The organism is Microbacterium deferens, assembly GCF_045517775.1.
Classification (GTDB): domain Bacteria; phylum Actinomycetota; class Actinomycetes; order Actinomycetales; family Microbacteriaceae; genus Microbacterium.
In genome coordinates this window covers 2,038,004-2,095,674 of the sequence record NZ_JBEUWT010000001.1, presented here as the reverse complement: position 1 = coordinate 2,095,674, position 57,671 = coordinate 2,038,004, and the positions used below count along the sequence as shown (strand labels likewise).

The 57,671-nt window shown below is 71.3% G+C and carries 40 protein-coding genes (1 of these 40 cut by a window edge); 8 read left to right on the top strand and 32 right to left on the bottom strand.

Annotated features, from left to right (window positions below):
• The 13 genes from ABTU82_RS09860 to ABTU82_RS09800 all read right to left on the bottom strand — a co-directional run.
• Window positions 1–173, bottom strand: partial view of a sensor histidine kinase gene (locus tag ABTU82_RS09860; RefSeq protein WP_407173179.1) — the 5' end (the start) only. It extends 1,156 nt beyond the left edge of the window; 173 of the gene's 1,329 nt are visible here — the first part of the coding sequence; its start codon is at window positions 171–173; the stop codon falls past the left edge of the window.
• 199 nt (window positions 174–372) lie between these two features.
• Window positions 373–2,796, bottom strand: coding sequence for an acyltransferase family protein (locus ABTU82_RS09855; protein ID WP_407173177.1), 2,424 nt, complete (start codon window positions 2,794–2,796; stop codon window positions 373–375).
• 65 nt (window positions 2,797–2,861) lie between these two features.
• Window positions 2,862–4,496 carry a serine/threonine-protein kinase gene (locus tag ABTU82_RS09850; RefSeq protein ID WP_407173175.1) on the bottom strand — a complete coding sequence of 545 codons (1,635 nt, stop codon included), beginning with the start codon at window positions 4,494–4,496 and terminating at the stop codon, window positions 2,862–2,864.
• Between the two features lie 13 nt (window positions 4,497–4,509).
• Complete coding sequence (locus tag ABTU82_RS09845; protein WP_407173174.1) at window positions 4,510–5,832, bottom strand: FHA domain-containing protein; 1,323 nt, start codon at window positions 5,830–5,832, stop codon at window positions 4,510–4,512.
• On the bottom strand, window positions 5,829–6,674 hold the full coding sequence (locus ABTU82_RS09840; RefSeq protein ID WP_407173172.1) for a PP2C family protein-serine/threonine phosphatase: 846 nt from the start codon (window positions 6,672–6,674) through the stop codon (window positions 5,829–5,831). The genes ABTU82_RS09845 and ABTU82_RS09840 overlap by 4 nt, the downstream gene beginning before the upstream one ends.
• Complete coding sequence (locus ABTU82_RS09835) at window positions 6,671–9,061, bottom strand: transglutaminase-like domain-containing protein (protein WP_407173170.1); 2,391 nt, start codon at window positions 9,059–9,061, stop codon at window positions 6,671–6,673. Before ABTU82_RS09835 ends, ABTU82_RS09840 begins: the two co-directional genes overlap by 4 nt.
• On the bottom strand, window positions 9,058–10,317 hold the full coding sequence (locus ABTU82_RS09830; RefSeq protein ID WP_407173169.1) for a DUF58 domain-containing protein: 1,260 nt from the start codon (window positions 10,315–10,317) through the stop codon (window positions 9,058–9,060). Before ABTU82_RS09830 ends, ABTU82_RS09835 begins: the two co-directional genes overlap by 4 nt.
• Window positions 10,314–11,288: an AAA family ATPase gene (locus ABTU82_RS09825; protein WP_407173168.1), complete on the bottom strand. Its 975-nt coding sequence runs from the start codon at window positions 11,286–11,288 to the stop codon at window positions 10,314–10,316. Before ABTU82_RS09825 ends, ABTU82_RS09830 begins: the two co-directional genes overlap by 4 nt.
• Window positions 11,289–11,320: 32 nt before the next feature.
• Entirely contained in the window at window positions 11,321–17,383 is a 6,063-nt protein-coding gene (locus tag ABTU82_RS09820) for an Ig-like domain-containing protein (protein WP_407173167.1), read from the bottom strand.
• A gap of 150 nt (window positions 17,384–17,533) precedes the next feature.
• Window positions 17,534–19,897 (bottom strand): ATP-binding cassette domain-containing protein, encoded by a 2,364-nt coding sequence (locus ABTU82_RS09815; protein WP_407173166.1) that lies wholly within the window; start codon window positions 19,895–19,897, stop codon window positions 17,534–17,536.
• Between the two features lie 192 nt (window positions 19,898–20,089).
• Window positions 20,090–21,685: a DEAD/DEAH box helicase gene (locus ABTU82_RS09810; protein ID WP_407173164.1), complete on the bottom strand. Its 1,596-nt coding sequence runs from the start codon at window positions 21,683–21,685 to the stop codon at window positions 20,090–20,092.
• 186 nt (window positions 21,686–21,871) lie between these two features.
• Window positions 21,872–22,465 (bottom strand): DNA-3-methyladenine glycosylase I, encoded by a 594-nt coding sequence (locus ABTU82_RS09805; protein WP_407173163.1) that lies wholly within the window; start codon window positions 22,463–22,465, stop codon window positions 21,872–21,874.
• A 129-nt stretch (window positions 22,466–22,594) separates the two neighbouring features.
• Complete coding sequence (locus tag ABTU82_RS09800; protein ID WP_407173161.1) at window positions 22,595–26,134, bottom strand: LPXTG cell wall anchor domain-containing protein; 3,540 nt, start codon at window positions 26,132–26,134, stop codon at window positions 22,595–22,597.
• 251 nt (window positions 26,135–26,385) lie between these two features.
• Here ABTU82_RS09800 and ABTU82_RS09795 point away from each other — a divergent pair, with 251 nt between their 5' ends.
• Window positions 26,386–26,700: a hypothetical protein gene (locus ABTU82_RS09795; RefSeq protein WP_147894606.1), complete on the top strand. Its 315-nt coding sequence runs from the start codon at window positions 26,386–26,388 to the stop codon at window positions 26,698–26,700.
• A 48-nt stretch (window positions 26,701–26,748) separates the two neighbouring features.
• On the opposite strand, the gene ABTU82_RS09790 is transcribed toward ABTU82_RS09795, so the two are convergent.
• From ABTU82_RS09790 to recQ, 7 genes are all read right to left on the bottom strand, one after another.
• Window positions 26,749–28,854: an acyl-CoA dehydrogenase family protein gene (locus ABTU82_RS09790; RefSeq protein WP_407173159.1), complete on the bottom strand. Its 2,106-nt coding sequence runs from the start codon at window positions 28,852–28,854 to the stop codon at window positions 26,749–26,751.
• A gap of 142 nt (window positions 28,855–28,996) precedes the next feature.
• Entirely contained in the window at window positions 28,997–29,635 is a 639-nt protein-coding gene (locus tag ABTU82_RS09785; protein ID WP_407173158.1) for a hypothetical protein, read from the bottom strand.
• Window positions 29,632–30,087, bottom strand: coding sequence for a hypothetical protein (locus ABTU82_RS09780; protein WP_407173157.1), 456 nt, complete (start codon window positions 30,085–30,087; stop codon window positions 29,632–29,634). The genes ABTU82_RS09785 and ABTU82_RS09780 overlap by 4 nt, the downstream gene beginning before the upstream one ends.
• Window positions 30,084–30,536, bottom strand: coding sequence for a hypothetical protein (locus ABTU82_RS09775; RefSeq protein ID WP_116647150.1), 453 nt, complete (start codon window positions 30,534–30,536; stop codon window positions 30,084–30,086). Before ABTU82_RS09775 ends, ABTU82_RS09780 begins: the two co-directional genes overlap by 4 nt.
• A gap of 4 nt (window positions 30,537–30,540) precedes the next feature.
• A complete protein-coding gene (locus tag ABTU82_RS09770; protein WP_407173155.1) occupies window positions 30,541–32,163 on the bottom strand; it encodes a hypothetical protein in 1,623 nt (540 codons plus the stop codon).
• Window positions 32,160–32,453 carry a hypothetical protein gene (locus tag ABTU82_RS09765; RefSeq protein ID WP_407173154.1) on the bottom strand — a complete coding sequence of 98 codons (294 nt, stop codon included), beginning with the start codon at window positions 32,451–32,453 and terminating at the stop codon, window positions 32,160–32,162. Before ABTU82_RS09765 ends, ABTU82_RS09770 begins: the two co-directional genes overlap by 4 nt.
• A gap of 65 nt (window positions 32,454–32,518) precedes the next feature.
• Window positions 32,519–34,621, bottom strand: a complete 2,103-nt coding sequence (gene recQ / locus ABTU82_RS09760; protein WP_407173152.1) for a DNA helicase RecQ — start codon at window positions 34,619–34,621, stop codon at window positions 32,519–32,521.
• Window positions 34,622–34,829: 208 nt separating this feature from the next.
• Here recQ and ABTU82_RS09755 point away from each other — a divergent pair, with 208 nt between their 5' ends.
• The 6 genes from ABTU82_RS09755 (at window position 34,830) to ABTU82_RS09730 (ending at window position 40,838) form a co-directional block, all read left to right on the top strand.
• Window positions 34,830–35,171 carry a GNAT family N-acetyltransferase gene (locus ABTU82_RS09755; protein WP_116647147.1) on the top strand — a complete coding sequence of 114 codons (342 nt, stop codon included), beginning with the start codon at window positions 34,830–34,832 and terminating at the stop codon, window positions 35,169–35,171.
• Window positions 35,168–36,181 carry a pirin family protein gene (locus ABTU82_RS09750; protein WP_407173150.1) on the top strand — a complete coding sequence of 338 codons (1,014 nt, stop codon included), beginning with the start codon at window positions 35,168–35,170 and terminating at the stop codon, window positions 36,179–36,181. The genes ABTU82_RS09755 and ABTU82_RS09750 overlap by 4 nt, the downstream gene beginning before the upstream one ends.
• A gap of 150 nt (window positions 36,182–36,331) precedes the next feature.
• Entirely contained in the window at window positions 36,332–36,886 is a 555-nt protein-coding gene (locus ABTU82_RS09745; RefSeq protein WP_116647145.1) for an ECF transporter S component, read from the top strand.
• A gap of 39 nt (window positions 36,887–36,925) precedes the next feature.
• Window positions 36,926–38,704: an ABC transporter ATP-binding protein gene (locus ABTU82_RS09740; protein WP_407173148.1), complete on the top strand. Its 1,779-nt coding sequence runs from the start codon at window positions 36,926–36,928 to the stop codon at window positions 38,702–38,704.
• Window positions 38,701–39,519, top strand: coding sequence for an energy-coupling factor transporter transmembrane component T (locus tag ABTU82_RS09735; protein ID WP_407173147.1), 819 nt, complete (start codon window positions 38,701–38,703; stop codon window positions 39,517–39,519). The genes ABTU82_RS09740 and ABTU82_RS09735 overlap by 4 nt, the downstream gene beginning before the upstream one ends.
• Before the next feature lie 56 nt (window positions 39,520–39,575).
• Window positions 39,576–40,838: an LCP family protein gene (locus ABTU82_RS09730; protein WP_407173145.1), complete on the top strand. Its 1,263-nt coding sequence runs from the start codon at window positions 39,576–39,578 to the stop codon at window positions 40,836–40,838.
• A gap of 20 nt (window positions 40,839–40,858) precedes the next feature.
• Here ABTU82_RS09730 and ABTU82_RS09725 read toward each other — a convergent pair whose 3' ends face one another.
• The 11 genes from ABTU82_RS09725 to ABTU82_RS09675 form a co-directional block, all read right to left on the bottom strand.
• On the bottom strand, window positions 40,859–41,701 hold the full coding sequence (locus ABTU82_RS09725; protein ID WP_407173144.1) for an HpcH/HpaI aldolase/citrate lyase family protein: 843 nt from the start codon (window positions 41,699–41,701) through the stop codon (window positions 40,859–40,861).
• Window positions 41,698–42,885, bottom strand: coding sequence for a CaiB/BaiF CoA transferase family protein (locus ABTU82_RS09720; RefSeq protein WP_116647140.1), 1,188 nt, complete (start codon window positions 42,883–42,885; stop codon window positions 41,698–41,700). The genes ABTU82_RS09725 and ABTU82_RS09720 overlap by 4 nt, the downstream gene beginning before the upstream one ends.
• The gene (locus tag ABTU82_RS09715; RefSeq protein ID WP_407173142.1) at window positions 42,882–44,894 is read right to left on the bottom strand and encodes an SUMF1/EgtB/PvdO family nonheme iron enzyme; all 2,013 of its coding nucleotides are present in this window, start codon (window positions 44,892–44,894) and stop codon (window positions 42,882–42,884) included. The genes ABTU82_RS09720 and ABTU82_RS09715 overlap by 4 nt, the downstream gene beginning before the upstream one ends.
• Window positions 44,891–45,832 (bottom strand): PfkB family carbohydrate kinase, encoded by a 942-nt coding sequence (locus ABTU82_RS09710; protein ID WP_407173140.1) that lies wholly within the window; start codon window positions 45,830–45,832, stop codon window positions 44,891–44,893. Before ABTU82_RS09710 ends, ABTU82_RS09715 begins: the two co-directional genes overlap by 4 nt.
• On the bottom strand, window positions 45,829–47,199 hold the full coding sequence (locus ABTU82_RS09705; protein ID WP_407173138.1) for an ADP-ribosylglycohydrolase family protein: 1,371 nt from the start codon (window positions 47,197–47,199) through the stop codon (window positions 45,829–45,831). Before ABTU82_RS09705 ends, ABTU82_RS09710 begins: the two co-directional genes overlap by 4 nt.
• Window positions 47,196–48,377: an ADP-ribosylglycohydrolase family protein gene (locus tag ABTU82_RS09700; RefSeq protein ID WP_407173137.1), complete on the bottom strand. Its 1,182-nt coding sequence runs from the start codon at window positions 48,375–48,377 to the stop codon at window positions 47,196–47,198. Before ABTU82_RS09700 ends, ABTU82_RS09705 begins: the two co-directional genes overlap by 4 nt.
• Before the next feature lie 77 nt (window positions 48,378–48,454).
• On the bottom strand, window positions 48,455–49,750 hold the full coding sequence (locus ABTU82_RS09695; protein ID WP_165817946.1) for an ABC transporter substrate-binding protein: 1,296 nt from the start codon (window positions 49,748–49,750) through the stop codon (window positions 48,455–48,457).
• A gap of 29 nt (window positions 49,751–49,779) precedes the next feature.
• Entirely contained in the window at window positions 49,780–50,616 is an 837-nt protein-coding gene (locus ABTU82_RS09690; protein ID WP_205781226.1) for a carbohydrate ABC transporter permease, read from the bottom strand.
• Window positions 50,613–51,551: a carbohydrate ABC transporter permease gene (locus ABTU82_RS09685; RefSeq protein ID WP_407173136.1), complete on the bottom strand. Its 939-nt coding sequence runs from the start codon at window positions 51,549–51,551 to the stop codon at window positions 50,613–50,615. Before ABTU82_RS09685 ends, ABTU82_RS09690 begins: the two co-directional genes overlap by 4 nt.
• Window positions 51,548–52,588, bottom strand: a complete 1,041-nt coding sequence (locus tag ABTU82_RS09680) for a LacI family DNA-binding transcriptional regulator (protein ID WP_407173134.1) — start codon at window positions 52,586–52,588, stop codon at window positions 51,548–51,550. The genes ABTU82_RS09685 and ABTU82_RS09680 overlap by 4 nt, the downstream gene beginning before the upstream one ends.
• A gap of 187 nt (window positions 52,589–52,775) precedes the next feature.
• Window positions 52,776–53,849 carry a M15 family metallopeptidase gene (locus ABTU82_RS09675; RefSeq protein WP_407173132.1) on the bottom strand — a complete coding sequence of 358 codons (1,074 nt, stop codon included), beginning with the start codon at window positions 53,847–53,849 and terminating at the stop codon, window positions 52,776–52,778.
• Window positions 53,850–53,957: 108 nt separating this feature from the next.
• On the opposite strand from ABTU82_RS09675, the gene ABTU82_RS09670 reads away from it, so the two are divergent.
• On the top strand, window positions 53,958–56,057 hold the full coding sequence (locus ABTU82_RS09670) for an intein-containing Rv2578c family radical SAM protein (protein ID WP_407173130.1): 2,100 nt from the start codon (window positions 53,958–53,960) through the stop codon (window positions 56,055–56,057).
• 93 nt (window positions 56,058–56,150) lie between these two features.
• Here ABTU82_RS09670 and ABTU82_RS09665 read toward each other — a convergent pair.
• Window positions 56,151–57,671 (bottom strand): DEAD/DEAH box helicase (locus tag ABTU82_RS09665; RefSeq protein ID WP_407173128.1); only part of this gene is annotated, 1,521 nt, incomplete at its 5' end.

The following is a 57,671-nucleotide window of genomic DNA, read 5'->3' as shown; positions in this document are numbered from 1 at the left end:
GGTCCGACGAGCCCGAGGGCGGCGAGCTGCGCCGCGGCACCCGCGACGCGCAGCGGGCGGGCGGTCGATGACACGGCGGGGTCGTCGCGCCGGGTCGCCACGGGGGCGGATGCTGCGGGGGAAGCCGCGGCGGGGGCCGGGAGCGGCGGCGGGGCGGTCGTCTGCGAACTCATACCCCCACGGTAGGACGCGCGCCGCGCCGGGGCCGCCGAGGCATCCGGAGCGGTTCTTCGGGGTATCCCGAAGGCGCCCGGGCTGCGAGCAATGTCGGAGGAGATGTGCACTGGGGAGGGTGCATGCGACGGAACGGCCCTCCGGAACGCACATCTCCTCCCGAACGCACGGTCGATCGAAGCGACGTGAGCGCCGCGGCTAGAAGAGCCCGGTGGCGGAGAGGTCCGCGCGCAGCACGGGCACGATGTGCTCGGCGTACGCGACCGTCAGGTGCGATTCGTCGTAGCGGATCGGCATGCCGCCCGCGAAGGCCGGGCACACCCCGTCGACGCAGCTGAAGTCGAGAGATGCGATGGCGTGGTCGCCCGTCTCGGCGGCGACGGCCTCGGCGGCGGCCTGCATGTCGTTCCACGTCGGGTCGACGGCCGTGGTGCAGTTCGCGGGAGCCGACAGCGGCGAGTAACAGCGCGACAGGTCACCGCCCCTCGGCGGCGGGGCCAGATACACGGTGCGCCCGGCCGCACCGTACGCACCGACTTCCGCCCGCGAGGCGCGGAGGAGGTCGCCGGCCGAGAGGTTGCGCCCGTCGATCGTGTGGGCGAGGGTGTAGGCGTTCGAGACGACCACGAGGTCGGCCGGGTCGGCCGCGATCATGGCGCGCACGTCGACCTTGCGCTGGGGGCATGCGGCCATCACGCCCGCGCCGTCGTTCTGCACGAGCACGTCGGTGAAGCGGCATCCGTACAGGCCGACCGTCGTGACGCGCCACTGACCGCCGCTCTCCTCGGCCAGCTTCTTGAACGCGGGCGCGTAGGCCATGGCGCTCGAGTCGCCCACGAGGTACATGTGCCGGGGCGCACCGCCGTCGCCCCAGGTGCAGCGCCCGAGCTCGATGCCGCTGTCGGGCGAGAAGCAGTCGCGCGCGGGGTTGGCGCTGGATGAGCGTTGCATCACCTCGTCGAGCGACGGCCGCAGCGCCGGCCACTGCGTCGCCGACACCGCGGCGGCGAGCTCGGCCTGCACGGTCGCAACGGGGTCGTCCGCCGGAGCCGCGACAGTGTCGGCGGGTACGGGAGCGATCGGGGCGATCGTGGGCGAGCCGAAGGTCACCATCGTCATCAGCACGACCACGCCCGCACCGATCGCGAGTCCGGCCGCGCCCAGGCCGAACTGCGGTCGAAAACGCGCACGCCACTGCGCCCACGCGGAGGAGGTGGGCGGTGTGCCGGGATCAGACGACGCGGATGCTGCGACGACGGCGCGCGCCACCGTCTCCGACGCGCGCGGGGGCTCCGCGATCGGCGGTCGTGCGAGGTGGGCCTCCGGTGACGCCCCCGATTCGATCGCGAGCGGGGCGGCCGGGCGCGGCCGCGAGCCGGGGTAGTACCGCGTTCCCGGGGTCCACCCCTCGGGACGCGTCGACGGGAGGCGCGCGATGACCGGTGCCGCCTCGGGCTCGACGGCCGGCGACACGGCGTCGGGCTCGACAGCGGACGGCGCGGGAGCAGCATCCGCCGCCGTCCCGCGCAACCACGGCGAGCGGTGCAGGGGCTGTTCGACGAGGAAGTACCCGCTCGCCGTGAGCACGACGATCGTCGTCACGACGATGAGCGTCGACTCCGCGCCGACGGGCAGGAGCACCGCGGCGAAGACGATGACGGGGAAGTGCCAGAGGTACAGCGAGTACGAGATGTCGCCGACGAACACGCTGACGGGGTTCGTCAGGGGGAAGAGGTGACGCTGACGGGGGTCGCCGCCGACGCCGCCCGCGATGACCAGCACGGCAGCCGCCACCGGGAGCGCAGCCCAGGGCGCGGGGAAGGGCATCGTGTCGGGGTCGACGATCAGGAACGACCACACCACGCCCGCCGCGCCGAACCACCCCAGCATCCAGCGGACGGCAGCGGGGATGCGTGCCAGCGCGGGCACGGCGACGGCCAGGAGCGCGCCGATCGCCAGCTCCCACGCGCGGGTCGCCGTCGAGAAGTAGGCGACGGTGGGATCCCCCGCCGTCTGCACCATCGCCCATCCCCCCGACACGACGACGATCGCGGCCGCGGCGACCCCGACCACGGCGCGCGCCGCACCCGTCCGCCTCGCCGCGACCGGGAGGAACAGCACGAGCAGAACCAGCAGAGCCGGCCAGACGAGGTAGAACTGCTCTTCGACCGACAGCGTCCAGAGATGCTGCAGCGGAGAGACGGCGTCGGCCGCGTGGAAGTAGTCGGTGCCCTCGGCGGCGAACCGCCAGTTGGCCACGAGAGCGAGGGCGGCGAGCGCGTCGAACAGCGTGCGGTCGGCCCGCGTGCGGTTGAAGACGACGAAGGCGACGATCACGACCGCGGCCAGCACGACCACGGCGGCGGGCAGGATGCGGCGGACACGCCGCGCGAAGAAGTCGCGGAGCGAGATGCGCCCCGTCGCCGCGAGTTCGCGGAGCAGCAGACCGGTGATCAGGAACCCCGAGATCACGAAGAACACGTCGACACCCGCGAACCCGCCGCGGGGCCAGCCGATCAGGTGGGCGAGCACGACGGCGACGACGGCGAGTGCTCGCAGACCCTGAAGGTCGCGTCGGACGGGCGTGCGAGAAGAGGAAGAGGTGCTGGTGTGGGAAGTCACTGTGTATCCGGGGAAGCCGAATGCCAGTGTAGTGACGCGGACCGAGGAGCGGGATCGCTCCCGCGTCAGCTCGTGCAGGCCGTGCTGGGTGCGGAGGCCTGGCCATTGGCACGGCGCGTGAGCACCTGGATGCAGGTCGTCCCCGAGGGGTCGGCGGCGACCGTCACGCTCGTCTCGGCCGTGCGTTCGAGCACGGGTTCGGAGCCGTCACGCGCAACGACCCCCCAGAGGTACTCGTCGCCGTCCTCGGCGGCGGGGTTCGTCCACGCGAAGGTGACGCCGTCAGGACCGGCGGAGCCGGCGAGTCCTTCGGGGGCGCCGGGCGCGACGGGCACCACGTCGATCGGCCGGTCAGACGGGGAGGCCTCGGGCGTGGGCGCGGCCGGGCCGCCGAGCACGGCCGGCAGCGAGAGCGCGAGGATCACCCCGACGACGACCACGAACGCGGCGGCCCCGAGTGCGAACCAGAGTCCACGCTTCGACCGGGCCGCCACGGGGGGCGCGGATGCCGCGGCCGTCGCGCTCGTCGGAGGCAACGGGGGTGCCGCGGGCGCCGCCGTCTGCGCGGCGGACGGCGGCGGCACCGTCTCGAACCGCGACGGACCGGCCGGCAGCGGGTCGATCGCCGCCACACGCACGACCGTGGCGTCGCCGTCGCCGGAGCGTGGCGGGGCCGCGGCCTCACGACGTGAGCGCCGGGTCGCGTCGTCGGGCGCCCACTGCTCGGGCGCGGACGGGGCCGGCACGGGAGCGGGGGCGGGGTCGATGCTCACCACGCCACGCACGCGGGTGAGTCCGTCGTCGGCGTCGTCCACGACACCGGCCGGGGCGCCGTCGTCGAGGATGTCGATGGGGGTGACCGAGTGCGCGAGTTCGATCTGCACCTTCTGCAACGCCCGGGCGAACTCCAGAGCCGTCGGATAGCGGTCGGCCGGTGATTTCGACATCGCGCGCTGCAGCACCCGTTGCAGAGACGGGGGCACGTCCGAGCGACCGATCGGCGCGAGGGGCGCCGACTCGATGCGGGTGATGAGTTCGACACCGCTGTTGCGCTGCCCGGGGAGCTCGAACGGCGAACGCCCGACGAGCAGGCTGTAGACGGTGGCCCCCAGCGACCAGACGTCGGAGCGCGCGTCGCTCGTCGGCTTCTCGGCGACGACCTCCGGCGGCGACCACGGGATCGACAGACCTCCCGCGTCGCCGGCTCCGGCTGCCGAGGCGATGCCGAAGTCGGTGAGGGCCGGGCGGTTGTACTCGGTGACGAGGATGTTCGCGGGCTTGATGTCTCGGTGCAGCACACCGGCGCGGTGCGCGGTCTCCACCGCCGCGCCGACCTGCACGCCGATGCGGAGGGCTTCGGCGACGGAGAAGAGCTCGGCCCGGTACCGCACCTGCAGGTTCGGTTTCGGGCAGTACTCCATGACGAGGTACGGGCGCCCGTCCTCGGCGACACCGGCCTGGTAGATCGTGACGATCGCCGGATGCGTCGAGAGCATCGCCATGACGTTCGCCTCGGCCGTGAACTCGTCGATCGATCCCGTCGCCAAGCGGTCGGGCAGCAGCACTTTGACCGCCACCCGGCGGCGCGGAAGCTGCTGCTGGTAGAGGAAGACGTCGGCGAAGCCGCCGGAGCCCAGGAGTTCGACGGGGGTGAATCCGGCGAGCTCGGGGGGCGCCTGGGGTGCGCGACGACCGCTCACGACGGGGTCCTCGTCACGACAGTGCCTCGACGAGCACCGTCACACCGTCGCCGAGGTCGAGCACGTCACCCGGAACGAGCATGGTCGCCTCGCCGGGGTGCAGGCGCGTTGGCGCCGACCCCTGCCGGCGCAGGGTCGTGCCGTTCGTGGTCTGCAGGTCGACGGCCAGGATGCTGTCGCCCTCCGCGCGCACCTCGACGTGGTTGCGCGAGATGTCTTGCTGCGGGCTGTCGACGCCGATGAGGTGCGGCAGGTCGGCACCGGAGGCACGGGCCGACTTCGGCCGCCGCCCGATGATGACGGTGCGATCGAGCGGCACGACCTGCCCGGTCGACAGCCGCAGCCGGCCGATCGGTCCGGTCGGGGGCGGCGGCGGCACCGGGGGAATGGCGGGAGCGGGCGGCGGGACGGGGAGTCCTCCGCCGGCACGCAATCGGCGGGCCTGTTCGAGCGAGAGCGTCTCGCCGTCGTGGTCGCCGGGGGCCGGCGCGCCCGTGTCGGCGGGGAGTGCGGGGGTGGGGGCGGGCTCGGCGACGACGTCGCGTTCTCCCCTGCCGATCACCGTCGTCGCCTCGACATCGTCGAGAGGGGCCGCCGGCACCGCGGGAGCGCTCGCGGTCGGCTTCTTCGCCACCACGGGTGCGGGTCGCACCGGCAGCGCAGCGCCGCGGATGAACGGCGGGATCGAGTCGATGAGCATGCCCTCCTCGGCGGCCGGGAGCGCGGGCACGGCGGGCGGGAGTTCGGGATCGGCGGGAGGGAGTTCGGGCCCGCGCACCTCATCCGCCGGCTCGTGCGCGACGTCGAGCACCTCGTCGACGCTGTGCGGCTGCACGGGTTCGACGGGCCGGTACGAGTCGGCGGGAGCCGGGTGCTCTGGTGCGGCGACGGCCGGGCTCTCGCGGTCGAACGCGCGAGCCGAGACCACAACGGCCGACGCCAGCACGACGCCATCGGTGATCGGAAGGATCGTCGACCCGGCATCGCCGATCTCGAGGCGCGAGACATCGCGGATGCTGCGCTCCGACCAGGTCGAGGCGGTGGTCCCGTCGACGGTCTCGGTTCCCGACGACGTCGTGACAGTGGCGGAGAGGTCGCCGCGCGCGCTCACGCGCCAGACGTCGTCCTCGTCGACGACCACGACGAACGCGGGAAGCGCGGAGAGCGACCCACCGGCCGCCAACACGTCGACCACGGCACCGAAGCCCTCACCGGCGACGAGCCGGTCGCGAATGGCGAGGGTCGCCGCATCCGTCGTCCCGTCGCCGAGGACGGCGACACCGCGACCGGCGACGACGACGCGAAGCGTGCCTGGCGCGTAACGGACCTCGGTCATGAGCGTTCTCCCTCGTCGCGCGTTCGCACCCGGGGCAGGGTGTCTTCCTCCCCATCCTCGCCGAACTCCGCGACGGGGATGGTCGCCGTGGCGTCTCGGCGTTCGCGGGCCCGCACATCGAGCGCGTCGACGACGAGCACCGTGACGTTGTCGCGGCCGCCCGCGGCCACGGCCTCGCGCACGAGGCGGTCGGCGGCGGTCTGCGGATGCTGCTCGGAGCGGAGGATCAGGTCGATGCGCGCGTCGTCGAGCTCGGTGGGCAGGCCGTCGGAGCAGATGAGGAGGCGGTCGCCCTCCTCGGCGGGCAGCAGCCAGTAATCGGGCTCGCTGTCGCTGCCGGCCCCCAGCGCACGCGTGATGACATTGCGTCGCGAATCGACCGCCGCCGCGGCCGCGTCAAGCTCCCCGGCGTCGACGAGCTCCTGCACGACCGAGTGGTCGACGCTCACCTGCTCGAGCACTCCCTCGCTCAACCGGTAGGTGCGTGAGTCGCCGAGGTTCACCGCCAGCCAGTACCCGTCGCCGTCGATGTCGGCCACGACCACCCCGGCGAGCGTCGTACCGGCACCCGCGCCGCCGCCCTCGGGCAGCGCGTCGACGCGACGACGCGCCTCCGCGACGCTCGACTGCACGTCGTCGACGGTGAGGCTGGGGCGCCCGACGAGGCGCGCGAACTCCTCGATGACGGTGGCACTGGCCACTTCGCCCGCCTGGTGCCCGCCCATGCCGTCGGCGACGAGGAACAGCGGCGGCGCGGCGAGGTGGCTGTCTTCGTTGAGCGATCGACGGAGCCCGACGTCGGTCGCCGCACCCCAGGCCAGCGTCACCGGACCCGCGGTCACGACCGCGCTCCGTCGGTCGCAGCGCCGTCGGCATCGGCATCGGCCGCATCAGCGTCGACGGGCTCGGGCGCCGCATCCGCATCGATCCGGGGCGCACGGCGTCGACGTCGCTCCGGCAGCGCGAACCGGGTGCCCGCGAGGAGCGAGCGCACGTCGAGCAGCGCGCGGAGCCTGCGCCAGAATCCCGCCCGCTGGCGCATATCGCCGACGATGCCGTCGACCTCGCGCCAGAACTCCTCGACCTCTTCGGGCGACGGGTCGCGAGGGCCGAACACGTCGGCGTCGGCGCGGCGCGCGAGCGTGCTCACCTGCGGTGCGGCGAAGGCGGTGCCCACCACGACGGCGTCCTCCGTGCGGGTTCCGCCCGGGCGCACCGGGGTGCCGTAGTCGGACGACCGGTCGAGCAGTTCGTCCCACCCTCCGCTGATGCGGTCGGCCGACCTGTCGGCCGACAGACGCTGACGGCGGCGCGCCCTCTTGAGCCCGCCGATGACGACGAACGGAGCGAGCAGGAGAGCGACGACGAGGAGCACGATCAGGATGATCAGCAGGATGAACCCGATGAGGCTCGCGATGGTGTTCTCTTCGTCTTCCGAGCCGCGCTCATCCGGCACCGTCGGCGGCAGGTCCACGGGCTGCTGCTCGGGCGGCGGCGGCTGCAGCACCTGCGGCTTCGGATCGGCGCGCGGCTTGGTCGTCTGGTCGTTCGGAACCTGGTCTTCGGGCGGGGTGGGATCGAACGGAACCCACCCGAACCCGTCGAAGGCGATCTCGACCCAGGCGTGGAGGGTGTCGCCGGTCGCGGTGAAGACCGGCCCGGCCTGATCCTCGTCGGGGTAGAAGCCCATGACGACGCGGGCGGGCATGCCCAACTGGCCCGCGAGGAGCGCCATCGCGACGGCGTACTGCTCGTCGTCGCCGATCATCTGCTGCCCGCCCAGGAGCGTGGTGAGGCGCTCGGCGCCGTGGCCCGCGCGGGAGAGCACCTGGCCCTCGAGGCCGTGGCTGAAGAAGCCGTCCTGCGACAGGCTCTGCTGCAGGGCCCGGGCCTGCTCGATCGGCGTGTTCGCATCGGCGACCATGTCAGAGGCGATCTCGGCGAACTCGGTGGGGACGTCGTCTTGATCGGGCATGCGCACGGGCGCGAAATCGGCGTCGGCGAGCTGCTCGTCGCTCGGTGTCGCCGGCAGCAGCGCGTCGAACGTGTAGGCGACGCCGCGCTGCACCCCGGCCGTGACGACCGCCGTGCCGGTGGCGTCGTTGTAATAGGCGCTGCGGCGCAGGTCTTCCGCGCGGTCGCCCTCGAAGGCCACCGACGTCATCTGCCCGGCATCGGGAAGCCACACGGTGTCGAGGGCGTCGACCTCGACGTGGATCGTCACGGGCGTACCGGTCGCCTCGGGCGACATATTGCCCCGCACCGGCGAGAAGGCGCTCGACGAGCCGGCGCCGCTGTCGTCGGCGACGTTCAGCACGGTGCCGTCGTAGGCGTCCATGGTGGCCAGACGGATGCGAGCGTCCTCAGGGAGTCCGGTCGCGCTGAAGAGCGGTTCGTCGGGGAAGTCGCGCACGTACGCGCGGAACGACTGGAGGGGGCTCGGGTACTGGCGGATGTCGAAGGGCGGGATGACCACGTCGCGCAGCACGTAGCGGGGTTCGTTCGCCGCGGCGAGCGCGCTCGTGGCGACACCGGCCGAGGCGGCCACGGCCAGCACGACGGCGCCGGCGACCAGCCGGCGGGTGGCCACGCCCGACGACGCGGGCTCGCCCTCCTCGCCGATCGAGATCGCGGCGCGCGCGGGCTGCCAGGCCTGACGAACGGCGAGCCAGGCGATGGCGACGATCGCGAAGACGAGTCCTTGCACCAGTGGCGCGGCGGGCTGCGCGGTGCCGAGGGCGATCTGCGCCGCGAGGAACGCGGCCGCGGGGATCACGGCCCACGCCGGCGGGCGGGCGCGCAGCGCGAGGCTCGCCGTCAGCACACCGGCGATGAGCGACATGAGGTAGGGCACGAGCAGGTGCCCGTCGGATGCGGCCACGGGCGCGACCGTCGTCAGCAGGGCCTTCCACGACGTGACGACCCCCGCGCCCAGCTGGGCGAGCGTGTCGATCGAGGGGATGACCCCGAGGATCGCGGTGTGCGGCAGAGCGAGGGCGGCGCCGAAGACGAAGTAGACGCCGATCGTGAGCGCCGCCATCAGCAGTACGCCGAAACGACGCCACGCCCCGACGGCGGCGACCGCCAGCCCCAGCAGGGCACCACCGACCGCGGCGACGAGGTACACCGGGCTGTCGAACGTCGGGGCGAACCCGATGATGGGCACCGCGAGCAGCACCGCCGTCGCGGCGAGATCGAGCGCCCAGCGGCGGGCGGTCAGCGCACTCATCCGAGCACCTTCCGCAGAGCCACCGGCAGCTGGTCGAGGGTTCCGACCGTCACGACGTCGGCCTCGGCGATGCGCCGCAGCGACGGCGACGCCCCGGTCTCGGCGACCACCGCGAGCACCCGCGCCCCGAAGGGCAGCCGGCTGCACGCGACGCGCAGGCGCGCCGCATCCACCGTGCTTCCGCACACCAGCACGACGATGCTCGCCAGGGGCAGGGTGGAGGCGATGAGGCCGGCAAGCCCGACCACGTCGACCTCTCTCGGGCGCGAGTAGACCAGGCCCGAGAGCGAATCGAGGAAACGCTTGCCGCTCTCGGCCGCGATCGCGCCCCCCTGCGAGCGCACGTCGACGCGCTGCGAGTCGCGCAGCGCGCGCAGCCCGAGCGAACCGGCCGCCGAGACGGCGAGCTCGAACTCCTCGGGGTCGCGGTAATCGGACGGATGCCGCGACAGCCCGATGACGAAGTGCGAGCGGCGCGTCTCCTCGTACTGGCGCACCATGAGGTCGCCGGTGCGGGCGGTCGACTTCCAGTGCACGTGACGGCGGTCATCGCCCGGCTCGTACTGGCGGAGGGCGTGGAACGACACGTCGTCGCGCGACAGATCGGTCGCGGGCATGCCCTCGAGGTCGCGGAGGAAACCGAGCGACTGGCCGTCGAAGAGAACGGTCTTCGGGTGCACGAAGAGGTCGACGGGCTCGTCGCGGCGCTGGACGCGCTCGAACAGCCCGAGGGGGTCGCCGCGCACCACGCTGACGGGCCCGACCTTCAGCACCGCGCGGCGCTGCGTGGGGATGGCGAAGATCTCCTCCGCCTCCTCGCCGGGGGCGAGCCGCCGCACGGCGAACTCGCCGCGGCCCGCGCCGACGGGGAGCACGATGCGCGAGGGCAGGATCGCCCGCGAGCCGGTGTTCGCGAGCGACAGCGCGCCGACCGCGCGCTCGCCCACGACGACGCGCGTGCGGTTCAGGTCGAGCCCCACGTCGTAGTCGGTGCGGCCGATGAGGAAGAACGTGCACAGGACGAGCACTGTCGCCACGACCACCGCGGCGATCACCAGCTCCTGCCACCCGAGGATGCGGCCGGCGACGAACAGCACGACCGCCGTCGCCAGCAGCACCCACGCGAGAGGCCGGGCGACGCGCAGGATGCCGCGGGCACGGCGCAGGGCGCGTGCGGCGAGGGGAGCTGCGACCTCCCGCAGGGCCGTGCGGGTCGTCCCGGCGGGGACGGTCGACCCGAGCGACTCCGTCGTCATGCGGCGGCAGACCTCGCCTGCGGAGCTGCGACCGCCTCGAGCACGCGCGAGATGACGGAGCCGGCGGTCGTGCCGGCGAACTCGGCCTCGGGGTCGAGCACGAGGCGGTGGGTCCAGGCAGGCTCGACGAGCAGCTTCACGTCGTCGGGGATGACGTAATGACGACCGGATGCCGCAGCCCACACCTTCGCGAGACGGATCATCGCGATCGCGCCGCGCACCGAGACGCCGACCCGGGTGGCCGGGTCGGAGCGGGTGGCTTCGGCCAGCTGCGCCGTGTAGCGGAGCACCGCGGGCTCGACGTGGACGGAGGCGGCGAGGTCGGCCATGTCGCCCACGGCGTTCGTCGTGATGATCGGCGTCAGCGCGGCGGAGGGGTTGCGGTCGGCGGCACCGGCGAGGATGCGCTCGGTGACGTCGAGGTCGGGATAGCCGATGGAGGTCTTGATGAGGAAGCGGTCGAGCTGCGCCTCGGGCAGCTTGTAGGTGCCCGCCTGCTCGATGGGGTTCTGCGTCGCGATGACGAGGAACGGCCGGCCCACCTCGTGGGTGACGCCGTCGACCGTCACGCGCGACTCCTCCATGACCTCGAGAAGGGCCGACTGCGTCTTGGGCGAGGCGCGGTTGATCTCGTCGGCGAGCACGATCGAGGCGAAGATCGGCCCCTTGTGGAACTCGAAGGTGTGCGTGCCCTGGTCGTAGATCGTGACGCCGGTGACGTCGGAGGGCAGCAGGTCGGGGGTGAACTGGATGCGCTGGCTCGTTCCCTGCACGGTCGCCGCGAGCGCCTTGGCGAGGCTCGTCTTGCCGGTACCCGGCGCATCTTCCAGCAGCACGTGGCCTTCGGCGAGCATCGCGGCCAGCACCAGCCCGACGACGTCGCGCTTTCCCATCAGGGCGTGGTCGACGTTGTCGACGAGCCTCGTGAAGGTGCTCTCGAACCACGCGGCCTGCTCGGGTGTCATGGTCATCGGTGTCGTGTCCTTCTCGTTGTCTTCTCGCGCTACCAGGTCTGGCGTTCGGATTCGCCGAATCCGTCGATCTGCACCCACGCCTGCTCGCCCGGGTAGCCGAAGTAGCAGGTGAGCTGCATGCTCGCGTTGGCCTCGATGCGGTAGGACTTGCCGCTGGTGAACCGGCCCTCCCGACTGTTGACGCAGGAGACCGTGTACGTGCCGGCGGGGAAGTCTTTCGTGTTGAGCACCAGGTAGGCGCACGACGACGACGTGCAGTTGGTCTGCCCCTGCGCCGAGGAGCCCTTCGTCACCCAGGCCCGCGGCTGGGGCTTGGGTTCGGTGGACGCGGACGCCGACTTCTCGGGGCTGATCTTGCCCTCCGAGTCGATCGCGCGAACGGTGATCGAGTGGGTCTGGTCGTAGCCGTTGCCGACGTTGCGCGACCCGCCGCCCGGGCCGACGTTCTCCCAGTTGCCGCCGTCGATGCGGATCTCCAGCCGGTTGATGGGGCGTCCGTTCTCCGCGGGCGGGCTCCACGACACGCGCACCGACTGGCCGGCACGTTCGGCGTTCGCGCCCGGTTGGTTGACGGGTCCGTACGGAGTCGCGGCGTTGGATGCGGCGGAAGCAGCGCCCTCGTACGTCGCGCCGTCCTGGGTCGTCACCGCGCGCACCTGCACCGTGTACTGGGTGCCGTTGGAGATCCCCGCAGTGATGCGCGAGCCGTCCCAGTCCGCGCGCCATCCGCCGCCGACGTTGTACTGGTACTTCACCGACGAACTGTTGGCACCGTTCGTCGAGCCCGGCGTGTACGACACGACGATCGCGCTGTCGTTGGTCGGCGTCGCCGCGGAGACCCCGGTCGGCTGCCCGGGGGCGACGAAGGCACGTCGTGGTGCCGACGGAGAACTGTCGGCGCCCCATCCGGCCTTGTTCTTCGCCGCGACGGTGAACGTGTAGTCGGTCTGGTTCGGATCGACCGCGACGGCCTGCGAGGTCTGACCCGCGGGGACCGAGATCGTGTTGATGACCGAACCGCCGCGGATCACGTTCAGGCGGTAGCCGCTGATCGCGTCGCCGTTCGAGGCGGGAGCGTTCCAGGTCACCTGCATCTGAGCCTGGTTCCCGACGGGCTGGAGCCGCTGGGTCGTCGGCGCCGAGGCGGCCGACGGGGGCCCGGCCGGAACCTCGCCCGCCGAGTAGCCGCTCCAGCTCGAGGGCTCGGGCGCGCGGTTGTGGGCGCGCACGCGCACCTGGTAGTTCGTGCCGTTCTCCAGACCATCCCACACCACGGTGTTGCCGGTCAGGCCCGCCCGCTGCGTGAGTCCCGACGGAGGGGCGGGCGAGATCTCGAGCGTGAACGACTCGACCGGCGAGCCGGGGGTCGACGGGGTGACCCACGCGACCTCGAGCGATCTGTCACCGAACGTGAGGGTCGGGGGCTGCGGGGTGTCGGGGCGGGCATCGGGACGGGCGACGGCCGACGGCGCCGACGGGTCGGATTCGCCGACGCGGTTCGTGGCGGTGACCACGAAGTTGTACTCGACGTTGTTGGTGAGGCCGTCGAGCGTGCACGTCGTCGAGGCGCACTGCTTCGTGTACGCGCCCGAGGTGGAGGTCACCGCGTATCCGGTGATGTCGGCGCCGTTGTTCGCCGGCGGCGTCCACGACAGCACGACCGTGCGGTCCTGCACGCTCGACACCGTCGGCGTACCGGGAGCGTTGGGCTTGCCCTGCACCGTGAGGCGGATGCGGCCCTCGACCTCGCGGTCGGGGTCGCCCGTCGCATCCTGAATCCGGTAGCGAACCACCATGGTGCCGAAGAAGTCGGCCGCCGGGGTGACGGCCACCTGGTCACCGGCGAGATCGGCCGTGCCGCTGCCCGTCTCGGGTACGGCCGAGGTCAGTTTCAACGCCGTCTCGGGGAACGGGTTGAAGTCGTTCGCCAGCACGGGCACGGTGATCGTCTTGCCCTGGTCGGACTGCGGCACGATGTCGTCGTTCGCCGTCGCGAGCGGACGCGTGGAGGCGGTCACCCGCACCGTCACGGTGCCCTCGATCGGCTCGGTCTCGCCGTCGTCGATGCGCAGGCGCACATCGACCGTGGTGCCCTTGGGCGTGCCGGAGTCGGTGCCGACGCGGAGGGTCTGCCCGTCGACCGAGGCGCTGAAGCCCGACGGCGCACCGCCGACGAGGGAGTACTGCATCCCGTCGAGGTCGCCCTCGTCAGGATCGGTCGTGAGCGCCCGCAGGTCGAGGCCCGTGGGGTCCTCCCCCGGCGCGACATCCATCTGGCCGTTCACGAACGTCGGCTGCTGGTTGTCGGGCGGGAGCACGGTCACCGGGAGGGTCAGCGTGGCCTTGCGCCCCTCCGGGTCGTCGGGCCCGGTGCCGTCGGTGACCTCGAAGGTGATGGCGTCCTGACCGAAATATCCGGCCGCCGACGTGTAGGTCAGGGTCGTCTGATCCTTGACGAGGTCGGACCCGTCGGCGTGGGATGCGGCGACCTTCGCCGCCTCGGTGATCACGACCGTGCGCCCTCCCGCGGCGCGCACATGGTCGGCGAGAGGAACGTCGACCGTCTCACCGCTTTGCACCTCGATACCCTCGGTCGAGATGAGCGTCGGCGGCAGATCGCTGAGCGCGGGCACGAAGATGAAGGCCGAGGCCGTCAGGTCGTCCTGGTCCGTCAACGCGTAGGTGAGCAGCTGGGCTTCGTCGAGGATCGGGATGCGCACGATGCCGTCGGCGTTGACGGTCGCCGAGCCGTCGACGGTGATGCGCAGGGCGTCGGTCGTGCCGTCGGGGTCTTCGTCGTTTGCGAGCACGTCGAGGTCGACGAACTCGTCTTCCTGCACGTCCTGCGCGCGCACCCGGTCGTCGCGGGCGATGGGTCGCTGCAACGGCACGTCATCGGCGACCGTCACCTGCAGCACCGCGCGCGCCTCGGCACCGCGGGCGTCGCGGATCGTGTACTGGAGCGAGGTCTCCATCGGCTCGTTCGGCGACGTGACGACGACGCGGTCTCCCACGACCCTCGCCTGGATGCCGTCGACCTCGGGGAGGATCAGACCGTTGCTGATGAGCGAGATCGCATCGCCCTCGGGGTCGGAGTCGTTCGCCAGCACCGGCACGGCGACTTCGCGCCCCGGGCGCATGATGACGGAGTCCTTCACCGCATACGGCGCCTGGTTCGTCACCTCGGTCGGAGCGATTCCCACGCGGATCGACGCGGTCGCCTCCGCCCCGCCGCGGTCGCGCACCCGATAGGTGAAGGCGTCGGCCCCGGTCTCGTCGTCGAAGGCCTGGTAGACGAGGAAGTTCGCGCCCGTCTCGGAGACGCGCCCCTTCGTCGGCGCGGAGTCGAGGCCGACGAGCTCGACGGAGTCGCCGTCGGGGTCGAGACCGTCGAGCGGCACGGCGATGCGCACCTCGGAGCCGCTGAGCACGCGCGAAGTGATGTCGCGCGGACGCGGCGCCTGGTTCGTCTCGAGGTTCGCCGGGAGCACCTGGATGGTGATGTACCCGGCGTCCTTCTGCCCCGTAGAGTCGACCGCCTCGTAGGTCGCGTAGACCGTGCCCGGCTGATCGCTCGCGCGGAAGCGCACGGTGTCCTGCGAGACGAAGATCTGCCCCTGCTCGGGCGTCGGGAGGGGCTCGACGAGGTCGGGAGCCACGTGCATCGTGTCGCTGTTCGGATGCGTGTCGTTGTCGAGCACGGGGATGGTCACGATGTCGCCCGCGCGGACGACCGCCTGGTCGTCGTTGGCGACGGGCGGCTCGAGCTGCTCGGGCGCGGGCACGGGGATCACGACCACCTCGCCCTCGGCGGTCTGCGACCCGTTCGAGATGCGGTAGCCGATGCGCGTCTGCTCGCCGAGCGCCGCCTGATCGGTGATGCGCAGCGTCTCGTGGTTGAGCACGGCGACCGAGATTCCGCTGTTCGGGTCGACGGTCACCGACTGCACGACGAGGATGCCGCCGGAGGGGTCGATGTCGTTGGCGAGCACGTTCACGAGCACGTCGGCGCCGCTCGTGAGGAGAGCGACGTCGCGGACGGCGATCGGCGGGAGATCGGTGTCCGCGTCGGGGAGCACGTCGACGCGCACCAGGCCGGGTACGGCGTTCGCGCCCGACGACACGAGGTACTGCGCGTAGTAGGTGCCGGGGGCGTTGGAGCGGAACGTGAATGTCTTGTTCGCGAAGTCGGGGACGATCTCGGCGCCGGCGACCTCGTCGACGCGAGTGAGGCGCAACGGCTCACGACTGGAACTGGTGTCGTTCGTCAGCGGTGCGACCGTCGCCGTCTGGCCGACGCGGACGACGACGTGGTCGGCGTTCGTGACGGGCACGGTCGACCCGGGCGGACGGATGTCGACCCGGAGAACGCCCTCGCCGACGTCGGTGCCGTCGGAAACGACGATCGGCACGTCTTTGCGCCCCTGAGCGCCGCCGATGGCGCGATAGGAGATGCGCCCGTCGGACGTGAAGTCGGCCTCATCGCCGCCGTCGGGAGTGACGCTGCGAAGGAACACCTCGTCGCCGTCGGGGTCGGTCCAGTCGGGCAGCACGTTGTACGACACCGCCGCACCGGCCTCCACCACGACCGCGGTGACCCGCTTCTGCACGGGGGGCGAGTTGATCTCCCAGCCGTGCACGTCGAGCCGCACCGTCGCGGTGTCGGTGCCGCCCCGACCGTCGTCGATCTGGTAGACGAAGGAATCGCTTCCCGAGGCGTCTTCGGGCACGGCGATCTGGAGGGCTGCGCCGTTGTTGATCGGCTGCACGTTGCCGAGCCCGGGGCTGCCGTTGGGCAGGGTCACGGTGAGCACGTCACCGTCGGCATCGGTGTCGTTGTCGAGCACGGGCAGCACCGTCGTGCGACCCGGGCGCACCCCGAAGTCGTCGTCCGTCGCGACGGGCGGGGTGTTGTTCTCGGTGCGCTCGGGCAGCGTCGTTTCCACCGTCTGCTCGGTGGTCTGCTCGTCCTCCTCGGAGTCGCCCTCGGGGGGAGTGATGTCCTCCCAGTTGTCGACGCGCTGCATGCTGTCGCTGGCCATCCACGCCGCGCCGCCGATGATGTCGTTGAGCACCACGACGTCGCGGTTCTGACGGAACGTCAGCTGCGCGGTCGGATCGATGTCTTCGATGTCGACCGCGAGGTCGTTGGACTCGTCGGAGCAGTCGCGGACGAACCGGGCCGACCCGCCCCAGGCGCCGTAGGTGCAGCCGCCGAGGAAGACGGGAGCCGCGGGCGTGCCGTCGCCGCCTGCATCGGTCTCGACCGGTTCGGATCCGTCGAGCGGCACGCTCACGAGCTGTGTCGCGGTCGCCACCGTCACCGACGTCGCCGCCGGCGACGGCTGCTGAAGCACGGCCGTGCCTGCGCGGGGCACCTCCGTGCGGGTGCCGCCCGAGGTGTAGACCGTGCCCGTTCTCTCGTCGAGGACGGCGGCGGTCGTGCCGACGACCGTGACCGTGAGCTCGGCGTCGGCTTCGATCCCGTCCAGACCCCGTCGCTGCGGGTCGCCGGGCTCACCGGCGTCGTCGAGCGGCACGGTGACGATCTCGCGCGACTCGGGCGAGACGGCGTAGACCGTGCCATCCTGTCCGACCGTGATGTCGGCGCCCTCGCCGAGCTCGATCGTGGGCTCGGTGCCCTCGACCGTGAATCCGGACACCCCCGCCGACGGCAGGACCCACGCGGAGCCGGACGCGGGGTCGAGCACCGCGAGAGTCGATCCGCCCAGCACGGCCTTGGCGCCGGCGGGGATGTCGGCGGAGTCGGTCAGCACGACCATCGCCGGGTCGACCGTGGTCACACTCTGCTCGTCGGTGACGAGCACCGTCGAGCCGTTCTGGGCGACGTCGTAGTCGTCGCTGCCGGCGCGGAAGCCTCCGTCGAGCACGCGTGACTCGTGGTTGAAGTGGCCGACCATGAGCGAGGACTGCTTGGTGATCCAGACGCCGCCGTCGTGGAGATCCACCTCGGTGGTCGGGTTGCCCTCGTAGACCACCGCCAGGGTCGCGATCGCGACCGCCGACACCGTGACGATGCTCGCGGACGCGATGGCGCGGCGTCGTCGGCGGAGCCATGCGAAAGATCTCATGGCGGCGTCCTCCCCCGGGGGCCTGAAAAAGACTCTGCGGCCCGCAGAGGAGCGCGGGCGGTGATGTGCCCGGACAGCCTAACCTCCGACATCGACGCCGAGGAACCGAGGGCGACTCCTTGTCATGCCTCTGCGCGGCGTGGTAATCGCTCAGGCACCGACGTACTGACGCAGGTGCCTTCCCGTGAGCGTCTTCCCCGCGGCGACGAGATCGGCGGGTGTGCCCTCGAACACGACCTCTCCCCCGTCGCGGCCGGCGCCGGGGCCGATGTCGATGATCCAGTCGCCGTGAGCCATCACCGCCTGGTGGTGCTCGATGACGATCACGCTGTTGCCGGCGTCGACCAGCCGGTCGAGCAGCGAGAGCAGGTTGTCGACGTCGGCCAGGTGCAGGCCCGTGGTCGGCTCGTCGAGCACGTACACCGCGCCCTTCTTCGCCATGTTGATGGCGAGCTTCAGGCGCTGCCGCTCGCCGCCCGATAGCGAGTTGAGAGCCTGGCCGAGGGTGATGTAGCCGAGTCCGACGTCGATGAGGCGCGCGAGCGTCACCTGTGCGGGCCCTTTCGGGAAGAACTCGGCGGCTTCACCCACCGACATGTCGAGCACCTCGGCGATGTTCTTGCCCTCCAGGGTGTACTCCAGCACCTCATCCGAGAAGCCGCTGCCCTCGCACACCTCGCAGAGCGTCTCGACCGTGGACTGGAACCCCAGATCGGTGATGATGACCCCGAGCCCCTTGCACGCGACGCAGGCGCCCTCGGAGTTCGCCGAGAACAGGCCCGGCTTCACGCCGTTCGCCTTGGCGAAGGCGGCACGGATCGTGTCGAGCAGACCCGTGTAGGTCGCCGGGCTGCTGCGCCGCGACCCCTTGATCGCCGATTGGTCGACGACCACCACGTCGTCCAAGCGCGGCAGGTGCCCGTGGATGAGCGACGACTTGCCAGAGCCGGCCACTCCGGTGACGACCGTCAGCACCCCGAGCGGCACGTCGACGTCGACGTTCTTCAGGTTGTGCTGGGTGGCGCCGCGGATCTCGAGCGCCCCCTTCCGTGCCCGCGTCGAGGGCTTCAGCTGCGCGCGATGGTCGAGGTGCCGCCCGGTCAGGGTGTCGGAGGCGCGGAGACCGGCGAGTTCGCCGGCGTACTGGATCTCGCCGCCGGCCCGGCCTGCACCCGGGCCGAGGTCGATCACGTGATCGGCGATGGCGATGACCTCGGGCTTGTGCTCGACGACCAGAACGGTATTGCCCTTGTCGCGCAGCTGCTGGAGCAGCGCATTCATGCGCTCGATGTCGTGCGGATGAAGGCCCGCCGTGGGCTCGTCGAAGACGTAGGTGACGTCGGTCAGGCTCGAGCCGAGGTGACGGATCATCTTCGTGCGCTGCGCCTCGCCGCCCGAGAGCGTGCCGCTCGCGCGGTCGAGTGAGAGGTAGCCGAGGCCGATGTCGACGAAGGAGTCGACCGTCTCGCGCAGACCCTGGATGAGCGGGGCGACCTCGGGCGCGTCGACCGTGCGCAGCCAGGCCGCGAGATCGGTGATCTGCATCGCCGCAGCATCCGCGATGTTCACCCCGCCGATCTTCGACGACCGGGCGCCCTCGTTCAGCCGGGTGCCGCCGCACTCGGGGCAGGCCCGAAAAGTCACGGCGCGCTCGACGAACGCGCGCACGTGCGGCTGGAGCGCATCGCGGTCTTTCTGCAGCATGCTCTTCGTGATCTTCGGCACGAGACCCTCGTAGGTCATGTTCGTGTTCTGGATCTTGACCTTGACCGGCTCCCTGTAGAGGAAGTCGTGGAGCTGCTGCTCGGTGTAGTCCTGGATGGGCGTGTCGGCGTCGACGAAGCCCGACTCACCGAAGACCCGCACCATCCACCCGTCGGCGGTGTAGCCCGGCACCTTGATCGCGCCGCCGCTGAGCGAGAGCGTCTTGTCGTAGAGCTCGTCGAGGTCGATCGCGGTGGCCTCGCCGAGCCCCTCGCAGCGCGGGCACATGCCGCCGGTGATCTCGAACGACCGGCGCTCTTTCCTGCCCTTGTTCGGTCCGGTGCCGATCGTGATCGCCCCCGCGCCCTTGACCGAGGGCACGTTGAACGAGAACGCCTGAGGCGAACCGACGTGCGGCGTGCCCCGTCGGCTGAAGAGCATGCGCAGCATCGCGTGGACGTCGGTCGCCGTGCCGACGGTCGAGCGCGCATTGGCCCCCATGCGCTCCTGGTCGACGCGGATCGTCGCGCTGAGATTTTCGAGCGCGTCGACATCGGGGCGCGACAGTTGCCCCATGAACTGCTGCACGAAGGTGGGGTAGGTCTCGTTGATGAGGCGCTGAGACTCCGCCGCGATCGTGCCGAACACCAGCGACGACTTGCCCGACCCGCTCACGCCCGTGAACACCGTCAGCCGTCGCTTGGGGATCTCGACGTCGACGTTCTTGAGGTTGTTCTCACGCGCGCCGACCACGCGGATCACCTCATGCGCGTCGGCGACGTGGACGGATGCTTCGGATGCGGCGGCCATGGGATCTCCCGGGTTCGTCCTATCCCCACAGTGTGACGCACCCCGCCGACGCCGTGCTTCTCGGTTCGTGACCGGTTCGCCGCGTCCGCTCCCGGCGTTTTCCCCGTTCACATGCCACAACACCCGGACGCAGCGTGCTGCACGTCCGGGTGTTGTGGCATCTCACCGCGTGAGCGGTGCGAGCGCGCGAGGTCAGCCCTGCGCGCGACGGTTGGTGCGGGGGCTGCGCGAGCCGACGACCATGCCGGTCGTGGGGGCACCGCTGGCAGAGCGACCGGCGGCCGGACGCTGCGCGCCCGCGCCCTTCAGACCCGCGCCGCCGCGACCGGAGCCGCCGGAGCGTCCGCCACCCGAACCGCCGCGACCGGCGTGGCCGGCAGACGAGTCGGAGCGACCGGATGCTGCGCCGCGGGGCGCGTCGGAAGAGGTGCGAGCGGCGTCGCCGCCCTGACCGCGGCCGCGGCGGCTACGGCCGCCGCCCTGACCGGCGGGGGCCTCACCGGAGCGAACGGCGCGCTTGCGCTGCGCGTTCGCGCCCTGCGAGCGTCCGCCGCCACCATGCTGCGGGGGCTCCTGACGGGGCGCGGGGGTGACGTACTCGGCGACGTCTCCGACGAGCGCGGTCACCTGGGGCGAGGTGTGCGTGACGGGGGTGGGGGTCACCTTGATGGCGGCCTTGCGCAGGATGTCCTGCGTGTCGCGGCGCTGCTCGGGGAGCATCACCGTGACGACGTCGCCCGCGCTGCCGGCCCGAGCCGTGCGGCCCGAGCGGTGCAGGTACGCCTTGTGCTCGACGGGCGGGTCGACGTGCACCACGAGCGCGATGTCATCGACGTGCACACCGCGTGCGGCGACGTCGGTCGCCACGAGCACGCGGGCGGTTCCGGCGCTGAACGCGGCGAGGTTGCGGTCGCGCTGCGGCTGGGAGAGGTTGCCGTGCAGGTCGACCGACGGGATGCCCGCGTCGGTCAGGGTGCGGGCGAGCTTCTTGGCCTGGTGCTTCGTGCGGGTGAAGAGGATGCGGCGGCTCGAGCCCGATGCGAGGGTCTTGACCAGGTGCTTCTTGGCCTCGGCGTCGGCGGCTTCGAACACGTGGTGGGTCATCGCCGCGACGTGCGAGGTGGCCTCGTCGACCGAGTGCAGAACCTCGTTCTGCAGGAAGCGGCGCACGAGCTTGTCCACGCCGTTGTCGAGCGTGGCCGAGAAGAGCAGCCGCTGCCCGTTCTTCGGCGTCTTGTCGAGGATGCGGGTGACGACGGGGAGGAACCCGAGGTCAGCCATGTGGTCGGCCTCGTCGAGCACGGTGATCTCGACGTCTTCGAGCGAGACGAAGCGCTGGCCCATGAGGTCTTCGAGGCGACCGGGGCAGGCGACGAGGATGTCGACGCCGGCGTTCATCGCGGCGACCTGGCGCGACTGCGTGACGCCGCCGTAGATCGTGGTGGTGTTCATGCCGTAGGCGGCGGCGAGCGGCGCGATGACGGCGTCGATCTGGTTCGCGAGCTCGCGGGTCGGAGCGAGCACGAGGGCGCGGGGCCGGCGGGCCTTGCGCGCGGTCTTGTTCTCACCGAGGCGGGCCACGAGCGGCAGCGCGAAGGCGAGGGTCTTGCCCGAGCCGGTCTTGCCGCGACCGAGCACGTCGCGCCCGGAGAGGGTGTCGACGAGGGTGTCGGACTGGATCGGGAACGGTTCGTTCTTGCCCTGCTCCGCGAGCACGCGCACGAGCGGGACGGGGAGCCCGAGCTCGGCGAACGTGGCGGGAGAAGTGGTGGGGGTATCGATGGACATGCGTCTCCATGGCTGCACGCGCGAACGCACGCAGTCCGGGATAGGTTCGCCGCGCACGAGAAGCGCGAGCGAGAAAATGGCGAAGGCGTCGGGTCGACGCATCCGTTCGCCGTAGAAAGTCAAGGGCGGGATCGCCGCTGCGTTCGACGACGCAGGGAGCAGAATTCGCTCCGCAGTGCTTCCAGTCTAGCGGTCGGCGACGAGTGAGGCTGCGCGCCAGCATCCTGCCACGTGGTCGTCGACCATTCCGCCCGACTGCATGAGGGCGTACATCGTGGTCGGGCCGACGAAGCGGAACCCCCGTCTGCGCAGCGCCGTGCTCAGCGCGACCGACTCGGGCGTCGTCGCCGGCACATCGGCGAACGTGGCGGGAGGCGCGGACGGATGCTGCGGGGCGAACGACCACACGAAGGCGTCGAGCTCGCCCGGCGCCATGGCCTCGACGAGCCGCGCGTTCGCGATCGTGGCCAGGATCTTGGCGCGGTTGCGGATGATGCCCGCGTCGCTCATGAGTCGCTCGACGTCGCTGTCGTCGAACGCGGCCACGGCGCGGGGCTCGAACCCCGCGAAGACCTCGCGGAACCGCGGGCGCTTGCGCAAGATCGTGATCCAGCTGAGGCCGGCCTGGAACCCCTCGAGGCTCATCTTCTCGAACAGCGCGCGATCGCCGTGGAGCGGGGTGCCCCACTCCTCGTCGTGGTACCGCTGGTACTCGCCGTCGTCGCCCGCCCACGCGCAGCGCGCGACACCGTCGCTGCCGACCCGCACGTCTCCGTCCACGCCCGCCACCCTAGCCCCGGCCAACGACACCGCACCGAGAGTGCCCGTTTCCGCCAAGAGTGCCCGGAAGTTCGGGAACTCTCGGCAGGAACGGGCACTCTCGGCGAGCCCGAAGCCGGTGATTCAGCGTCAGGCCGCGCGGCGTCGGGCGACCATCCGCGTGCCGAGGCCGGCGGCGAGCAGGAGGCTCGCGCCGAACACCAGCGCCCAGAGGTTCACGTCCGAGCCCGTGGCCGGCAGCACCGCGGGCGACCCCGCGGGCAGGCCGACCGTCGGCGGGAGGTCGACGCCGGGGACCACCGGCGGGGCGACCGTGATCGGTGCGACGGCGACGGCCCAGACGATGCCGCCGACGGGGCCGCCGACCTCCTCGGGTGCCACGCGGTACTCGCTGGCGGCGGCGAACAGCGCCGCACGGCCCGTCGCGGGAGCCGCCTGCTGCGCGGTGACCTCGAGGACGGTGCCCGTCAGGCTCACCGCCGCGACGTCGACCACCCGGAACCCGGCGGGAACCGTCGGACGGATGCCGTACTCGGCAGCGCCGAACACGGCGACCTCACCGTCGTCCTCGGCGGCGATGAACGCCCCCGAACCCGGTGCCAGCTCCGACCCCGCGGCCGTCGCGCCGTTCGCGAGGAACTCGACCTGCGCGCCCGGCACCGAGCCGAGCGATGTCGCATCGACCACCGCGGCGGTCTGCAGCACCGCGGCTGCGCCCACGAACACCTGCGCGACGTCGGAGTCCTCGGTGTCGGCTGCCACCTCGATCGGGATCGCGCCGACCCCAGCATCCTCGACGACGATCGGAGTCGTCGTGCCGTCCGCGGCGATCAGCGAGCCTTCGAACGAGACGGTGGTCGTCTCGGCCTCCACCACGTCTCGGTACGACGCGAGATCCGTCGCGTCCCAGACCGCGAGAGCGGCCTCGGGAAGCTCGAGGCCGGGAAGCCCCGCGGCCTCCGGAGCTTCGACGGTCTCGGGGATCTCGACGTAGACCGTCGCCTCGCCCGGCGCGATGCCGCTGAAGGCGTAGGTGCCGTCGAGCGACGTCGTCGCCCACCAGTCGCCCGCAGCATCCTGCAGGTAGACCTCGGCGCCGGGCACCGCGGTGTCGGTGCCCGATTCGTAGACGCCGTCGAGCGCCACATCGAGGAAGTACGCCACATCGACCGAAGCCGTGGGGATCTCCTCGAGCGTGACGACGAACGTCGGAGCGGAGAAGTACGACGCGGCGTCGGCCGTGTCGAGCCAGAAGACGGTGCCGCCCTCGTCGCGCACGTCGATCTCGCCGGCGCCCTCGCTGTTGGTCTCGCGAGCGGTCACCTCGGCGACCGCGTACCCGGCCGGAGGCGTGACCCGGACGCCGATCTCATCGGGCAGGTGGCGCACGTAGTACGAATCGGCGAACGCCTCGTAGGTGCCCTCGCCGCCGGTGAAGTCGTATTCCGTCGCCGGATACCACCGGCGGTCCGAGCCGAGCTCGACCTCGACGTCCGATGCCGGCGCGCCGTCGGCGTACTCCACCTCGGCGGTCGCGCGCAGGGCGGTGAAGCCCACCTCGAGCGCCGACCCCTGCTCGTCGACCGCGACGGTCGCCACGGCCTGCGCGTACGCCGAGCCGCTCTCGTTCGGGAGGCGCTCGATGTCGTCGGCCGACTCGGCGTCCGTCGCGTCGAAGAAGATGCTGTCGAAGGCAGAGTTCGGGTGGACGAAGTACACCTTCGCCTCACCGACGGGTACGTCCTCGAAGACCTGGTCGCCGTTCGCCTCGGTCGTCGGCGAGATGATCGCGCCCTGTGCCGTGACCAGGCGCGAGATCCGCGCGTTCGTCTCGTCGGAGCGGCCGTCCTTCGCGACCTTGGAGGTGTCGAACACGCCGTCGGCGTAGCGGTCGTCGAACGAGGTGATGCGCACGTCGGCGGTCGGCACCTCGGCGAGCGTCACCGTGAAGGTGGGGTTCGAGAAGTACGACGACGCGTCGACGGTGTCGATCCAGTAGGCACCGCCGCGCTCGACGACGTCGATCGCTCCGCCGTCCGCCGCGGTGACCGCGCCGATCCGGTAGCCGGCCGGCGCGGTCACGCGCACGCCGAGCTCGTCGGGCAGGTGGCGCACGTAGCCGTTGCTGTCGAAGGCTTCGTAGGTGCCCTGGCCGCCCGCGAAGTCGTACTCGGTGGCGGGGAACCATTCCCCCGCCGAGCCGAGTTCGACCGTCGCCCCCCGCACGGGCGAGCCGTCGGCGTACTCGACCGCGGCGACCGCGCGCAGTGCCGTCATGCCGACGACGAGCTTCGCGCCGTCCTCGTCGAGATCGACCGTGGCCACCCCCGTCGGCGAGCCGGTCGAGCCGCCCAGCGGGAGTCGCTCGATGTCGTCGGCGCTGGCGGCGTCGGTCGCGTCGAAGAAGGCGGCGCTGACGTAGCTGTTCGGATCGAGGAACTCCACCTTCTTCTCACCGATCGGCAGGTCGGCGAAGACGAAGTCGCCGTCTGCGTTGCGGGTGGCCTCGAGCCAGGTGCCGTCCGACTGGCGGATGCGGGGGCCGAGGTCGCGCTTCGCGTCGGAACGTCCGTCGCGTCCGGTCTTGGAGGGGTCGTACACGCCGTCGGCGTAGTAGTCGTGGAACTCGGTGACAACGAGGTCGGCGGTCGGGAGTTCCTCGAGCGTGACCGTGAAGGTGGGGTTCGATGTGTAGGTCGAGGCGTCGGTGGTCTGCAGCCAGTACGCACCGTCCCTCGACGTGACCGGGATGGGGTCGATGTTGCCGCCGGAGGAGACGGCGGTCACCTCGCCGACGCGGTAACCGGCCGGTGCGGTGACGCGTACTCCGAACTCGCCGGGAAGGAGGTAGACGTACCCGCCGTCGAGGTGCTCGTAGCTGCCCGGCTGGAAGTCGTACTCGGTCGCCGGGAGCCACTCCCCGTTCGCGCCGAGCTCGACCGTCGCGCCCGTCGCCGGGCTGCCGTCGGGCAGCTTCACATCGGCCACGACGCGCATGCCCGAGATGCCGATCGTGCGCGCGGTGTTCGTCCCGTCGCCGACGGTGACGGATGCTTCGGCCCTCGGGTCCCAGCTGCTGCCCACCTGGGTCAGCTTCTGGAGGTTCGCCGGGTCGGTCGCATCGAACAGCATGGCGTTGACGGGGACGGTGGGGTACTGCACCTGCAGCCGGGCGCCGCCGGCGGGCACGTCGTCGAAGAACCACGTGTCGCCGAGCGGGGTGGCGGTCCAGGTGGAACCGTCCGACGCGATGAGCGTGGGGGCACCCAGGTACTGCCGGATGGCGTCGCTCTGGCCGGTCCGGCCGACCTTCGACGCGTCGAACACGCCGTCCTGGTAGCGGTCTTCGAAGACCGTCACGGTGAGGTCTCCGACCGCGGCGGCGGCGATCGCGGCGTTGACGGTGCGCTCCGCGGCCTCGGCGAGCGATGCGGGAGCGGCGGTGACGTCCTCGACCGCGACCTCGATCGGCTCGGCAGAGGGGACGGGCTCGGCAGAGGGGGCGGGCTCGGGAGACTCCGACGCCTCGGGAGCCGCGGTCTCGATCGGAGCGGGCGTCTCGGTCGCGGCATCCTCGAGAACGGAAGCGCCGGCGGGGCTTGCTGCGGTCGCGACGAGGACCGCGGCGATCGCCGCTGCGCCCCATCCGGTGATTCGTGCGTTTCGCACCAGTGACTCCTGTGATTCGGTCGACAGGGGGCGCCGCGGACATAGCGACCCTCCCAACCTATGAACGGAGCGCCGTGGGCTGTCCGTTCGGCACCACCTGTTCACCCACCCGTCCGCCGCCCTTTCCCCGACGCCCACCGGCCACCGCCGAAGGTGCCCGTTCGCGCCGAGAGTGCCCGCATAGTCGGGCACCTTCGGCCCGTTCGGGCACTCTCGGCGAGCACCGAGCCGGAATCGGGCACAGTAGAGCGATGAACGACGCACCCGGCACCCGCGCCGAAGACGTCCTCGAGGCGCGCCTCGATCGCGCGAAGATGCCGACCGCCCTGCGGTGGGGGCGCAACGCCCTCGCCTTCGCCGTGTCGACGGTCAGCGGTGGCGCGGGAGACGACCTGCTGCCGGGCCTCGACCTCGTGGTGAGCAGGCGAGATACCGGCGCCGAGGTGCTGCGGGTCAGGGCGGGTCAGTTCGAGGAGGCCGGCCACCTGCTCGAGCACACCTGGCGCGACCTCGCCACGATGACGGTGGAGGAGTTCGTGCGCTCCTGGAGGCTCATCGACGAATGACGGATGCTGCGACCCCTCCCCTGCTCGCAGCATCCGCCGTCTTCGTGCCTACTTCGCCGTGGCCTTCTTCTCGGGGATCGGCGCCCGGCCCGACGCCTCGAGGTCGGCGTAGTACCGCTCCGCCTCGCGCTGACGCTCGCCCTCGGCGCCCGAGGCGATCGGTGCCCGCACGTGCTCGGGCTCGTATCCGAAGGCGTCGACGAGGTCCTGCGCGTGGGGGCGCAGACGCGTGCACAGCCGGTCGATGTAGCTCGACACGGCCCCCGCCCGCTGCGTCGACAGGCGCCCGTTGATGAGGTACCACGCGAGGTGCTTCTCGACGAGGCTGAGCCCGAAGAGGTCGCGCACCCAGGTGAGCACCTTCTTCGTCCCCGCGTCGTCGATGCTCTCGATCGCGTCGGTGAAGGCCTCCCACTGCAGCAGCTCGCCGTGCGCGCGTGCCGCCTCGATGAGCTCGGCCTGGTTCTGGTTGAACAGGGCCGCTGCCTCATCGCGAGGGAGCTTGGATGCTGCGCGCAGTCGTCCGGCGACGTCGGAGACCATCTGCTGCACCCGGTCGGTGAGCAGCTCGTGCTGCTGGTCGCCGCGAAGACCCCGCTCGACCGCGCGGGCGGTGGAACCGAAGTCGGTGACGGCCTGTCCGAGCTGGCGGAGCCCGGCTCCGTGGAAGAGCTTGCCCGCGGTCTGCCCCACGGCGTACGCGGCGAGTGCGCGTGCATCCTTGCCCTTGAACTGCCGGCCGTAATCGGCGAGCAGACGCTTTCCGACCAGCTGCAGCAGAACGTTGTTGTCGCCCTCGAACGTGACGTAGATGTCGAGGTCGCTCCGCAGGCCCGTGAGGCGGTTCTCGGCGAGGAAGCCCGATCCGCCGCACGCCTCGCGCGCCTCCTGCAGGGTGTCGAGCGCGTGCCACGTCGAGAGGGGCTTGAGCACCGCGGCGAGGGTCTCGAGGTCTTCGCGGTCGGCGTCGCTGTCGGTGCGACCGCTGAAGACCCCGTCGAACTTCTTCAGGAACTCGTCGTGCGCGAAGATCTCGGCGTAGGTGGTGGCCAGGCGCGGCAGCAACCGGCGCTGGTGCTTGCCGTAGTCCAGCAGCACGACCTCGGGCGTTCCGAGGCCGGAGTCGAACTGGCGCCGCTGGTTGCCGTAGGTCACGGCGATGTTCAGACCGAGCGCCGACGCCCAGGCGGCGGAGCCGTCGAGCGAGATGCGGCCCTGCACGAGCGTGCCGAGCATCGTGAAGAAACGACGCCCCGGGCTCGAGATCGCGCTCGAGTACGTGCCGTCGGCGGCCACGTCGCCGTAGCGGTTGAGCAGGTTCGTGCGGGGGACGCGCACCTGGTCGAAGTGCAGCCGGCCGTTGTCGATGCCGTTGAGGCCGCCCTTCACACCGTCGTCCTCGCCGCCGACGCCCGGCAGGAACTGCCCGTTCTCGTCGCGGATGGGCACGTAGAAGCAGTGCACGCCGTGGTTGACGCCGTTGGTGATCAGCTGCGCGAACACGGTCGCTGCGATGCCGTGGAGGGCGGCGTTTCCGAGGTAGTCCTTCCACGCCCCGCGGAACGGGGTGTGGATGACGAACTCTTCCGTCTCGGGGTCGTAGGTCGCGGTGGTGCCGATGGCGGCGACGTCGGAACCGTGGCCGGTCTCGGTCATCGCGAATGCGCCCGGGATCTCGAGGTTCATCGCACCCGGCAGCCACTTCTCGTGGTGCTCCTCGGTGCCCAGCTGGTAGATCGCCGCGCCGAACAGTCCCCACTGCACGCCCGACTTGATCTGCAGGCTCGGGTCGGCGGCGACGAGCTCTTCGAAGCCGGCGATGTTGCCGCCCTGGTCGTTGTCACCGCCGAATCGCGTCGGGAAGGCGCGGTGCACGGCCTTGTTCTCGACGAGGAGGTGCAACTGTCCGAGCACGCGCTCGCGGTGCTCGGCCACGGTCTGTCCGTCGATGCGCCAGAAGGCGGGGTCCTTGATCATCTCGCGCGCCTGGCGGCGGACGTGCCCCCAGGTGCCGAGCAGCAGATCGGTCACGCGCTCGGTGTCGATGCGCGGCTCGGATGCTTCGGCCGCGGTGTGCGCGGCGGTCGGCGCGCCTCCGGCCGGGGTGCGCCTCGCGGTGGACGGAGTTTCAGGACGGACTGCGGCGTCGGTCATATACAGCACCTTCTTCGGCGAAACGGGATGGTCCAACGGTAGGACTCCCACAACGCTCCATCAACACCCTTGGTTACCCTCTACAACGCCTTCGGACCCGTGCGAACGGACCGGTTGTGCGGTCCCGACAGATGCGCGCCCCTTACTGCGCGTTCGCGAACGAGGCGGCGAGCGCCACCGAATCGAAGAGGTTGCGCATCGCGTGACGGATCTCGCCGAGTGGTGTGGTGAAGCTCGCGAGCACGACCTGCTTCGAACCGGGTACCGCGAACCAGTAGTCCGCCTCGAACCGGGTTGCCGTCGCCGTGACGTCTGCGTCGACGACGGTCTCGTCGTAGGTCCGCTCCAGACGCAGCATGCTCGCGCGCGGGCCGTCGAGCCTCGCGGCTGTCTCGACGCCGTCGACCTCGAGCGTCTCGAAGCTGCGCAGCAGCGCACCCAGTACGGCGTCGGGCGAGGTACCGACGGCGGGACTCATCCGCATGCCCGACGGAGCGTGCACCGTGAGCGCAGCCGGGGTGGCCAGGTCGGGAACGATCTCGAGGCACAGGAACAGAGCGTGGGCCTCAGCATCCCTCGCCGCATCCACTGCCCGCTCGAGCGCGTCGCGGATGCGTCGACGGGCGAGGACGGCGTCGTCGGCGACCCCGACCACCTCGCGGGTCACCGCATCGACCTCGGCCGCGGCCGACGCGCCGTCGCGCGGGTCGAGCGCCAGCCAGCGCCCGGGGAGCTGGAAGGTCAGCGCCGGCGGCCGACGCGTCGGGGTCGCACCGCTCATCCCTCTCCCGCCAGCCGGGAGAGCCGGTCGGGCGAGAGCACGATGAACTCGTGGCCCGACCGCAGGCCGAGCTCTGCGGCGGTCGTGTCGTCGAGACGGATGCGGGCGTGCGACCTCTGCTGATCGCTCGTGAAGTCGGACGGAGCACCCTGGAGCAGACCGATGGAGACGCGGTGGCGCGAGACCTCGGGGTCGGCGGCCAGCACCGACGCCGCCGCGCGCACCACACCGACCACCGCGGCATCGGTCACGTCGTCGAGGTAGAGGGCGACGGCCACCTCCGTGCGCCCCGCGCCGGGGTGGCTGAGTGTCGCGGTCGCGTCGTTGACGTTGCCGATACCCGCGAGCTCGGCCTCGAGGTCTCCGAGTTCGACATCGGCGGCCGCACAGGCCGACAGCGCCAGCATCCCGGCGACGGTCACGACGCCGATCAGCGCGCGGATCGACCTCATGAGCCCTCGGCCAGACGGGCGATGTCTTCGGGTGACAGGCGCATCGACTCGCCGAATTCGAGCCCCAGCTCGTCGTAGACCTTCGAACTGGGCCTCACTTTGCCGCGAAGCTCCTGGCCGCTGTTGTCGTAGTCGCCCGGGACACCGTCGATGAACATCACCGTCGCCCCGTGACGGGCCGTCGTGGGGTCATCGGCCAGGGCGGGGATCGCTCCTCGGATGACCGAGGTGAATTCGGCGTCGCTCGGGTCGTCAACGAACAGCCGCACGACGACCTCGGTGTTCCACGGTGCCCCCGGATGCCCCACGTCGGCCGAGACCGCATTGACGCCGTCGACCTCCTCGAGGTGGGCCGCGAGATCGCCCATGTCCGGCGATGCCGCGCATCCCGCCAGCGACAGGGCACCCAGCGTCAGTGCGACGCCCAGGACGACTCGGATCGATCTCATGCGTCTAGGAACCTCTCGTGTAGGACGCCGAATAGACGTCCTCATAGCTTCCCTCGTCGGGGTCGGCGAAGAAGATCTCGTCGCCCTGACGAGGCTCGGGAAGATACCGCTCCGCCTCGGCGCCGTACATCGTCGAGTCGTGGATCGGCCACACGAGCGGGCGGTAGGTCTGCCAGTCGTTGTCGAGGCGCACGTAGTCGACGGGCTCGAGGCCGAGGAACTCGAGCGTGTGCACGGGGTCGATGCCGTTGTTGATCTGCGTGACGCGCACGTCGGGCGGCATCGCCGAGTAGTGCTTGTCGATCGCCGAGCCCGCGGCGAACACCGAGTCGACCCGATCGACGACGCGGGGGTCGGTGGCGAGGTCGCCCGCCATCATGCCGCCCAGCGACCACCCCGTGAACATGATGGGCGCGTCGCTCTCGAAAACGCCCGCCTCGGTCATCGCATCCCATACCGCGTGCTCATACTGGGTCGGAACGCCCGGGAACATCGAGAGCATGACGTCGGCGCGCAGATCGTTGAGTGAGCCGCCGCTGTTGAGCGGGTTCCAGTTCTGCGTGCTCGGCAGCTGCACCCGCCACGAGACGATCTCCCCCGCGGCGTTGCGGACGGCGACGACGCGGATCTCGGTGCTGGTGCCGTCGGCGCTCGCGGAATCCTGCTCGGCGAGCTGCGCCATGACGCCCTGGTAGTCGCGTGCTTCGAGCCGATCGTTGTCGGCGTCGGCATCGGCATCGTCCGTCGGCGCCCCGCTGGTCCATCCGCCGGAGGTCTGCTGGGACCGCCCCACCGTCTCGGAGAGCACCGCGAGCAGGAGCGCTGCAGCCAGCAGACCTCCGAGGAGCAGGAGACCGACCAGACCGAACGAGGCGACGACGAGCCCGACCACGAGCGCGGCGACCAGCAGCAGAGCGATCACCACGAGCGCCGAGACGAGCGCGCTGAGTGCCTCCATGAGCGCGTCGACGACGACCGACAGCACCTGCGACGCCCACTCGCCGACCATCTCGAAGAAATCCCCGACCGGCGACCAGAACTGGTCCCAGTTGTCTCCGAACGAGTCGGCGCCGTCCTCGATCGCCGTCTCGATCGCGCCGATCGCCCGGTCGGCCGCGTCGTAGATCTGCTGACGCGCATCGTTGAGCACCCGTCGCGCAGCGTCGACCGCACCGCGGGCATCGGCGAGATCACCCGCCGCCGACAGCATCCGTTCGTCGAGCGCGGTCGTGGACTCGCCCGCCGCCTCGGCCTGGACGAGCTCGTTGCGGAGGTCGCCGATCTCGGATTCGAGCCGGTACGAGCGGTCGGTCTCGGCGTCGGCATCGCTGACCGCGCTGCGTGCCGTCGCCTGGATCGTCTCGAGTTCGACGGCGAACGTGGTCAGCGCCGTCGCCGTTCCGTCGTAACGACCGTGTGCGCGCCGGAGCCCGGCCGATGCGTCGTCCGCCGAGCCTCGGACGGCATCGATCGACTGGGCGGTCTGCCCGTCGACCAGGTCGAGCAGAGCTTCGGCGGCGCGCGAGATGGCCTCGGCGGTGAGCTGGAGGTTTCGCGCGCGCGTCTCGAGCTCGGCGGGACGCCCGGCGAAGACGTCTTCGTAGTCGACGGCGAGTCCCGAGCTCACGGGGCGCCGTCCGTGTCGCTCGCCTCGGCCATGCTCCGGTCGAGCTCGGTCATCGTCTCGTCGATGGCCTGCAGCCAGTCACGGACGGTCGTGAGCTGTTCCTCGAGCTTGCCGCGGTTGTGGTCCCAGTTGCCGGCGAAGTCGCGCACGGTGCGCTCCAGGCGATACTCGCCGGTGAGGGCCCCGAGGTCATCACCCACCCGATCGGCACTCTGGAACGTCGCCAGCGCACCGACGACCCGGCTCTTGGCCGCACGCAGCTCCGTGAGATCCAGCTCGAAGTCGCTCACCGGTCCCCCTCAGCGGTTCGTCGGTCGGGTGGCTCGAGCCCGAGTCTAGCGAGCGCGCGGAGCGATCACCGGGGTGTCGCTCCGTGCGCGGCGACGACGGCGAGCACGCCCTCGCCGTAGGCTTCGCGCTTCTTCGCGCCGATGCCGGTGACCCCGTCGAGATCGGCGAGCGACCCCGGGCGCGCCGCCGCCAGCGCGCGCAGCGTGGCGTCGCCGAACACGATGTAGGCGGGGACCCCCTGCTCGCGGGCCTGTTCGGCGCGCCATGCCCGGAGCGCCTCGAAGAGGTCGCGGTCGCCCGCGTCGACGGCATCGGCCGACGACGACTTGCGCACCCGCGAACCGCCCGCCGCGGCACTGCGGCCGAGCACATCTCGGCGCAGCGGCACCGGCGCCTCGCCACGCAGGACTCCCCCGCTGGCCTCGCTCAGGGCGAGCGTGCCGTAGTCGCCCTGGGCGACGAGGATCTGTCTCGCGAGCAGCTGCCGCACGACGCTGCGCCAGTCCTGGTCGGACAGGTCGGCGCCGATGCCGTAGGTCGCGAGCTTGTCGTGCCCCTGCTGCGTGATGCGCTCGGTCTTCGCGCCGCGCAGGATGTCGATGAGATGGCCCGCACCGAACGCCTGCCCCCGCTCGCGCTGCAGACGCACGATCGTGGAGAGCAGCTTCTGCGCCGCGACCAGGCCGTCCCACGTCTCGGGGGGTTGCAGGCAGGTGTCGCAGTTGCCGCAGGGTTCGGATGCTTCGCCGAAGTAGTCGAGCAGGTTCTGACGCCGGCAGGCCACCGTCTCGCACAGCGCCAGCATCGCGTCGAGATGCTGGCCGAGGCGCATCTTGTAGGTGCGGTCGCCCGGCGACTGGTCGATCATGCGCCGCTGCTGCACGACGTCGCCGAGGCCGTACGCCATCCACACGACCGACGGCTCGCCGTCTCGACCGGCTCGGCCCGTCTCCTGGTAATAGCCCTCGACCGATTTCGGCAGGTCGATGTGGGCGACGAATCGCACGTCGGGTTTGTCGATACCCATGCCGAACGCGATGGTGGCGACCATCACGACCCCGTCGTCACGGAGGAACCGCGACTGGTTCGCCGCGCGCACCTCGGTCGGAAGCCCCGCGTGGTACGGCAGTGCGTCGATGCCCTGCCCTCGGAGGTACTCGGCGGTCTGCTCGACGCTCTTGCGGCTGAGGGCGTAGACGATGCCCGCCGGCGCCGACGCGGCATCCGCCCCCTCGGTCTGCTGCACCGAGCGGATGAACGAGACGAGCTGCCGGCGCTGGTCGACCTTCGGCTCGATGCGGTACTGGATGTTCGGCCGATCGAAGCTCGCCACGAAGCGACGGGCGTTCGGCAGCTGCAGTCGCTCGACGATCTCTCGCGCCGTGGCGGGAGTCGCCGTGGCGGTGAGCGCCATGCGCGGAACGCCGGGGAACCGCTCGGCGAGGTCGCCGAGAGCGAGGTAGTCGGGTCGGAAGTCGTGGCCCCACTGCGACACGCAGTGCGCCTCGTCGATCGCGATGACGCTGAGCTTTCCGCGCTGCAGCAGCGAGAGCGCCGACGCGGTGTTCAACCGCTCGGGTGCGACGTAGAGCAGGTCGAGCTCGCCGGCGAGGTAGGCCTGCTCGGTCGCGCGGCGCTCGTCGGCGCCCTGGGTGGAGTTGAGGAAGGCGGCACGCACGCCGTTGGCGATGAGGGCCTCGACCTGGTCGTGCATGAGCGCGATGAGAGGGCTCACCACGAGCCCCGTGCCCGGGCGCACGAGTGCCGGCACCTGGTACGTGACGCTCTTTCCTCCGCCGGTGGGCATGAGCACGACGGCGTCGCCTCCGCCGATGACCTGGGCGACGATGTCGGCCTGGTCGGCGCGGAACAGGTCGTAGCCGTAGACCTCGTGCAGCACCTCGCGCGGGTCGCGCCCCGTGAAGTCGCGGCGGGCGGTGGCCCGTCGGGCGACGGATGCCGCGGACTCGGGCGCGTTCGACGCGCGGCGGCCGGCATCGCCCGGCCCGGCCTTCCGGGCGGGAGCACCGCCGAAGCCCTCGGGCTCGGGCGGGGGCGGCGCGTCGAAGTCGTCGGGTGGCGCGAGCTCGTCGGGATTCCACTCGTAGCCGTCGTACGGGTCGATCGCCACGCCCGCCTGGGGGTCGCGATCGGGTCCGGGAGTCACCCGCCCACGATAACCCGCGCCCCCGACACCGACCTGCGCGCGGTCACGAGCGGAGGAGATCTCACCGCCGGAGGACCGCTCGGCGCGAACGGGTCCTCCCGCCGTGACATCCCCTCCCGCCGTGACGAGTCGCCCGAGGGCGCGCGGCTCTGGCGCGATGTCGGACCACGCGCCTACGGTGGAACCACCGCCTGAGGAAGGAATCCGCATGACCCTCGAGACCCGCGTCACCCGCAACGACGAGACGTCGCGGTACGAGATCCACGTCGGAGACGCCGTCGGCGGTTTCGCCGAGTTCCTGACCTCGCGCAGCGGCCGCGTCATCATCACCCACACCGAGCTCGACCCGCAGTTCAAGGGCCAGGGGCTCGGGTCGATCCTCGCCGGCGAGGCGCTCGCCGACCTCGCCCGTCGCGGCGATGTCGTGGTTCCGCGATGCCCGTTCATCGCGCACTACCTCACGGGCAACGAGGTCGCCGGCCTCGTCGTCGACTGGCCCGAAGACGCCGACGCCGCGCAGTCGGCCACCCCGGGCGAACAGTCGTCGTGACCCGGCTCGACACCGACGGCGCCGCCGGCCGGTCGCCCGAGACCGAGGGCCCCGTCGCCTGCGACGGACCCCGCAGCCTGCTGCTCGAGGCACGGGAAGTGCCGCTGGGCGGGGTGCGGGCGATGTCGGTGCATCGCAGCCTGCCGCAGCGCGCGCTGCCGATGGTCGGCGCCTGGTGCTTCCTCGACCGGTTCGGTCCGCAGGAGACGAAGATGCGCGTCGAGCCGCACCCCCACATCGGGCTTCAAACGGTCACCTGGCCGTTCGTCGGAGACGTGCGGCATCGCGACGCGGTGGGCAGCGACGTGGTCGTCCGACGCGGCGCGCTGAACCTCATGACGAGCGGCGCGGGCATCTCGCACTCCGAATACTCGGTCGGTGACGACCCCGTGCCCCTCGACGCCCTCCAGCTGTGGGTCGCGCTCCCCGAATCGCGCCGACACGGTGCGCCCGCGTTCGAGCAGCACGCGGAGTTGCCGGTCGTCGCGCTCGAGGCCCTCGGCGCCGGCGCCGGCGGCGAGGCCACCGTCGTGATGGGCGAGCTCGCCGGCGTCTCGTCGCCCGCCACCGTTCACACCCCGATCGTCGGAGCCGAGGTGCGCATTCCGGCCGGATCCACGGTGCGCATCCCGCTGCGCCCCGACTGGGAGCACGCGGTGGTCGGATGCTTCGGAGAGGCGCGCGTCGCGTCAGAGCCGACCGGATCCGTGGTGCTCGACAGCACGCACCTGCTCTACCTCGGCACGTCGCGCGACGGGGTCGACGTCTCGAGCGACACCGACGCGACGGTGTTCCTCCTGGGGGGCGAGCCGTTCGAGGCCGACATCGTCATGTGGTGGAACTTCGTCGGGCGCACCCACGACGAGATCGTCGACGCCCGCGACGACTGGGAGGCAGCGGCCGCCCGGTTCGGCCACGTCGTCGACCACGCCGACGAGCGCATCCCCGCCCCGCCCATCCCCGGCGTGCGCCTCACCCCGCGCCGTCGCCCTGACCGGCCCCGCGGCTGACCACGCCGCATCCGTCTCTTCGACCCGCACCGAGGGTGCCCGATTCTGCCGATCGTGCGCGAAACTTCGGGCACCACCGGCCGATTCGGGCACTCTCGAGCGACCCGGCCGCCCGGCCCGCGGACAGACCGCGAGCGATACGCTGGAGCCGTGGTGGCAGCATCCCGACTCTCCACGCGCGTCCTGCTGGTGTGCGCGGCCATCGGCGTCGCCACGGGTCTGCTGGGTGCGGTCGCCGGCTGGGTCACCCCGGCGGTGATCGCCGGCATTCCGGTGATCTACGGCTTCGTGCTCGGCGTGCATGTGATCCCCGGGATCATCTCGCAGGAGGTGCTGCGCCTTCCTCTCGTCGCCCTCATCACGCACGTGCTGGCCGCTCTCGTCTCCAGCGCCGTCGCCCCGCAGTTCGCGCTGTCGTTCCTCGGCACGGCGCTGCTGTTCGGCGGCATCCAAGAGGGCGTCGCAGCGCTCACCCGCTACCGCGTCTGGCGGTCGTGGCGGTTCTTCATCTCGGCGATCATCATCGGCGCCGTCATCGCCGTCGCCGTCGGATTCATCGCGCACCTGTCGACGATGGCGCCCTGGGCGAGCGTGTCCTACCTCGTGCTGGCCGTGCTCGGACCGGTGGCGTGGACGGCCGTCGCTCTCGCCGTCGGCGCCGCCCTCCGCCGCACCGGAGTCGGCCGGGTCCCCGGCCATCGTTGAGCCCCGACCCGCGAACTTAGGGTGGGCTAAGTTGGACGAATGACGTCCGTTCCGCTCCTTCGCGTGCGCGGGGTGGGCATCACCCACGACGAGGCGTCGACGGCGACCCCCGCCGACGTCACCTTCGACGTCTCACCGGGCGAGGTCGTGCTGTTGCTCGGACCGAGCGGCTCGGGCAAATCCACCCTCACCCTCGCCCTGAACGGACTGATCCCCCACGCCGTTCCCGCCACCGTCGTCGGCACGGTGCGGGTCCAAGACGCGGATGCGGCGACCACCCCGGTGGCGGAGCTCAGCACGCGGGTGGCCATGGTGTTCCAAGACCCCGACGCGCAGCTCGTCACGGGCACCGTGCTCGACGAGGTGGCGTTCGGACCCGAGAACCTGCGGCTGCCGGCCGACGACGTGCTCGCGCGCGCCGAGACGGCACTCCGGCGCGTCGGACTCTGGCACCGCCGCACCGACAACCCCGATCTGCTGTCGGGCGGCGGCCGTCAGCGTCTCGCGATCGCCTGCGCGCTGGCGATGGGGTCGCCCCTGCTCGTGCTCGACGAGCCCACGGCGAACCTCGACCCCGGTGGCATCGAAGAGGTCTACGCGGCGCTCGCGGAGCTCGTCGCCGAGGGCGACCGCGCGATCGTGCTCGTCGAGCACAACCTCGACGCCGCCGTCGGGCTCGTCGACCGCGTCGTCGTGATCGACGCCCTCGGCCGCCTCGTCATGGACGGCACCGTCGACGCCGTGATGCGCGGGCGCGCCGACGAGCTGCTCTCCCTCGGGGTGTGGCTGCCGACCTCCACGCTGGCCGCGATGCGCCTGCGCCGCGCCGGGATGTCGCTCGATCCGCTTCCCCTCACCCCCACCGAGCTGCACGCCGCGCTCGAGGTCGAACCGGCCATCGAGGCGCCCGGCGAGATCGGTGCGATCGGCGGGAACACACCGCCCGCGGCCACACGCGCCCCGATGGCGGCCGATCCGGGTAGAGCCGGAGAGGCTGCGTCGACCGCCGCCTCCGCCCCCCTCGTGCGGGTGCGCGGGCTCACCCTGACACGCGGGCGCACCCCCGTGCTGCACGACGTCGACCTCGACATCGCCGCGGGCGAGTTCGTCGCGATCGTCGGCGCGAACGGCGCCGGCAAGACGAGCCTCGTGCAAGCGCTCGCGGGTGTCGTGCGACCACCCCGCGGCACGGTCGAGCTCGCCGGGCGCGACGTGCACCGCACCGACGCGCGCGCCCTCGCCGCCTCGGTCGGATTCGTCTTCCAGAACCCCGAGCACCAGTTCGTGGCGAACTCGGTGTTCGACGAGCTCGCCCACGGACTCCGGATGCAGCGCCTGCCAGACGGCGAGGTGCACCGCCGCGTCGACGACATGCTCGCGCGGTTCGGGCTCGAGCACCGCGCGCAGGCTCATCCGTTCCTGCTGTCGGGAGGACAGAAACGGCGACTGTCGGTCGGTACGGCGCTGATCGGCGGCGCACGCCTGCTGGTGCTCGACGAGCCGACGTTCGGCCAGGACCGCGCTCGCGCCGACGAGCTGTTGTCGCTGGTGAAGGGGCTGCACGCGGAGGGCACCACCGTGGTCGTGGTGACGCACGACATGCAGCTCGTGACCGACTACGCCGACCGCACGGTGGTGCTCTCCGACGGGCGCATCGCGGCCGCAGGTCCCACCGCCGCGATCTTCGCCGACGACGCGCTCATCGAACGGGCGGGCCTGCGCCCGCCTCCGCTGCGGCGGGCGCTGCGGGGGCTGACGCAGCATCCGTCGCTGTCGTCCGTGGCGCGCATCGCCGATCTCCCCGGGGCGCGAGGATGACCGCCGTCATCGATCCGTACGCCGAGGCCGCTCCCTCACGCGGGCTGCGCTTCCTCCCCGCGCTGAACCCGCTCGCGAAGATCGCCGCGCCCCTGCCCGCGATGATCGCGCTGGTGTTCGCGCGAGATCTCGCCACGCCGCTGGCGTTCCTCGTGCTCGCGTACGCCGCCCTGCTGGTGGGCGCCCGGCTGAGCGGTCGGATGCTGGGGCTGCTCGCCCTGGCCATCCCCGCCTCGGTGCTCGTGATCGGCCTCGGATTCTCGGTCTGGGCCGACGCCGCGCGCATCGACCAGTCGGTGACCGTGCTGCAGCTCGGCGGCTGGACGTTGTACGGCGGCGCTCTCGTGACCGGCTTCTCGACGGCGCTGCGCCTCGGCGCGATCGTCGCGCTCGCGCTCGTCGGCGGGCTCACCACGACCGGCCCCGATCTGGTGCGCTCACTCGTGCAACAGCTGCGCGTGCCCTACCGGATCGGATATACGGCGCTGGCCGCGTTCCGCTTCGTGCCGAGGTTCGGGCACGAGCTGGAGATCATCCGCCAGGCGCATCGGGTGCGCGGAGCACACGGTGGCCGAGGGCCCTTCGCCGCCGCCGCGCGCTGGGGAGGTTACGTCGTGCCGCTCCTGGCCGGAGCGATCCGGCATGCCGAGCGGGTCGCGCTCGCCATGGACGCGAGGGCCTTCGGCGCCCACTCGACGCGCACCGAGCGCCATCTCGTGCCGTTCCGCGCGCGAGACGTGGTGTTCGTCGTCGCGTTCTGGGCAGCATCCGCCGCCCTGTTCGTGTGGGCGGGCGCGACGCCCCTCGTCGGCTGAGCGGGGACGCCGCCACGACCTCTGCATAGACTCGTTCGAGACCGACGAGGGGAACCATGGCTCGACGACGCAAGACCGTGGCGCAGCACGCGCGCCTCGGATCGCCGAGCCTGGTGGCCCAGCTGCTCACGCTGGTCGGCGTGATCGTCGCGGTGGTGCTGGTCGCCGGCGCGGGCACGATCGGATACACCGCGTACAGCCTGGCGGCCTCCATCGAGGAGAACTCCGTCGACCTCGACACCGAGGTGGCTCAGCCTCCCAGCGTCGGGGCGTACGAGGGACCGTTCGACGTGCTCATCGTCGGCACCGACGAGTGCGAGCCCGCTCTGATCGACCTGTTCCCGGGTCGGTGCACAGGACCCGACGCAGACGGTCGCCTGAACGACGTGAACATGCTCGTGCACGTGTCAGACGCCCCCCGCCGCGTGACCGTCGTATCGTTCCCCCGCGATCTGCAGGTCGCGATCCCCGAATGCACCGACGACGACGGAGTCGTGCATGCCGCGGTGAGCAAGGAGTCACTCAACGCCGCCTACGGAAAGGGCGGTCTGAACTGCGTCGTCAACACGGTGTCGGCACTGAGCGGGCTCAGCATCCCGTTCGCCGCGAAGGCCAGTTTCGGCAACGTCATCGCCATCACCGACGCCATCGGCGGGGTCGAGGTCTGCATCGGTGAGGGCGGACTGCGCGACCCGAAGAACACGGGGATCGATTGGCCGGCCGGCCCCCGCACCGTTCAGGGCGCGGAGGCGCTGCAGTTCCTGCGCGTGCGCTCCGGCGTCGGCGACGGCAGCGACCTCGCCCGTATCGGCAACCAGCAGCAGTACCTGTCGAGCCTTTCCCGCAAGCTCACGGGCGGCGTACTCTCCGATCCCGCGGCGGTGCTGCGCCTGGCGACCGCCGCATCCGAGAACATCACGCCCAGTTCGAGCCTGGCCAACCCGATCCGCATCATGCAGCTCGCGCTCGCGGCGAAGGACGTTCCGACCTCCGACATCACCTTCGTGCAGTTCCCGGTGTTCGACGACCCCAGCAACACCAACCACGTGATCCCCGATCAGCAGGCGGCCGCCGAGCTCTGGGATGCCCTCGCGCAGAACAGGCCGCTCGAGCTCACCGGGCAGCTCGGCGCGAACGGGGGCGTCGTCGAGGCAGCCCCGACCGAGACGACACCCCCGTCCGACGCGACCGAGACGACACCCCCGTCCGACGCGCCCGAGCCGACAGATGCGGCGACCTCTGCGCCGTCCGACGAGTCGGTCGCGCTGCCGGGGAACGTCAACGGCTCGAAGGCCGACCAGGCCACCTGCACCGCCTGAGCGGCGGAAAAGACGGCGGATCAGCGGCGCGCAGCGGCGAGGATGCGGTGTGCCGCGCGCACCATCGCGACGTCGAGGAACGTGCCGTCCTCGAGGACGACCGTTCCCGAGCCGTCGCCCGCAGCGGAGCCGACCCTCGCGATGATCTCCTCCGCCCGTCGCACAGCGGCCTCGGTGGGAGTGAACACCGAGCGGATCACCGCGAGCTGGCGCGGATGGATAGCCGTGCGTCCGCCGAACCCGAGACGTGCCCCCTCCCGGCAGCTGCGCTCCAACCCATCGAGGTCGCGGACGTCGGCGTACACGCTGAGGAGAGGGGCGGGCAGACCCGCCGCAGCCGCGGCGTTGACGACGCGGCTGCGCGACCAGCGCAGCCCCGCCTCACCCTCCTCGCCCTCGGGGACGGCGAGCTCGGCGCGCAGATCTGCCTCGCCCGTGGAGATGGACGCCGCTCCCGACGTGGCGATCTCGAACGCCCGCTCCACGGCGAGCGCCGTCTCCAGGAGGGCGTGCACATCGCGGCCCGGGAGCGCCTGCCGCACGTGCACGACGTCGTCTGCGGACTGCGTCTTCGACAAGCGCACGCCGATCGAGGCCGGGAGGGGCCGAAGCGCCGCGAGATCGTCATCGTGCCACGCGGAGCCGCGAGCATTGATCCGCACCTGCACCGCCACGACCGATCCCTCACGCGCAGCGGCGTCGATCTCGCCGGCGAGGGAGGCCAGCATCTCTCGCGCGACGGCCTTGCGCGCCGGCGCGACGGCGTCTTCGAGGTCGACGATGACGCCGTCCGCCCCGGAGCGGAGCGCTTTCACGACCCGCTCGGGACGATCGCCCGGAACGTAGAGCGCCACGATGGTCATGAGATCGTCCCTTCGTCGCGCAACGCAGCGATCTGCGCGGCGGTGTACCCGAGTTCCTCGAGCACGCGTTCGGTGTCCGCTCCGTGGCCGCGGCCGGTGAAGTCCACACGCGACTCGCTCTGCGACATACGGAACAACGGCCCCTGCATCGCCATCTCGCCGAGGTCAGGATCATGGATGCGGCGGATCGTACCGATGGCTTCGAACTGGGGGTCACCGACGATGTCGCTCGCGTCGTAGATGGCCGCGACGGCCGCCTCGGCCGCGTCGAAGGCGGCGATCACCTCCGCGCGGTCGTGTCGGGCGATCCACCCGCCCACCGCCTCGTCGAGCACATCGGCGTGCGCGGCGCGTTCGGCGCCCGAGGCGAACCAGGGCTCATCGATGAGTTCGGGTCTTCCGACCAGCGTCATGACGCGCTCGGCGATCGACTGCGCACTGGTCGACACGGCCACCCACGAGCCGTCAGCGGTGCGGTAGGCGTTGCGCGGTGCGTTGTTGCCGGAACGATTGCCCGTCCGCGGTTGCACGGTGCCTAGCTGGTCCCACCGGGTGATCTGCGGACCCAGCATGGCGAGGATGGGCTCGATGATCGCCACGTCCACCTCCTGCCCGCGCCCCGAGGCATCGCGGGCGTGCAGCGCGACCATCACCGCGTACGCGGTGGCCAGGGACGCAACCCCGTCGGCGAGGCCGAACGGAGGAAGGGTGGGCGGCCCGTCCGGCTCGCCCGTGGCGGCGGCGAATCCGCTCATCGCCTCGGCGAGGGTGCCGAACCCGGGCCGCGAGCGGTACGGACCGATCTGGCCGAACCCCGTCACCCGGGCCAGAACGAGACCCGGGTTGTCCTCCGAGAGTTCCGCGTAACCGAGGCCCCAGCGCTCCAGCGTTCCGGGGCGGAAGTTCTCGATCACGACGTCGGCGGTGGCCGCGAGACGGAGGAACGCCTCCCGGCCGCCCTCGGTGTGCAGGTCGATCGTGACCGTGCGCTTGTTCCGCCCGAGCGTCTTCCACCAGAGGTTGTGCCCGTCCTTGCTGGGCCCGTGACCGCGCGAGGGGTCGGGGCGGGTGGGGTGCTCCACCTTGATCACCTCGGCGCCCATGTCGCCGAGGTGCATGGCCGCCATGGGCCCGGCGAACAGCGTAGAGACGTCGATGACCCGGAGTCCGTCGAGGGGCGTCATCGCTCGCCGTCCCAGCAGACGCGGAAGCCGATCGAGGGGGATGCATCGATCCCCAGCCCGGGCAAGAGGTACTTCGCCGCGAATGTCGGATGCTGGGCGCCGCCGTCGAAGTACCAGTCCGACCCCTCCGAGCGATGGTCGCTCCCGCCCTTGAGCATGACGAAGCGGGTGCGGCCGTCGCTGTGCTCCGACTCCGTCCAGTTCCACACCAGGGGCCGGCGCCGCTCGAAGCCCGGCTGCTCCGCCGCGAGCTGCCACTCGTCTTCGCTGGGAAGGCGTCCGCCCACCCAGGCCGCGTAGTCGCGGGCGCGGGCGAGGGTCACCCCCGTGACCGGGCGCTCCGAACGGGGGTGGTCAGATGCTCCGGCCTCCCCGATCGCGTCGAGATAGCGGCCGAACGCCGCCTCGGTGACCTCGGCGACCGCCACGCGGACGGGGGCGGGGAGCACGGCGACGCGCTCGAGCGTGCGCTGATCGTGCAGGCGCGGCGGGAGCGGCTTCCACTCGTCCACGTAGGGGGCACCCTCGTGCATGCCGGTCTCCCGGGCGCGGTACCGCACGGTCAGCACGTGCTCGCCCGGTGCGACGACGAGTGCCCCCGCCGAGGCTCGGGCGATCTCGTCGGCATCGGCCGACCCGGCCTCGCGCGGGGCGGGCAAGAGTCGACGCGCCCTGCGGTGGGGGAACGCGGAGTCTGCCACGTGGGGGCGACCGGCCAACGCGATCACCAGGTCGCGCAGCTCGCTCGGCGTCGGGGCGTCGCCCTCGATACGGAGCACGGCCGCGATCCCCTGCGCCGGTACGGTGACGGCCGGCGGGTCGGTCGTCAGGGCGGCATCGGGCTCGTGAAGGGCGATCCACCGAACGGGAGCCGGCACCTCCCGCGCGCTCGGGGAAGCCTGCCCGACGTCGATCGACGGCACGTAGACGGCGTCGGCGTCGCCGGAGTTCGCCAGCACCGTCAGAGTCACCCCGTCGAGAGCGAAGTCGGAGGCGGTCACGGGGCCCTCGAGCACCGACAGCGGCGTCCACTCCCCCTCCACGAACCAGCGGTGGAGCAGTCGCTGCACCGGCAGCATCCGCCCCAGCGTCGCCGCGTCGCGGCGGTTCCACCCGACCCACGCGCCGAAGACGACTTCCCACACCATGACACCGACTCCGTTCAGCCAGGCCGAGCGCAGCTCCCCGGCGTGATCGCGATGCCAGCGCCGGATGTGGTGCTGCATGTGTCGCCGTTCGAACCACCTCGCCCGAAGGACTCCCGGGGTCTCGGAATCGGCGAACCACTGCGCCCACGAGAGGGTGTGGTCGGCGATGCGCGCCGTGGCGAGCTTCGACTCCCCCTCGAGGCCGATGCCGGGGCGCGCCGCGTCGAGGGCGGCTACCAGCTCGGGTTCGGCCTTCTTCAGCGTGTCGAGGAACACCCCGTCGGCGCCGAGACGAACGACCACCTCGGCGAGCTCGGCCGCGTCGTCACCGCCCCGGCGCGTGCCGGTGTCCCACGGGTTGTAGTCGACGAAGACCGCGACCCCCGCGTCCCGCAGAGCCGCGGCGGCCTCCTCGAGCCCCGGCACACGGTAGTAGTCCCATTGGTTGCGGTCGTCGATGCCGATGACCGGGTAGGCGTGCCAGAGCACCACCCCGTCGAGCCCCCCGAAGCGCTCGCGGGCGTCGTCGAGGAACCGCTCCGGCGTGAAGCGCTGCGTATCGAAATCGAAGAACAGCTCGTCCCACAGCCACACCTGCGCGACGGTGAAGCACCGGCTCGCCCAGGCCGAGGCCGGGTCGTCGTAGCGCGTCGGCGCGGGGTACCGCCGACGCGCCCCCTCGCGCCAGGCCGCCAGTTGCGCCCGCCAGCGCGGGATGTCGGCCGGGTCGTCGGGAGCGGCGAAGATCTTGGCATCGTCGAGGCGTTCGGCCGCTTCGCCCTCGGAGAGGTCGCCGTCGAGCGGCACGGCGGTGGGCAGGTCGATCTCCCGCGGATGCAGCGGGTCGAATCCACCGCTCATCGGCTCTCCTCCGAACGTGCGATGACCTCGGCGACCTCGGCGGCCGTGGGCACCGCGTCCTGCGCGCCCGGGCGTCCGACAGCGAGAGCCGCCGCGGCACTGGCGACCCGCGCCGCCTCCGCGAAGACCTCGAGGAGGGCGCCGTCACCCGGGAGCGCACCGGAGCGGGCGAGGGATGCGGCGAACACTCCGCAGAACGTATCCCCCGCACCGGTCGTGTCCACCGCCGTGACCGGGTGCGCCGAGACCGTGCGGCGCGCGCCCGAGACGACGATGAGGCACCCTCGCGAACCGAGGGTGACCACGAGCGCCGGCAGGCGCGCGGCGAGGGAGTCGACCGCGTGGTCGACCTCCGCAGCGCCGGCGATATCGCGCAGCTCGTGCTCGTTGACGACGAGCACGTCGACCTCCGCGAGGAGGGCGTTCCCGTCGGCGACCAGCGGCGAGGACGGTGCGGCGTTGAGCACGTGCCACGCACGGTCGCCCCGCGCCGCAGCAGCCGCACGGACGAGTGGCACCGGAACCTCCAGCTGGGTGACCAGCACCTGGGCGCCGCCCACGATCGCTCGTTGGCTCTCGCTCAGTCGCGTCCGTGCGGCGTTCGCCCCCGCGACGACGACGATGGCGTTCTCTCCGTCGTCGGCGACGGAGATGAGCGCCGTCCCCGTCGCATCGGCGACCACTTCGAGCCCCGCGACGTCGATGCCGTCGGTGCTCAGCCCGTCGCGCAGCGCGGTGCCGTCGGGGTCGTCGCCGACGGCGCCGACGAAGGCGACCTCTGCAGCTCCCGCGCGCGCCGCCGCCACCGCCTGGTTCGCGCCCTTCCCTCCGCCGGTGCGGGCAAGGCCCGAGGCCAGCACCGTCTCACCGGGGGCGGGGATGCGGGCCACCCGCGCCACCACATCGCGGTTCACGCTTCCGACGACGACGACGTTCATGCCCTCATCCTCTCCGGGAGTGCGGCCGTGCGCTCGGCGAGCGCGCGAATGGAGCGCTCCGCCCCGCCCGGGAGAGAGGTCGCGATGCTGTCGCGCAGCGGCGCGGTCCACTGCGGGTCGATCCCCTCCGATCCGACGAGACCGCCCAGCACCGACCCGACGGTGGCACCGGCGGAGTCGGTGTCCCACCCACCGGCCACCGCGAGCGCCACACCGGCTCCGAAGCGGCCGTCGGCGCCCTCGATCGCGCAGGCGATGAGGGCGGCGTTGTTGAGGGTGTGCACCCAGTGCATGCCGCGGAACTCCCCGTGCAGCACGTCGAGCGCCTCGTTCGTCGTGCGCCGGCCGGCGCCGAGGTCGGCACCGAGCTCGCGACCCAGGCGCACCGCGGAGGCGAGGCGCGACCCGGGCGGCACGACCGTGTCAGCGGCGTCGAGGGTCTCGGCGGCGGAGTCCGCGACGAGCGATTCGGCGCACAGGGCCGCGGCCCACATCGCGCCATACAGCCCGTTACGGGTGTGGCTCAGTCGCGCGTCGGTCCAGGCCGAGGAGGCGGCCGCGAGCGGGTCGCCGGGGTTCGCCCACCCGTGCACGTCGGCGCGGATGAGTGCGCCGATCCACTCGCGGAAGGGATTGCGGTGCGTCGCGGTCTCGGGCACGGGGCGCGCGTCGAGGAGGTTGCGATACGCCGCGCGTTCCGCGGTGAACACCCGACCGGCCGGAAGCGACGCCAGCCAGGCCTGTGCGACGTCGTCGGTCGTCAGCGCGCGTCCGTGCTGCTCGAGAAGGTCGAGCGCGAGCAACGGGAAGTTCAGATCGTCGTCCTCAGGCATCCCGTCGATGTTCTCGACGAGCGAGGTCGGAGCGGAGCGCCGGTTCCAGGGCCACCGTTCGGCGACGTCCCCGGGCAGCCCCACGGCGGTGAAGTAGCCCGCGATGGGCCAGTTGCCGGTGCTGCGCGCGATCTCTTCCACTCCTGCACGAGGGATCTTCTCGACCGGCTTCCCCAGGAGGCAGCCCGCCGCGCGCCCCAGCCACGCGCCGTGCACCCGGTCGAACGAGGCCCGCCGCGCAGCATCCGGTCGTCGCGCCCTGATCGACGCCGCGATTGCGTCCCAGTCGTCGGGTTCTTCGGCGCTGTCGACGTTGTAGGTGTCGAGCTCATCGAGCAACCGCCTCGCGAGTTCGCGCACCGGCGGTGCCGCGGGCAGCGCGCTCGCCCCGCTCGGGGCCAGCACGGTGGAGCCCCCGGCGTCGTGCCACCGTCGCGCGACGTCGGCGAGGTCATCGGCGGCGACCCCCTGCTCGCGAAGGGCGACCAGTTCGGCCGCGACGAGATCCTCGGGCTGGGCCCACGTCAACCTCATGCGGAGGCTCCGCCGTCCCACTGCCCCGACAGCATCGCCTCGAGCGCGCCACCGCGGGTCTTCGCGCGCTCGGCGTCGGCGGCGGCGACCTCGCGCACGACGGAGGTCATCGTCTCGATCACCCCGTCGAGGTCGAGACGGCTCGCCTCGGCGACCCCCGACACCCACTCGTCGGGCACCGCGGCGCGGCCGCCGAGACCGCCGCAGATCGCGCCGGCCATGACGGCGATCGAGTCGGAGTCGCGTCCGTAGTTCACCGCATCGAGCACGGATGCGGCGAGGTCGCCGCCGTGCGCGACGACGAAGGCGAGCGCCACCGGCAGCTCCTCGATCGACTTCGTCCGCGAGGGCAGGCGCGCGTCCATCGCCGGCGCGCGGTACGCGTCGCCCACCGTGTCGAAGGGCGACACGGCCGCGCGCACCACCCGGCCGAGCTCGCGGGGGTCATCCGACCCGCCCGCGGCGAGATAGCGGTCCACGGCGTCGAGCACCGCGCGAAGGGCGGCGGCCGTGCCGTCGTGCGCGACCGACAGTGCGGCCTCGCGCACCGAGGCCACGGTGGCACCAGGCGCGGCGGCGGCGGCGACCGCCGCGGCGAAGACGCCCGCCGCCTCGCGGCCGTAGGAGGCCTGGTGGGCACCGGTGATGTCGATCGCCTCCGCGTACGCCGCGCGGGGGTCGCCGATGTTCACGAGCCCGACGGGCGGCATGTACATGGTGGCGCCGCAGTTGATGATGTTGCCGACCCCGGCCTCGCGCGGGTCGACGTGACCGTAGTGGAGCTTGGCGACGATCCACTTCTCGGCGAGGAAGACCCGCTGCAGGATCAGCACGTCGTCTTCGAGCTCGGGAACCCAGCGGCGCTCGCCGATCATCAGTGGCACCAGGTCGCTGGCGACGTCGTAGGCGCCGAGGTGCCTGCGCCGTGCGTCGTAGACCTGCACGAGGGCGTGCGTCATGAGGGTGTCGTCGGTGACGTGCCCGTCGCCCTTGTGGTACGGCGCGATGGGACGCGCGGTACGCCAATCGGCCAGGAACGGACCGACGATCCCGGTGACCCGCCCCTCGTACCTCTCCTCGATCTGCTCCGGGGTCCACCCCTCGGTCGCACCGCCGAGGGCGTCTCCCACCGCCGCGCCCGCGAGCACGCCCGCGACCCGATCCTGCAACGCATCCATTGAATCCCTCATCCGTTCGTCTCCTGCCGGCTTGCTCGGGGGACGAGCCCTGCGCCCGTCCCCCGTGTCGTGCGCGTCTAACCCGTGATCTCCGACCAGCCGTCGCTGAGCTGCGTGCCCAGCTGATCCGCCGAGATCTGGTCGGCGAGGTACTGCTGGAACGCGGGGGTGGCGATGGTGTCCTTCCACTCCGTGTAGCCGTCGACCTTGAGGAACGGCGGACCGACCAGACCGTCACCCGAGGCGAGGATCTGCTCCCAGCCCACGGCGTCGCCGGCGAGCTCGGTGACGCGGTCGCGAGCGCCCTGCGAAGAGGGGATGAGCGCGTCGGCGTACGCGATCTCAGCGAGGTTGTCGGCGCCCATGAAGTAGTTCAGGAACTGCGCCGACTCCTCGACGTGCTCCGAGTCCACGTTCACGGAGTAGGTCTGCGGGTTCGCCGCCTGGATGGCACCGGCACTTCCCTCCAGCGGCGGCAGCACCGTCCACTCGAAGCCCTCGGGTGCGTCGCTGGCGATGTTCGTCGCCTGGAACGAGCCCTGCACCGTGAGGGCCACTTTCTGTCCGTAGAAGGAGGCGAGCACTTCCGACCCCGACTGCGTGAGCGACGTCGGGTCGAGCGAGAGGTCGTCGTAGGCCATCGCGTGGATGCGCTCGGGCACGGCCAGTTCGTCACTGCCGACGTCGATCGACGCGCCCTCGCCCTGGCCGTCGAAGTAGCCGCCGTCGAAGCCCAGCGAGAGGCTCATCATCGTCGCGGTGGGTGAGGCGAGCCCCCACCCGAGGCCGTACTGGCCGTCGGTCGTGGTCGCCCGGGCGATCTCCTGCAGCTGGTCCCACGTCATCGAGTCGCCCGTGGGGATCTCGACGCCGGCCTGCTCGAGCAGCGCCGTGTTCGCGAAGACCATGTAGGACTGCAGCGTGGAGGGGTAGGCGATGATCTGGTCGTTGACCGTCACCGAATCCCAGATGCCGTCGGAGATGTCGTCGCGCAGCTCGGGATCGATCAGATCGGTCAGGTCGGCGAGGTACCCGTCGAGCGCGAAGGAGGTGATCGACGACGCCTCGTAGTGGATGATGTCGGGCGCCGTGCCGCCGGTGAACTGCGTGATGAGCTTGTCGTACGTGCCGTCCCAGCCGGCCTGCACGATCTGCACCTGGATATCGGGGTTGTCGGCGTTCCACGTGTCGACGATCTCGGTGATGGCGGCCTGCGTGGCCGGCTGGTCGGAGAGCGACTGGAACTGCAGCGTGACGACACCGTCTTCGCTGGTGGATCCGCCGCTCGCGCTGCCCTGCTGGCACGCGCTGAGGGCGAGGGCGGCGATGCCCGCGAGGGCCAAGGCGCCGATGCCTCGGGTAGTTCTCAACATGATGACCTTTCTTTCTCCCAGTGGGGGGACTAGCCCTTGACGGCACCGGCGAGCATTCCGCCGGTGAGTTTCTTCTGAAGGATGCTGAAGATGATCAGCGACGGGATCGTGGCGAGGATCGCCCCGGCCGCGAGCGGACCCAGCTGCGTCTGCCCCTCGGCGCCGAGGAACGAGCGCAGAGCGATCGGCAGGGTGTACAGCTCAGGACTCTGGATGAGCACGAGGGCGAGGAAGAACTCGTTCCACGCCGACACGAAGGTGAACATCGCCGTGGCCACCAGACCGGGGGCCAGCAGCGGCAGCACGACCCGTCGCAGGATGGTCAGCCGGCCGGCGCCGTCCATCTCGGCGGCCTCCTCGAGCTCTCGAGGGATCGCGGCGACGTACCCCTGCAGCATCCACAGGGTGAACGGCATCGTAAAGGTGACGTAGACCAGGATCAGGCCGAGGAGGGTGTCGTTGAGCTGGATCGTGCGCAGCACGAGGAACAGCGGAATGATGATGAGGATCGACGGGAAGACCTGGCTCGTGAGGATCCACACCGTGCCCGCGGCTCGCAGCTTGCCCTTCAGCCGCGCGAGCGCGTAAGCCATCGGCATCGACAGCAGCACAGTGATCACCATCGTGCTCACCGACACCAGCAGCGAGTTGCCCGCAGCCGAGATGAGGCTCTGCCGCTCGAGGGCGGTCACGTAGTTGCCGAACTCCCACACCGCGGGCAGCAGGTTGACCGCGAGCGAGTTCAGCTCGGACGAGGTCTTGAACGAGGCGGAGAGCAGCCACAGGAGCGGGAACCCCAGGAAGAAGAGGTACCCGGCGAGGGCGACGTACATGATGCCGGTGGTGTACCAGGGACGCTTCGTCATGAGCGACCGCCCTTCGCCTGGCGGAACTGATGCACGAGGTAGATCGACAGGAAGAGCATGATCGCGATGACCAGCACGTCGCCCATCGCCGAGGCGTAGCCGATCTCACGGTTGCGGAACGCCTCAAGGTAGGTGAACAGCGGCGGGATCATCGTGCGTCCGCCCGGGCCGCCCTCGGTGAGTACGTAGATGAGCCCGAAGGAGTTGAACTGCCAGATGAAGTCGAGGATCGTCACCGCGATGATGATCGGGCGCAGCGCCGGCAGCGTCACGTGCCAGAAGCGCCGCAGCGCGCCGGCGCCGTCGACCGCCGCCGCCTCGTGCAGCTCGGGAGCGATCGACTGCATGCCCGCCAAGAGCAGAACGGTGGTCTGCGGGATTCCCGACCACACGCCGACGACGATGACCGCGGGAAGCGCGGTGGAGAAGTCGCCCAGCCAGTTCACCCCCGGCAGACCGAACCACCCGAGCGTCGCGTTGAGGGGGCCGGAGTTGGGGTTGTAGATCATGCGCCACACGATCGCGATGACCACCGGCGGCATGGCCCACGGGATGAGCGCGAGCACGCGGGTGAGGGTCTTGAACCGGAGGTTGCTGTTGAGAAGCAGCGCGAGCCCCATCGCCGAGATGAGGGTGAGGAGCGCGACCGACCCCGCCCAGACCAGTCCGATGCCGAAGGAACCCCAGAAGCGCTGATCGCCGGCGAGCTCGAAGAAGTTGCCGAGCCCGATGAAGCCGATCTCGGCGTCACGGCGCAGCGTGGCGTTGGTGAAGCCGAGCGCCACACCGCTGACCAGCGGGACGACCGAGAAGATGAGGATCGGAAGAAGCGCCGGCACGACGAGGGCGATCGCCTCGCGCCGCTCCGCCCGCGCTCGCGGGCCGATCCGGCGCACCTTCGTCGGTGCCGCACGTTCCCGCGTGGACGCGCTCATACCGCGTCCTCCTCTTCGACGATCCGCAGCGATGCCTGCCCGCGACGACTCGACCCGCGCACGACCAGCGAGGGCGCGACGGTGACCGTGTGGGCGGCGCGCCCGGGTTCGGCGATGCGGGCGAGGAGCAGGTCGGCGGCCACCCGGCCACGCTCATGGGCGCCGAGGTCGACGCTGGTCAGCCCGAGGCGGGCGACGCGGGAGAGCTCGGTGTTGTCCATGCCGGTGACGGCGAGATCGTCAGGCACCGACAGGCCGAGGTCATCGGCGGCGTGCAGCACGCCGATGCCGATCAGGTCGTTGGCCGCGACGACGGCGTCGGGCTGGAATCCCTCGGAGTCGCCCAGCGCCTCGAGGGCCGCGCGATGACCGGCGGCGATGGTGAAGTCGTCGGCGATCACGGTGCGGCTGCCGATGCCCGGGTTATCGCGCATCGCCTCCTCGAAACCCCGAAGGCGCAGGCGACCGGGGGTGGTGTCGACCGGACCGTTGATGAAGGCGATGCTCCGGCGGCCCTCCGCGATGAGGTGGTCGACAGCGAGGCGCATGCCCGTCACGGAGTCGGCCTGCACGGTGTCCAGGCCCGACCCCTCCGAGGCGACACCGAGCATGACCACCGGAACCGGGACGTCGGCGAGCGCCTGGAGAAGCTCGGGGGTGACCCGCAGGGGCGAGAGGATCATGCCGTCGACGTACCCGCGACCGAGGTCGCGAACGACGTCGAGAGACGACGACGCGGTGCCGGTCGAGGAGATCACGAGGCGGTACCCGGAGTCGGAGACGACCCGCTCGACCGCGCTCATCATCTCGACGTAGACGGGGTTGCCGATATCGGCCACCGCGTACGCCAGCTGCTGGGTGCGACCGAGCTTGAGCGAGCGCGCGGCGGCGTCGGCGACGTAGCCCAGCTCCTCCGCGGCTCGCCGCACCTTCGCTACGGTCTCGGCACTCGCGATCTGGCCGTTCAGCGCCCTGGACGCCGAGGCGATCGAGACGCCGGCGAGGGCGGCGACCTGCGTGATGGTGGCTCGAGGCACATTCTCTCCCTTGAGATGCGTGGGTGGAAACGTTTACACCCGCGGCGTAAACGTTTCCACCAACCGGCGCGTATGTCAACCCGAAGGTCGCGACTGCACCGCCTGAGCGGCGAACCCGCACGCTCACGGGCTCGGGGCCGGGGCCGGGGCCGGGGCGAAGGATGCTGCGAGGAGCGCCGGGCGGGGGTCAGCTCGCGTAGCCGGGGGCGGCGGGGAGGCCGAAGAACTCCTCGAGCGTCGTCCAGCCGCCGTCGTGGTACGCCCGGGCGAGCTCGGGGCCGACGTAACGCAGATGCCACGGCTCGGGGAGGTAGCCCGTGACGTCGGTGCGCCCGTCGGTGTAGCGGACGATCCAGCCGTGCTCCCAGGCGTGCGCCGCGACCCACGCGCCCTGCGGGGTGGCGGCGAGGTCGTCGAGCGAGCCGCATCCCGACGTATCGCACGCGACGACGTCGGCACCGAGGCCCGACTGGTGCTCGCTGAAACCGGGGCGCGCGCTCACGAGGTCGGCGCCGGCGACACCGCGGTCGCTGACGTGGCCGCGGTAGGTGGACTGCTGCGTGGAGTAGGAGCGGTACCCGCTCTCCATCGCGAGATCTCCCACACCCGCTTCACGAGCGGCGCCGATCATCGCCGACAGGGCGGTCGCCGCATCCGCCCGCAACTCTCCGCCGGAGAGGCTCTTCACTCCCTCCGGGAGCGCGAGGGGCGACGGACCGAAGTCGATCGGCGAGAACGGTCGCTGCTTGTTCACCACGACCCAGGTGCGGTTCGGGTCGCCGAGGACGATGCACGGCGCCGCGCCCGCAGCGACCGCCGAGCGGAAGGCCTCGGCGCCGCCCGCGGCGGCGATCACCGCGCCGTCGCCTCCGGAGGCCAGCACCTGGGTGAACGCCGGGTCATCGCAGAGCGCGCGTCCGGCGGTGGTCGCGTCCATCGTCGGCGACGGGAGCCCTTCGACGGGCATCGCCTGGATCATCGCGTCGATGCTCGGCGACGGTTCACTCGACGTCTCGACGGGATCGGGCGCGGAGACGGCCGCACCCTCGGTGATCACCCCTCCCGCAACGGCGGCGGTGACGGCTCCCGCCCCACCGAAGAGCAGTGCGGCAGAGGCCGCGACGGCGAAGATCGTCCTCAGTCGGGCAGCCCGGCGGCCCCGCGCATGTCGGGCCAGGGTGCGCGGCGCGCTCGACGCGCGCTCGGCCGCCACCCGCGCCTCTCGGCGCGTGCGGGGGGAGAACGGGCCGGGTTCCGTCACCTGCCCATTGTCGCCGATCGGTCGGGACGAAACGAAGGAGCGGCGCGCCCTTCGAGACTGCATCGCCGCAAGGTTGCTTAACATTCGCATTTCTGTTCCCATGGAGACATGAGATGGCAGGGACAGCAGTTGGGCGTGACGGATGCTGCGGCCCTGCCCGGCCTGGAGCGCATGGACGGACTGGTGCGATCGGTCACCACCCCGGAGTTCGCCGGCATGACCTTCCACGAGGTGCTCGCGAAGACGGCGCTCAACCGCGTTCCGGGCGCTTCGGCGATGCCGTTCGACTGGACCGTGAACCCGTATCGGGGGTGCAGCCACGCGTGCACGTATTGCCTTTCCCCCGACACGTTGATCATGATGGCCGACGGTCGGCAACGCCCTCTGTCCGGGCTGCGACCCGGCGACGAGATCATCGGAACCGAGAAGTCGGGCGCCTACCGGAGGTACGTGCGCACCACGGTGAGAGCGACCTGGCGCACGCGTAAGCGCGCTCATCGGGTGACCCTCGCGGACGGTACCGAGATCGTCGCGAGCGGCGACCACCGATTCCTCAGCGAGCGAGGCTGGAAGTACGTCACCGGCACGATGGCAGGAGCCGCCCGGCGCCCCTACCTGACACCGCAGAACCGGCTGCAGGGATTCGGCATCGGCGGCCCCCCGATGATCGATCCGCCTCTCGGAGAAGACTTCCGCCGTGGATACCTGGCGGGGATGATCCGCGGCGACGGGATGATCTTCCACCGCACCTACGACGACGGACGCCGCGTGCGGACGGTGCATCGCTTCCGCCTCGCTCTCGCCGACACCGAAGCACTCGACCGCACCCGCACGTTGCTCGCCGACGAGGGGATCGCGACGAATACCCGCCCGTTCAGCCAGGCGTCCTCGGCTCGACGAGAGATGACCGCCATTCACACGGCGAAAGGCGCCGACGTGCGGCGGGTGGAAGAGCTCACCGCCGAGCCCGCCGTACGTTCGCGTGACTGGCACGCGGGATACCTGAGCGGCATGTTCGACGCAGAAGGGTCGTGCTCCCGCGGCATCGTGCGCATCTCCAACGGGGACCCCGACATCCTGCGGATGGTGCGCGAGGCCCTGACCTCACTCGACCTTCCCTACGTGCAGGAGCCTCCGCGGGCGAACGGAGAATCGACGGTTCGCCTGCTCGGAGGGCTCCCCGTGCGCCAGCGTTTCTTCTCGCTGACCACTCCCTCGATCACCCGCAAGCTCGACATCGTCGGAACGGCGGTGAAGACGTTCGCCGATCTCCGCGTGACCGGCGTGGACGACCTCGGAACTGAGATCGAGATGATCGACATCACGACGGGAACGGGCGACTTCGTCGCCAACGGTGTCATCAGCCACAACTGCTTCGCCCGCGGCACCCATGAGTACCTCGATCTCGACGCGGGCAACGACTTCGACAATCAGATCATCGTGAAGATCAACGTCGCCGAGGTGCTCGAGAAAGAGCTGCGCCGCGGCTCGTGGGCCCGGGAGCCCGTGATGCTCGGCACCAACACCGACCCCTATCAGCGCGCCGAGGGCCGTTACCGGCTGATGCCGCAGATCGCGTCGGCGCTCACCGAGACGGGAACGCCGTTCTCCATCCTCACGAAGGGATCGCTCCTGCGGCGCGACCTTCCGCTGCTGGCGGATGCCGCAGCATCCGTGCGCGTCTCGCTGGCGATGTCGATCGGCGTGTTCGACGACGCGCTGCAGCACTCGATCGAACCGGGCACCCCGAGCGCGCAGGCGCGACTCGACACCGTGCGGGCCGCGACCGAGCTGGGGTTTCGGGTGACGGTGTTCCTCATGCCGGTGATCCCGCACCTGACCGACTCGATCGCGGCGCTCGACGACGCACTGCGGCGCATCGGCGAGGCCGGAGCAGTGCGGGTCGTCTACGGTGCTCTGCACCTGCGTCCGGGCGTCAAACCGTGGTTCTTCGAGTGGCTCGAGCGCGAGCACCCCGAGCTCGTCTCGTCGTACCGCGGGCTGTACCCGGGTGTTTCGACGTCGGCGCCGAAGGCCTATCGCACGTGGTTGTCGAAGCGGGTGCGGCCACTGCTGCGGATGCACCGCCTCGACGGACACGACGAGGACGACCATCCGCGCGGTCGACCGCAGCCGGGTCTCGCCGCCCGCACGCCGCTGGCGACGCCGACCGTGCGGCCCGCCGTCGCACCGGCGACCCTGTTCTGAGCCTCTCGCGGCCGGCTCGGGGCGCAAAAATCGGGTTGGGGCGCGGGATTCCACGCCCCAACCCGAAGATCGCGCCCCAAACCGGGGCAGGGGTCAGCCGGTGACGTTCGCGATCTGGCGGCCGGCGATCTCTTCGAGGAGGTCGTCGCCGGGGCGGGCGTCTTCGAACGGCGCGTCGATCTCGGCGCGCTCGAGCATCTCGACCATGCGGCGACGGCGCTGACGCGGGATGAGCGTCACGACGCGACCCGACCGGCCCGCGCGACCGGTGCGGCCCGAGCGGTGCAGGTAGGTCTTGTACTCGTCGGGCGCGTCGGCCTGGACGACCAGGTCGATGTCGTCGACATGGATGCCGCGCGCCGCGACGTCGGTCGCGACGAGAACCGCCACGCGGCCCGACGTCATCTTCTCGAGGTTCCTCGTGCGCTTGGCCTGGTTCAGATCGCCGTGGAGCGCGACGGCCGAGATCCCGGCGTCGTCGAACTGCTCGGCGAGCATCTCGGCGTACGCACGGGTGCGGGCGAAGACGAGCGTCTTCCCGGCGCGGTCGACCAGCGAAACGAGGATCTCGGCCTTGTCGCGGTGATCGATCACGAGCACGCGGTGCTCGATCGTGCCCGACTCCTGGTCTTCGCCGGCGACCTCGTAGACGGCCGGTTCGACGAGGAACTCGTCGACGAGCGCGGCGACCTCGCGGTCGAGGGTGGCCGAGAAGAGCAGCTTCTGGCTGCCGGCCGCGGTGTGGCGCAGAATCCGCTGCACGGGCTCGAGGAACCCGAGCTCGCACATGTGGTCGGCCTCGTCGAGAACGACGATCTTGACCTCGGAGAGGTCGAGCTTGCCCTGCTCGACGAGGTCTTCGACGCGCCCGGGGGTGCCGATGACGATGTCGACGCCCTTGCGGAGCGCACCGACCTGGCGCCCCTGGGGAACACCGCCGTAGATCTGCGTGGTGAAGAGTCCGACGCTGCGCGCGATCGGCTGCACCGTGCTGTCGATCTGCAGCGCGAGCTCACGGGTCGGCGCGAGGATCAGCGCGCGAGGCGCACGGGCGAAGGCCCGCTTCGTTCCGGCGCCGGCACGCAGCACGCTCTCGACGAGCGGGGCGCCGAAGGCGATCGTCTTGCCCGAACCGGTGCGACCGCGTGCCAGGACGTCGCGGCCCTGGAGGATCGGAGCCACGGTCGCGGCCTGGATCGGGAAGGGGCTCGACGCGCCGAGGTCGGCGAGCACCCGGACGATGTTCTCGCCCAGGCCGAGCTCGGCGAAGCCCAGTTCGGTGACGCTCGCCGCGTCGACGGCGTCGGCCTGGAGCCGCTCGTGCACGACGTCGACGTGCTGCTCCTGCTGCGCGCTGCGCTTCGGAGCCGAGGACCAGTCGGAGCGACCCGGACCCTCGGAGCGACGGTCGTCGCGGCGGGGGCGGTCGTCGAACGAACGGGCGGGACGGTCATCGCGCGCCGGGCGGTCGCCGAACGACCGAGCCGGACGATCGGTCGAACGGGCGGGACGCTCGTCGAACGAACGAGCCGGACGGGCGTCGCGACGGGGACGGTCATCGAACGACCGAGCCGGACGATCGGTCGAACGGGCGGGACGCTCGTCGAACGAACG

Coding starts and splice junctions, on each gene's coding strand:
- ABTU82_RS09845 (WP_407173174.1), bottom strand. CDS start 5,832: ATGACCGAGGTCCGTTACGCGCCAGGCACGCTTCGCGTCGTCGTCGCC.
- ABTU82_RS09835 (WP_407173170.1), bottom strand. CDS start 9,061: ATGAGTGCGCTGACCGCCCGCCGCTGGGCGCTCGATCTCGCCGCGACG.
- ABTU82_RS09830 (WP_407173169.1), bottom strand. CDS start 10,317: ATGACGACGGAGTCGCTCGGGTCGACCGTCCCCGCCGGGACGACCCGC.
- ABTU82_RS09825 (WP_407173168.1), bottom strand. CDS start 11,288: ATGACCATGACACCCGAGCAGGCCGCGTGGTTCGAGAGCACCTTCACG.
- ABTU82_RS09820 (WP_407173167.1), bottom strand. CDS start 17,383: ATGAGATCTTTCGCATGGCTCCGCCGACGACGCCGCGCCATCGCGTCC.
- ABTU82_RS09815 (WP_407173166.1), bottom strand. CDS start 19,897: ATGGCCGCCGCATCCGAAGCATCCGTCCACGTCGCCGACGCGCATGAG.
- ABTU82_RS09810 (WP_407173164.1), bottom strand. CDS start 21,685: ATGTCCATCGATACCCCCACCACTTCTCCCGCCACGTTCGCCGAGCTC.
- ABTU82_RS09795 (WP_147894606.1), top strand. CDS start 26,386: ATGAACGACGCACCCGGCACCCGCGCCGAAGACGTCCTCGAGGCGCGC.
- ABTU82_RS09790 (WP_407173159.1), bottom strand. CDS start 28,854: ATGACCGACGCCGCAGTCCGTCCTGAAACTCCGTCCACCGCGAGGCGC.
- ABTU82_RS09785 (WP_407173158.1), bottom strand. CDS start 29,635: ATGAGCGGTGCGACCCCGACGCGTCGGCCGCCGGCGCTGACCTTCCAG.
- ABTU82_RS09780 (WP_407173157.1), bottom strand. CDS start 30,087: ATGAGGTCGATCCGCGCGCTGATCGGCGTCGTGACCGTCGCCGGGATG.
- ABTU82_RS09775 (WP_116647150.1), bottom strand. CDS start 30,536: ATGAGATCGATCCGAGTCGTCCTGGGCGTCGCACTGACGCTGGGTGCC.
- ABTU82_RS09755 (WP_116647147.1), top strand. CDS start 34,830: ATGACCCTCGAGACCCGCGTCACCCGCAACGACGAGACGTCGCGGTAC.
- ABTU82_RS09740 (WP_407173148.1), top strand. CDS start 36,926: ATGACGTCCGTTCCGCTCCTTCGCGTGCGCGGGGTGGGCATCACCCAC.
- ABTU82_RS09735 (WP_407173147.1), top strand. CDS start 38,701: ATGACCGCCGTCATCGATCCGTACGCCGAGGCCGCTCCCTCACGCGGG.
- ABTU82_RS09730 (WP_407173145.1), top strand. CDS start 39,576: ATGGCTCGACGACGCAAGACCGTGGCGCAGCACGCGCGCCTCGGATCG.
- ABTU82_RS09725 (WP_407173144.1), bottom strand. CDS start 41,701: ATGACCATCGTGGCGCTCTACGTTCCGGGCGATCGTCCCGAGCGGGTC.
- ABTU82_RS09720 (WP_116647140.1), bottom strand. CDS start 42,885: ATGACGCCCCTCGACGGACTCCGGGTCATCGACGTCTCTACGCTGTTC.
- ABTU82_RS09715 (WP_407173142.1), bottom strand. CDS start 44,894: ATGAGCGGTGGATTCGACCCGCTGCATCCGCGGGAGATCGACCTGCCC.
- ABTU82_RS09710 (WP_407173140.1), bottom strand. CDS start 45,832: ATGAACGTCGTCGTCGTCGGAAGCGTGAACCGCGATGTGGTGGCGCGG.
- ABTU82_RS09705 (WP_407173138.1), bottom strand. CDS start 47,199: ATGAGGTTGACGTGGGCCCAGCCCGAGGATCTCGTCGCGGCCGAACTG.
- ABTU82_RS09700 (WP_407173137.1), bottom strand. CDS start 48,377: ATGGATGCGTTGCAGGATCGGGTCGCGGGCGTGCTCGCGGGCGCGGCG.
- ABTU82_RS09695 (WP_165817946.1), bottom strand. CDS start 49,750: ATGTTGAGAACTACCCGAGGCATCGGCGCCTTGGCCCTCGCGGGCATC.
- ABTU82_RS09690 (WP_205781226.1), bottom strand. CDS start 50,616: ATGACGAAGCGTCCCTGGTACACCACCGGCATCATGTACGTCGCCCTC.
- ABTU82_RS09685 (WP_407173136.1), bottom strand. CDS start 51,551: ATGAGCGCGTCCACGCGGGAACGTGCGGCACCGACGAAGGTGCGCCGG.
- ABTU82_RS09670 (WP_407173130.1), top strand. CDS start 53,958: ATGAGATGGCAGGGACAGCAGTTGGGCGTGACGGATGCTGCGGCCCTG.